The 57,671-nt window shown below is 73.6% G+C and carries 48 protein-coding genes and 1 pseudogene (2 of these 49 cut by a window edge); 24 read left to right on the top strand and 25 right to left on the bottom strand.

What is annotated here, in order from left to right; all coding sequences use genetic code 11:
- The 8 genes from ACH499_RS31205 to ACH499_RS31240 form a co-directional block, all read left to right on the top strand.
- Nucleotides 1-493: the 3' portion of a phosphoadenylyl-sulfate reductase gene (locus tag ACH499_RS31205; protein WP_356202335.1), read on the top strand. Its footprint begins 218 nt before the window's first position; only the last 493 of its 711 coding nucleotides appear in the window; its start codon lies beyond the left edge, outside the window; its stop codon occupies nt 491-493.
- 2 nt (nt 494-495) lie between these two features.
- Nucleotides 496-1,065 (top strand): adenylyl-sulfate kinase, encoded by a 570-nt coding sequence (cysC, locus tag ACH499_RS31210; protein WP_356202337.1) that lies wholly within the window; start codon nt 496-498, stop codon nt 1,063-1,065.
- Nucleotides 1,062-2,000 (top strand): sulfate adenylyltransferase subunit CysD, encoded by a 939-nt coding sequence (gene cysD, locus ACH499_RS31215; protein ID WP_356202338.1) that lies wholly within the window; start codon nt 1,062-1,064, stop codon nt 1,998-2,000. Before cysC ends, cysD begins: the two co-directional genes overlap by 4 nt.
- 2 nt (nt 2,001-2,002) lie before the next feature.
- A complete protein-coding gene (locus ACH499_RS31220) occupies nt 2,003-3,358 on the top strand; it encodes a sulfate adenylyltransferase subunit 1 (RefSeq protein ID WP_399020079.1) in 1,356 nt (451 codons plus the stop codon).
- A 238-nt stretch (nt 3,359-3,596) separates the two neighbouring features.
- Entirely contained in the window at nt 3,597-4,700 is a 1,104-nt protein-coding gene (locus ACH499_RS31225) for an aliphatic sulfonate ABC transporter substrate-binding protein (RefSeq protein WP_399020081.1), read from the top strand.
- 33 nt (nt 4,701-4,733) lie between these two features.
- A complete protein-coding gene (locus ACH499_RS31230; RefSeq protein ID WP_356202343.1) occupies nt 4,734-5,522 on the top strand; it encodes an ABC transporter ATP-binding protein in 789 nt (262 codons plus the stop codon).
- A complete protein-coding gene (locus ACH499_RS31235; protein ID WP_356202345.1) occupies nt 5,509-6,420 on the top strand; it encodes an ABC transporter permease in 912 nt (303 codons plus the stop codon). The genes ACH499_RS31230 and ACH499_RS31235 overlap by 14 nt, the downstream gene beginning before the upstream one ends.
- Nucleotides 6,421-6,428: 8 nt before the next feature.
- Nucleotides 6,429-7,181, top strand: coding sequence for a sirohydrochlorin chelatase (locus ACH499_RS31240; RefSeq protein ID WP_399020084.1), 753 nt, complete (start codon nt 6,429-6,431; stop codon nt 7,179-7,181).
- 28 nt (nt 7,182-7,209) lie between these two features.
- On the opposite strand, the gene ACH499_RS31245 is transcribed toward ACH499_RS31240, so the two are convergent.
- Nucleotides 7,210-7,764, bottom strand: coding sequence for a DUF1697 domain-containing protein (locus ACH499_RS31245; protein WP_399020086.1), 555 nt, complete (start codon nt 7,762-7,764; stop codon nt 7,210-7,212).
- Nucleotides 7,765-8,137: 373 nt separating this feature from the next.
- Between ACH499_RS31245 and ACH499_RS31250 the strand changes: the two genes are divergently transcribed.
- Complete coding sequence (locus ACH499_RS31250) at nt 8,138-10,387, top strand: MMPL family transporter (protein WP_399020089.1); 2,250 nt, start codon at nt 8,138-8,140, stop codon at nt 10,385-10,387.
- 167 nt (nt 10,388-10,554) lie between these two features.
- Here ACH499_RS31250 and ACH499_RS31255 read toward each other — a convergent pair whose 3' ends face one another.
- From ACH499_RS31255 to ACH499_RS31270, 4 genes are all read right to left on the bottom strand, one after another.
- A complete protein-coding gene (locus ACH499_RS31255; protein WP_399020091.1) occupies nt 10,555-11,757 on the bottom strand; it encodes a glycosyltransferase in 1,203 nt (400 codons plus the stop codon).
- Nucleotides 11,758-11,985: 228 nt separating this feature from the next.
- On the bottom strand, nt 11,986-13,269 hold the full coding sequence (locus ACH499_RS31260) for an ABC transporter substrate-binding protein (protein WP_399020093.1): 1,284 nt from the start codon (nt 13,267-13,269) through the stop codon (nt 11,986-11,988).
- Nucleotides 13,269-14,102, bottom strand: coding sequence for a carbohydrate ABC transporter permease (locus tag ACH499_RS31265; protein ID WP_399020095.1), 834 nt, complete (start codon nt 14,100-14,102; stop codon nt 13,269-13,271). Before ACH499_RS31265 ends, ACH499_RS31260 begins: the two co-directional genes overlap by 1 nt.
- Complete coding sequence (locus ACH499_RS31270) at nt 14,099-15,046, bottom strand: carbohydrate ABC transporter permease (RefSeq protein WP_399020098.1); 948 nt, start codon at nt 15,044-15,046, stop codon at nt 14,099-14,101. The genes ACH499_RS31265 and ACH499_RS31270 overlap by 4 nt, the downstream gene beginning before the upstream one ends.
- Before the next feature lie 201 nt (nt 15,047-15,247).
- Here ACH499_RS31270 and ACH499_RS31275 point away from each other — a divergent pair, with 201 nt between their 5' ends.
- Nucleotides 15,248-16,111, top strand: a complete 864-nt coding sequence (locus ACH499_RS31275; protein WP_356202357.1) for an aminoglycoside phosphotransferase family protein — start codon at nt 15,248-15,250, stop codon at nt 16,109-16,111.
- 227 nt (nt 16,112-16,338) lie between these two features.
- Here the strand turns inward: ACH499_RS31275 and ACH499_RS31280 are convergent, their stop codons facing one another.
- Nucleotides 16,339-17,061, bottom strand: a complete 723-nt coding sequence (locus ACH499_RS31280) for a 3'-5' exonuclease (RefSeq protein ID WP_356202359.1) — start codon at nt 17,059-17,061, stop codon at nt 16,339-16,341.
- Nucleotides 17,062-17,177: 116 nt separating this feature from the next.
- Nucleotides 17,178-18,425: an SAV2148 family HEPN domain-containing protein gene (locus tag ACH499_RS31285; protein ID WP_356202361.1), complete on the bottom strand. Its 1,248-nt coding sequence runs from the start codon at nt 18,423-18,425 to the stop codon at nt 17,178-17,180.
- A 344-nt stretch (nt 18,426-18,769) separates the two neighbouring features.
- Between ACH499_RS31285 and glgX the strand changes: the two genes are divergently transcribed.
- Entirely contained in the window at nt 18,770-20,887 is a 2,118-nt protein-coding gene (glgX, locus tag ACH499_RS31290) for a glycogen debranching protein GlgX (protein WP_356202363.1), read from the top strand.
- Here the strand turns inward: glgX and ACH499_RS31295 are convergent.
- Nucleotides 20,884-22,305, bottom strand: a complete 1,422-nt coding sequence (locus ACH499_RS31295) for an MFS transporter (protein ID WP_399020101.1) — start codon at nt 22,303-22,305, stop codon at nt 20,884-20,886. The genes glgX and ACH499_RS31295 overlap by 4 nt on opposite strands.
- 108 nt (nt 22,306-22,413) lie before the next feature.
- Between ACH499_RS31295 and treY the strand changes: the two genes are divergently transcribed.
- Nucleotides 22,414-24,795 (top strand): malto-oligosyltrehalose synthase, encoded by a 2,382-nt coding sequence (gene treY / locus ACH499_RS31300; RefSeq protein WP_399020103.1) that lies wholly within the window; start codon nt 22,414-22,416, stop codon nt 24,793-24,795.
- A gap of 99 nt (nt 24,796-24,894) precedes the next feature.
- Here the strand turns inward: treY and ACH499_RS31305 are convergent, their stop codons facing one another.
- Nucleotides 24,895-25,821, bottom strand: coding sequence for a LysR family transcriptional regulator (locus tag ACH499_RS31305; protein WP_399020106.1), 927 nt, complete (start codon nt 25,819-25,821; stop codon nt 24,895-24,897).
- Between the two features lie 119 nt (nt 25,822-25,940).
- Here ACH499_RS31305 and lpdA point away from each other — a divergent pair, with 119 nt between their 5' ends.
- A complete protein-coding gene (gene lpdA, locus ACH499_RS31310; protein WP_399020108.1) occupies nt 25,941-27,344 on the top strand; it encodes a dihydrolipoyl dehydrogenase in 1,404 nt (467 codons plus the stop codon).
- A 34-nt stretch (nt 27,345-27,378) separates the two neighbouring features.
- Here the strand turns inward: lpdA and ACH499_RS31315 are convergent, their stop codons facing one another.
- Both ACH499_RS31315 and ACH499_RS31320 read right to left on the bottom strand, forming a co-directional pair.
- Nucleotides 27,379-28,701 (bottom strand): M14 family zinc carboxypeptidase, encoded by a 1,323-nt coding sequence (locus tag ACH499_RS31315; protein WP_399020110.1) that lies wholly within the window; start codon nt 28,699-28,701, stop codon nt 27,379-27,381.
- Nucleotides 28,702-28,883: 182 nt separating this feature from the next.
- Nucleotides 28,884-29,435 (bottom strand): DUF1707 and FHA domain-containing protein, encoded by a 552-nt coding sequence (locus ACH499_RS31320; RefSeq protein WP_356202370.1) that lies wholly within the window; start codon nt 29,433-29,435, stop codon nt 28,884-28,886.
- Nucleotides 29,436-29,609: 174 nt separating this feature from the next.
- Between ACH499_RS31320 and treZ the strand changes: the two genes are divergently transcribed.
- Nucleotides 29,610-31,355 carry a malto-oligosyltrehalose trehalohydrolase gene (gene treZ / locus ACH499_RS31325; RefSeq protein WP_399020113.1) on the top strand — a complete coding sequence of 582 codons (1,746 nt, stop codon included), beginning with the start codon at nt 29,610-29,612 and terminating at the stop codon, nt 31,353-31,355.
- Between the two features lie 245 nt (nt 31,356-31,600).
- Here the strand turns inward: treZ and ACH499_RS31330 are convergent, their stop codons facing one another.
- The 3 genes from ACH499_RS31330 to ACH499_RS31340 form a co-directional block, all read right to left on the bottom strand.
- The gene (locus ACH499_RS31330; protein ID WP_356202373.1) at nt 31,601-32,542 is read right to left on the bottom strand and encodes an aminoglycoside phosphotransferase family protein; all 942 of its coding nucleotides are present in this window, start codon (nt 32,540-32,542) and stop codon (nt 31,601-31,603) included.
- Between the two features lie 61 nt (nt 32,543-32,603).
- Nucleotides 32,604-33,734: an aminopeptidase P family protein gene (locus ACH499_RS31335; RefSeq protein WP_399020115.1), complete on the bottom strand. Its 1,131-nt coding sequence runs from the start codon at nt 33,732-33,734 to the stop codon at nt 32,604-32,606.
- A 160-nt stretch (nt 33,735-33,894) separates the two neighbouring features.
- Entirely contained in the window at nt 33,895-34,491 is a 597-nt protein-coding gene (locus ACH499_RS31340; RefSeq protein ID WP_399020117.1) for a PDZ domain-containing protein, read from the bottom strand.
- 100 nt (nt 34,492-34,591) lie between these two features.
- Between ACH499_RS31340 and ACH499_RS31345 the strand changes: the two genes are divergently transcribed.
- Nucleotides 34,592-35,032, top strand: a complete 441-nt coding sequence (locus ACH499_RS31345; protein ID WP_399020119.1) for a hypothetical protein — start codon at nt 34,592-34,594, stop codon at nt 35,030-35,032.
- A gap of 252 nt (nt 35,033-35,284) precedes the next feature.
- Here ACH499_RS31345 and cyc2 read toward each other — a convergent pair whose 3' ends face one another.
- The 3 genes and pseudogenes from cyc2 to ACH499_RS31360 all read right to left on the bottom strand — a co-directional run bounded on the left by cyc2 (nt 35,285) and on the right by ACH499_RS31360 (nt 39,592).
- Nucleotides 35,285-37,501 (bottom strand): germacradienol/geosmin synthase Cyc2, encoded by a 2,217-nt coding sequence (gene cyc2 / locus ACH499_RS31350; RefSeq protein ID WP_399020121.1) that lies wholly within the window; start codon nt 37,499-37,501, stop codon nt 35,285-35,287.
- 138 nt (nt 37,502-37,639) lie between these two features.
- A pseudogene (locus tag ACH499_RS31355) lies at nt 37,640-38,840 on the bottom strand (damage-control phosphatase ARMT1 family protein).
- Between the two features lie 104 nt (nt 38,841-38,944).
- On the bottom strand, nt 38,945-39,592 hold the full coding sequence (locus tag ACH499_RS31360) for a ScbR family autoregulator-binding transcription factor (RefSeq protein WP_356202387.1): 648 nt from the start codon (nt 39,590-39,592) through the stop codon (nt 38,945-38,947).
- Between the two features lie 644 nt (nt 39,593-40,236).
- Between ACH499_RS31360 and ACH499_RS31365 the strand changes: the two genes are divergently transcribed.
- Genes ACH499_RS31365 through ACH499_RS31375 form a run of 3 tightly spaced genes read left to right on the top strand, consistent with a single transcriptional unit; the run spans nt 40,237 to nt 44,104 of the window.
- On the top strand, nt 40,237-41,244 hold the full coding sequence (locus ACH499_RS31365; RefSeq protein WP_399020123.1) for a substrate-binding domain-containing protein: 1,008 nt from the start codon (nt 40,237-40,239) through the stop codon (nt 41,242-41,244).
- Nucleotides 41,245-41,297: 53 nt separating this feature from the next.
- Nucleotides 41,298-43,685: a nitrate- and nitrite sensing domain-containing protein gene (locus tag ACH499_RS31370; protein WP_399020125.1), complete on the top strand. Its 2,388-nt coding sequence runs from the start codon at nt 41,298-41,300 to the stop codon at nt 43,683-43,685.
- Nucleotides 43,682-44,104: a roadblock/LC7 domain-containing protein gene (locus ACH499_RS31375; RefSeq protein WP_399020127.1), complete on the top strand. Its 423-nt coding sequence runs from the start codon at nt 43,682-43,684 to the stop codon at nt 44,102-44,104. The genes ACH499_RS31370 and ACH499_RS31375 overlap by 4 nt, the downstream gene beginning before the upstream one ends.
- A 58-nt stretch (nt 44,105-44,162) precedes the next feature.
- Here the strand turns inward: ACH499_RS31375 and ACH499_RS31380 are convergent, their stop codons facing one another.
- The 8 genes from ACH499_RS31380 to ACH499_RS31415 form a co-directional block, all read right to left on the bottom strand.
- Nucleotides 44,163-45,122: an ABC transporter substrate-binding protein gene (locus ACH499_RS31380; RefSeq protein ID WP_356202393.1), complete on the bottom strand. Its 960-nt coding sequence runs from the start codon at nt 45,120-45,122 to the stop codon at nt 44,163-44,165.
- Between the two features lie 107 nt (nt 45,123-45,229).
- Nucleotides 45,230-45,895 (bottom strand): ABC transporter permease, encoded by a 666-nt coding sequence (locus tag ACH499_RS31385; protein ID WP_356202395.1) that lies wholly within the window; start codon nt 45,893-45,895, stop codon nt 45,230-45,232.
- Nucleotides 45,892-46,602 carry an ABC transporter permease subunit gene (locus tag ACH499_RS31390; RefSeq protein WP_356202397.1) on the bottom strand — a complete coding sequence of 237 codons (711 nt, stop codon included), beginning with the start codon at nt 46,600-46,602 and terminating at the stop codon, nt 45,892-45,894. Before ACH499_RS31390 ends, ACH499_RS31385 begins: the two co-directional genes overlap by 4 nt.
- On the bottom strand, nt 46,599-47,738 hold the full coding sequence (locus ACH499_RS31395) for an ABC transporter ATP-binding protein (protein WP_399020130.1): 1,140 nt from the start codon (nt 47,736-47,738) through the stop codon (nt 46,599-46,601). Before ACH499_RS31395 ends, ACH499_RS31390 begins: the two co-directional genes overlap by 4 nt.
- Nucleotides 47,739-47,966: 228 nt before the next feature.
- Nucleotides 47,967-48,374, bottom strand: coding sequence for a peptide-methionine (R)-S-oxide reductase MsrB (msrB, locus tag ACH499_RS31400; protein ID WP_356202400.1), 408 nt, complete (start codon nt 48,372-48,374; stop codon nt 47,967-47,969).
- 14 nt (nt 48,375-48,388) lie between these two features.
- A complete protein-coding gene (murC, locus tag ACH499_RS31405; RefSeq protein ID WP_399020133.1) occupies nt 48,389-49,786 on the bottom strand; it encodes a UDP-N-acetylmuramate--L-alanine ligase in 1,398 nt (465 codons plus the stop codon).
- A gap of 101 nt (nt 49,787-49,887) precedes the next feature.
- Nucleotides 49,888-50,361 (bottom strand): indole-3-glycerol phosphate synthase, encoded by a 474-nt coding sequence (locus ACH499_RS31410; protein ID WP_356202403.1) that lies wholly within the window; start codon nt 50,359-50,361, stop codon nt 49,888-49,890.
- 203 nt (nt 50,362-50,564) lie between these two features.
- Nucleotides 50,565-51,350, bottom strand: coding sequence for a pyrimidine reductase family protein (locus ACH499_RS31415; RefSeq protein WP_356202405.1), 786 nt, complete (start codon nt 51,348-51,350; stop codon nt 50,565-50,567).
- A 113-nt stretch (nt 51,351-51,463) separates the two neighbouring features.
- Between ACH499_RS31415 and zapE the strand changes: the two genes are divergently transcribed.
- From zapE to ACH499_RS31445, 6 genes are all read left to right on the top strand, one after another.
- Nucleotides 51,464-52,576: a cell division protein ZapE gene (gene zapE, locus ACH499_RS31420; RefSeq protein WP_399020137.1), complete on the top strand. Its 1,113-nt coding sequence runs from the start codon at nt 51,464-51,466 to the stop codon at nt 52,574-52,576.
- A 147-nt stretch (nt 52,577-52,723) separates the two neighbouring features.
- The gene (locus ACH499_RS31425) at nt 52,724-53,500 is read left to right on the top strand and encodes a slipin family protein (protein ID WP_356202409.1); all 777 of its coding nucleotides are present in this window, start codon (nt 52,724-52,726) and stop codon (nt 53,498-53,500) included.
- Nucleotides 53,501-53,646: 146 nt separating this feature from the next.
- Entirely contained in the window at nt 53,647-55,017 is a 1,371-nt protein-coding gene (locus ACH499_RS31430) for a PhoX family protein (protein WP_399020139.1), read from the top strand.
- A gap of 32 nt (nt 55,018-55,049) precedes the next feature.
- A complete protein-coding gene (locus ACH499_RS31435) occupies nt 55,050-56,567 on the top strand; it encodes an FAD-dependent oxidoreductase (RefSeq protein WP_399020141.1) in 1,518 nt (505 codons plus the stop codon).
- A 76-nt stretch (nt 56,568-56,643) separates the two neighbouring features.
- Nucleotides 56,644-57,525 (top strand): polysaccharide deacetylase family protein, encoded by an 882-nt coding sequence (locus ACH499_RS31440; RefSeq protein ID WP_356202414.1) that lies wholly within the window; start codon nt 56,644-56,646, stop codon nt 57,523-57,525.
- A 92-nt stretch (nt 57,526-57,617) separates the two neighbouring features.
- A protein-coding gene (locus ACH499_RS31445) for a peptidyl-tRNA hydrolase (RefSeq protein WP_399020143.1) crosses the window boundary here: on the top strand, nt 57,618-57,671 show its start. 666 nt of this gene lie beyond the right edge of the window; only the first 54 of its 720 coding nucleotides appear in the window; the start codon lies at nt 57,618-57,620; its stop codon lies off the right edge, out of view.

Here is a 57,671-nt window from a genome sequence, read left to right on the forward strand (position 1 = left end):
CGGCTACCACTTCCCCGAGACCATCGGCACCCGGGACGCGGTGGAGGCCGTGATGGACGTGAACGTCATCACGCTCACCCCACGCCAGAGCGTCGCCGAGCAGGACGCCGAGTACGGTCCGAGGCTGCACGACCGCGACCCCGACCTGTGCTGCGCGCTGCGCAAGGTGAAGCCGTTGGAAGAAGGCCTGAAGGGTTACCAGGCGTGGGCCACCGGGCTGCGCCGCGACGAGTCCGAGACCCGGGCGAACACCCCCGTGGTCGGCTGGGACGAGAAGCGGGGGAAGGTGAAGATCTCCCCCATCGCCCGCTGGTCGCAGGAGGACGTGGAGGCGTACGTCGCCGAGCACGGGGTCCTCACCAACCCGCTGCTGACGGACGGCTACGCCTCCGTGGGCTGCGCGCCCTGCACCCGCCGGGTGCTGGAGGGCGAGGACGCGCGCGCCGGCCGCTGGGCGGGCCGCTCCAAGACCGAGTGCGGACTGCACGGCTGACCATGACGACGACCACCGATCTCCAGGAGAACCACGTGACGACCGGAGCCACCGTCTGGCTCACGGGTCTGCCGAGCGCCGGCAAGACCACCATCGCGCACGAGCTGGCCGGCCGGCTGCGCGAGGAGGGCCACCGCGTCGAGGTCCTCGACGGCGACGAGATCCGCGAGTTCCTCTCCGCGGGCCTCGGCTTCAGCCGCGAGGACCGGCACACCAACGTGCAGCGCATCGGCTTCGTCGCCGAGCTGCTCGCCCGCAACGGCGTCACCGCGCTCGTCCCGGTGATCGCGCCGTACGCGGACAGCCGGGACGCCGTGCGCAAGCGCCACGAGGCGAACGGCACCCCGTACGTGGAGGTGCACGTCGCCACGCCCGTCGAGGTGTGCTCGGTGCGCGACGTGAAGGGCCTGTACGCCAAGCAGGCCGCGGGTGAGCTGACGGGGCTCACCGGGGTCGACGACCCGTACGAGGAACCCGTCACGCCCGACCTGCGCATCGAGTCGCAGGACCAGACCGTTCAGGAGTCCGCCGCGGCGGTCCACGCCCTGCTCACCGGAAGGGGACTGGCATGACGACGACCGCGGCCACCGTGGCGGAGGGGACGGACAGCCCGTACGCCCTCTCCCACCTCGACGCCCTCGAGTCCGAGGCGGTGCACATCTTCCGCGAGGTGGCGGGCGAGTTCGAGCGGCCGGTGATCCTGTTCTCCGGCGGCAAGGACTCGATCCTCATGCTGCACCTGGCGCTGAAGGCGTTCGCTCCCGCGGCCGTGCCCTTCTCCCTGCTGCACGTCGACACCGGGCACAACTTCCCCGAGGTGCTGGACTACCGCGACCGTACGGTCGAGCGGCACGGGCTGCGGCTGCACGTCGCCTCCGTGCAGGACTACATCGACCGGGGAGTGCTCAAGGAGCGCGCGGACGGCACCCGCAACCCGCTCCAGACGCTGCCGCTGACGGAGAAGATCCAGAGCGAGAGGTTCGACGCCGTCTTCGGCGGCGGCCGGCGCGACGAGGAGAAGGCCCGCGCCAAGGAGCGCGTGTTCTCGCTGCGCGACGAGTTCTCCCAGTGGGACCCGCGCCGCCAGCGCCCCGAGCTGTGGAACCTGTACAACGGCCGGCACGCTCCCGGCGAGCACGTGCGGGTCTTCCCGCTGTCCAACTGGACCGAGCTGGACGTGTGGCAGTACATCGCCCGCGAGAACATCGAGCTGCCCGAGATCTACTACGCCCACGAGCGCGAGGTCTTCGCCCGCTCCGGCATGTGGCTGACCGCCGGCGAGTGGGGCGGCCCGAAGGACGGCGAGTCGGTGGAGAAGCGGCGGGTCCGCTACCGCACCGTCGGCGACATGTCCTGCACCGGCGCGGTCGACTCCGACGCCGACACCATCGAGAAGGTGATCGCCGAGATCGCCGCCTCCCGGCTCACCGAGCGCGGCGCGACGCGTGCCGACGACAAGCTCTCCGAGGCCGCGATGGAAGACCGCAAGCGCGAGGGGTACTTCTAGACATGACCAGCACCACCGAGCCCGCCGAGCCCCTGTCGGCCGCCCAGCTCTCGGAGACCACCCTGCTGCGGTTCGCCACCGCCGGGTCCGTCGACGACGGCAAGTCCACCCTCGTCGGCCGTCTGCTGCACGACTCCAAGTCGGTCCTCGTGGACCAGCTCGAGGCCGTGGAGCGCGCCTCCGCGAGCCGCGGCCAGGAGGCCCCGGACCTCGCGCTGCTCACCGACGGCCTGCGCGCCGAGCGCGAGCAGGGCATCACCATCGACGTGGCCTACCGCTACTTCGCCACGCCCCGGCGCCGGTTCATCCTGGCCGACACGCCGGGCCATGTGCAGTACACCCGCAACATGGTCACCGGCGCCTCCACCGCCGAGCTGACGGTGATCCTGGTCGACGCCCGCAACGGCGTGGTCGAGCAGACCCGCCGGCACGCCGCGATCGCCGCGCTGCTGCGGGTGCCGCACGTGGTGCTCGCCGTCAACAAGATGGACCTGGTCGGCTACGAGGAGTCCGTGTTCGCCGCCATCGCCGAGGAGTTCACGGCGTACGCGACGGAGCTGGGCGTCCCCGAGGTCACCGCCATCCCGATCTCGGCGCTCGCCGGCGACAACGTGGTGGAGCCGTCGGCGGTCATGGACTGGTACGGCGGCCCGACCGTCCTCCAGCACCTGGAGACCGTCCCGGTCAGCCACGACCTGGCGCACTGCCACGCCCGGCTGCCCGTGCAGTACGTGATCCGGCCGCAGACCGCCGAGCACCCCGACTACCGGGGTTACGCGGGCCAGATCGCCGCCGGCACCTTCCGCGTCGGCGACGAGGTCACGGTGCTGCCGTCGGGCCGCACCTCGAAGGTGTCCGGCATCGACCTGCTGGGCGTGCCGGTCGACGCCGCCTGGACACCGCAGTCGGTGACGCTGCTGCTGGAGGACGACATCGACGTCTCCCGCGGCGACCTGATCGTGCCCAGCAAGGATGCCCCGGCCACCACCCAGGACGTGGAGGCCACCGTCTGCCACGTCGCCGACGCCCCGCTCACCGTCGGCCACCGGGTGCTGCTCAAGCACGGCACCCGCACGGTCAAGGCGATCGTCAAGGACATCCCGGCCCGGCTCACGCTGGACGACCTGTCGCTGCACCCGCACCCCGGGCAGCTCGTCGCCAACGACATCGGCCGGGTGAAGATCCGTACCGCCGAGCCGCTGCCCGCCGACTCCTACGCCGACTCCCGGCGCACGGGTTCGTTCATCCTGATCGACCCCGCCGACGGCACCACGCTGACCGCCGGGATGGCCGGCGAGTCGTTCGCCGCCCCGGAGCCGGTGAAGGACGCGGCCGACGACGACGGGTGGGACTTCTGAGCATGACGTCCCCCGATTTCTTCTCCATGTTCGCCAAGGAGGGCGGCCGCGTCGGCAGCGGCGCCCTCGGCAGCGGGCAGGGCGGAGTGGCGCGATGTGCGCGCTGACGTACGCGCACCGCTCGCGCGCCCTCACCCCCCACCCGCACAGCCGAAGACCTGCCGACCTCCCGGCCACGCCCTGACATCTCGGACGAACCGACAGGCGTGAGACCGGGCCAACGAGAGGAACACCTCCCGTGCCTGCCACCACCGCCCTGCGACGCACGCTCGCGGTCATAGCCGCCCTGCCGCTCCTGACCCTCGCCGCCTGCGGGTACGGCTCCGAGGCGAAGGACGACGACACCGCCGAGGTCGCCGCGGGCGCCGAGAAGATCGACGGGCTCGACTCGATCCGGATCGGCTACTTCGGGAACATCACCCACGCCACCCCCCTGGTCGGCAACCAGAAGGGCTTCTTCCAGAAGGAACTGGGCGCCACCGAGGCCAAGTACGCGACCTTCAACGCGGGCCCCTCGGAGATCGAGGCGCTGAACTCCGGCTCCATCGACATCGGCTGGATCGGCCCCTCCCCCGCGATCAACGGCTACACCAAGTCGGGCGGCAAGAACCTGCGCATCGTCGGCGGTTCGGCCTCCGGCGGGGTGAAGCTGGTGGTGAACCCCGAGAAGATCAAGTCCCTGAAGGACGTCAAGGGCAAGCGCATCGCCACCCCGCAGCTCGGCAACACGCAGGACGTGGCGTTCCTCAACTGGATCGCCGAGCAGGGCTGGAAGGTCGACGCGCAGAGCGGCAAGGGCGACGTCACCGTCGTGCGCAGCGACAACAAGGTGACCCCGGACGCCTACAAGGCGGGGGACCTGGACGGCGCGTGGGTGCCGGAGCCGACCGCGTCGAAGCTGGTCGCCCAGGGCGGCAAGGTGCTGCTCGACGAGTCGACGCTGTGGCCGGACGACAAGTTCGTGATCACGAACATCATCGTGTCGCAGAAGTTCCTCGAGGAGCACCCGAAGGCCGTCGAGGCCGTCCTGAAGGCCTCCGTCGACACCAACGCGTGGATCAAGGCCAACCCGGACGAGGCCAAGGCCGCGGCCAACAGGCAGCTCGAGAAGGACACCGGCAAGGCCCTGCCGGCGGACGTCCTGGACCCGGCGTGGGCGTCCATCCAGCTCACCGACGACCCGCTGGCCGCCACCCTCGACGCCCAGGCCGCGCACGCGGTGAAGGCGGGCCTGCTGGAGAAGCCCGACCTCCGGGGCATCTACGACCTCACGCTGCTCAACAAGGTCCTCGCGGCCAAGGGCGCACCCGCGGTCGACGACGCCGGCCTCGGCGCCAAGTAAGCCCGATCCGACCACTCCCAGGAGGTGACGACCATGGCCACGACCCTCGCCAAGGCCGCCGACGGCACCGAGGCGGCCACGCACGCCGCCCGGATCGAGCACGTCTCGAAGTCGTTCGCGGGACCCGCCGGACAGCAGCTCGTGCTGGACGACATCACGCTCGATGTCGCGCCCGGCGAGTTCGTCACCCTCCTGGGGGCCTCCGGCTGCGGCAAGTCCACGCTGCTGAACCTGGTGGCGGGCCTGGACCGGCCCAGCGCCGGCGCCATCACCACGGACGGGCGGCCGGCCCTGATGTTCCAGGAACACGCCCTGTTCCCGTGGCTGACCGCGGGCAAGAACATCGAACTCGCCCTGAAACTGCGCGGTGTGCCGAAGTCGGAGCGCCGCGACAAGGCCGAGGAACTGCTCGAACTCGTGCGGCTGAAGGGCGCGCACGGCAAGCGGGTGCACGAGCTGTCGGGCGGCATGCGCCAGCGCGTCGCCATGGCCCGTGCCCTCGCGCAGGAGAGCAGACTGCTGCTGATGGACGAGCCGTTCGCGGCGCTGGACGCCATCACGCGGGACGTGCTGCACGACGAGCTGACCCGGATCTGGCGGGAGACGAAGCTGTCGGTGCTGTTCGTCACGCACAACGTGCGCGAGGCCGTGCGGCTGGCCGAGCGCGTGGTGCTGCTCTCCTCCCGTCCCGGGCGCGTCGCCCGCGAGTGGACGGTGGGCATCGAGCATCCGCGCCGCATCGAGGACTCCGCCGTGGCGGAACTGTCCGTCGAGATCACCGAAGAACTGCGTGGGGAGATCCGCCGCCATGGCCAGCACTGACACGACCCGCCCCGTCAAGGACGCGGGCACGGGCGACGGCGGCGACCTCGCCGGCCTGGAGGCGGGTCTCGACGCGCTGGAGTCGGTGCCGCAGGGACGCACGCCGCTGCGGCAGACGTTCGTGGAGAAGATCCTGCCGCCGACCGTGGCGGTGCTGCTGGTCCTGGCCGTCTGGCAGGGGCTGGTGTCGTTCGGGATCGTCGACGACCCCACCAAGCTGCCCGCCCCGGCCGACGTGTGGCACGTGGTCGAGCGGGCCTGGCTCCGGGGCGAGCTGCTCGGCTACATCTGGACCAGCGTCTCGCGCGGCCTGCTCGGCTTCTGCCTCGCGCTGCTGATCGGCACCCCGCTCGGGCTGCTGGTGGCACGGGTGAAGTTCGTGCGGGCAGCCATCGGCCCGATCCTGTCCGGCCTGCAGTCGCTGCCGTCGGTGGCCTGGGTGCCGCCCGCCGTGATCTGGCTGGGCCTGAACAACTCGATGATGTACGCCGTGATCCTGCTGGGTGCGGTGCCGTCCATCGCCAACGGCCTGGTCTCGGGCGTGGACCAGGTGTCCCCGCTGTTCCTGCGCGCGGGCCGCACGCTGGGCGCGACGGGACTGAAGGGCACCTGGCACATCGTGCTGCCGGCCGCGCTGCCCGGCTACGTGGCGGGGCTGAAGCAGGGCTGGGCGTTCTCCTGGCGGTCCCTGATGGCCGCGGAGATCATCGCGTCCTTCCCCGACCTCGGCGTGGGACTCGGCCAGTTGCTGGAGAACGGCCGCAACGCCAGCGACATGGCCATGGTCTTCGAGGCCATCCTGCTCATCCTGATCGTCGGCATCGCCATCGACCTGCTGATCTTCAGCCCGCTGGAGCGGTGGGTGCTGCGCAGCCGCGGTCTGCTGGTGAGGAACTGAGGAACGCCATGCACCGTCCCGTCCGTCCGGTCCTCCTGGTCGTCGCCCACGGCAGCCGCGATCCGCGGCACGCCGCGAACGTGCACGCCCTGGTCCGCCGGGTCAGGGCGCTGTGCCCGGACGTACGGGTGGAGACCGGCTTCCTGGACTTCAACGTCCCCTCGGTGCAGGGGGTCCTGGAGTCCCTGGCGACGGAGGGCGTGCGGGACGTGGTGGCGCTGCCGCTGCTGCTGACCCGCGCCTTCCACGCCAAGGCGGACATCCCGGCGGTGCTCGCGGACGCGCCGGCGCGCCTGAGGATCCGGCAGGCCAAGGTGCTCGGCCCCTCGCCGCTGCTGCTGTCGGCGCTGGAGCGGCGCCTGTACGAGGCGGGCCTGACGCCCGCCGACAAGTCCTCGACCGGGGTCGTCCTGGCCTCGGCGGGGTCCTCCGACCCGGAGGCGATCGCAGTGATCGCAGCAATCGCGCGGGAGTGGCGGCACACCGGTTGGTGCGCCGTGCGGCCTGCGTTCGCCTCCGCATCCCTTCCCCGCACCGAGGAGGCGGTCCGCGAGCTGCGCGCCCTCGGCTGCGCACGCGTCGCCGTCGCCCCGTACGTACTGGCCCCCGGCTTCCTGCCGGACCGCATCGCACGGGGCGCGGCGCGGGCGGACGTGCTCGCGGACGTCCTGGGCCCGGCCCCGGAGGTGGCCCGGCTGCTGCTGGAACGCTACGACGCGGCTCGTACGGCGTCGCGGGCGCCGGTGGCGGTGGGGGCCTGACCGGGCGCACCGGCCCGGCGCTCCCGTCTCATGAGGCGGGAGCGGTCAGCTCCACCAGCTTGACGACGGTGTTCCAGTTGCGGCTGGTGGCGATCACGCCCTTGTTCACCCGGGGCCGGGAGAGGGCCTCGGCGAGCTTGGAGCGGCCGAGGCCCTCCGGCGCGTACAGGTACAGCGCGCGGTCGCCGAGCCGGAACTCCTCGGGGAGGAAGGCGGACGGGTCGACCGACGCGAAGCGCTCCTCGCCGACCGGCGCGGAGAAGTAGGTGACGTGGAGCTGCTTCGCCTCGAGTTCGGCCGCGGGGAAGGGGCAGTTCTCGACGATCGCCCTGAGATAGGCGTGGTCGCGCACGATCACGTCCACGGTGAAGCCGAAGCGCTTCTCGACAGCCGCCTCGATCTCGGCTGCCAGGGACTCCTCGTCGCCGTGGGAGGCGGTGAACACGGCCTGCCCGCTCTGGAGGTGCGTGCGGACCGCTTCGTGGCCGAGGCCCTCCAGCAGCGCGCGCAGTTCGGCCATCGGTACCTTCTTGGCGCCGCCCACGTTGATCCCGCGCAGCAGCGCCGCGTACGTCGTCGTCATGGCCACACCATAGAGCGGCCGTCGTGCCCCGTGGGGGTGGGCACGACGGCCGTGTCCGCACCGGGCGGACGCGCGCCACTCTCTCCGATGCACGGGGTGCTGTTCAACCGCTACACGCGGCTGTGACTCAGGCAACAAGCCCCGAGAAGACCTGCGGCGCGCCGCCGGCACCCTGATCGGCGCCCCCGAGAGACCCCGTTAGGTGTAAGGGGCCGACGTCCTCCCCAGCGGTGATGCCGGGCATCCGACGGGATGAGCCGGGCCCGTCCCCATGTCACCGGTCAGCACGACGAGGCGCGTTTATCGGGCCCATACCTTCGTAAGGAAGGTGGCGGCAGGGGGCCGGCACCGCGGACTAGGGAGCGGGCCCGTCATGGGGAACGGAGACACACGGGTGCGGGGGTTGGCCGCCCGGGCCGGCGGCTGGAGCGCCCGGCACCGATGGGCCGCCGTCGGGATCTGGGTACTGTTCGTCGTCCTGGCGATGGGGCTCGGCTCGGCGGCGGGCCGGGTCGACGTCAAGGACAGCGACCAGATGGGCGGCGAGACGCACACCGCCGCCCGGATCATCGAGGACGCCGGGATCGACGAACCGGCCGGTGAGACCGTCCTGATCCAGGCCGGGGACGGCGGACCCACCGCGACGGACGCCGAGTTCCGCGCCGCCGTCGCCGCGGTCGTCGAGGCGGTGGAGGGCACCGGGAAGGTCACGGGCGTGACCTCGCCCTACGACACGGGGACGATCTCGAAGGACGGCCGCAGCGCGCTGGTGCAGTTCGACATGCGCGGCGAGGCGGACACCGCGGGCGAGCGGGTCGAGCCGGTCCTGAAGGCCGTGGAGGGCGTCCAGAAGGAGCACGGGTCGCTGCGGATCGAGGAGATCGGCGCCGCCAGCATGATGAAGACGTTCGACGACGCGTTCGGCGACGACTTCAAGAAGGCCGAGTACTCCGCGGTGCCGGTGGCCCTCGGCATCCTGCTCGTCGCGTTCGGCGCGCTGGTGGCCGCGCTGGTCCCGGTGGCGCTCGCGATCACCGCGATCATGGCGACGATGGGTCTGATGGGCCTCGTCAGCCACTTCCAGCCGATGAGCGACACCGCCAACTCCGTGATGCTGCTGGTCGGTCTGGCCGTCGGCGTCGACTACTGCCTGTTCTACCTGCGCCGCGAGCGCGAGGAGCGGGCCGCCGGCCGGGACGCGCAGACCGCGCTGCGGATCGCCGCCGCGACCAGCGGCCGGGCGATCGTGGTCTCCGGTGTCACGGTGTGCGTGGCGATGGCGGGCATGCTGTTCACCGGTATCGCCGAGTTCGAGGCGATGGGCCTGGCCTCGCTGATGGTGGTCGCGGTCGCCATGGTCGGCTCGGTGACGGTGCTGCCTGCGCTGCTGTCGCTGCTGGGCGAGCGGGTGGAGAAGGGCAGGGTGCCGTTCCTGGGCCGGCGGCGCAGGAGCGGCGGCGCGGAGGGCAGCCGGTTCTGGACGGCGGTGCTGCGGCGGGTGCTCGCGCGCCCGGTGGTCGCCGCCGCGGTGGCGGCCGGCGCCCTGCTGGCGGTCGCCGCTCCCGCGGTCGGGATGAAGACGCAGAACCTCACCCTGGACCAGGAGTTCGGCGACTCGCTGCCCATCGTGCAGACGTACAACCGGGTCAACGAGGCGTTCCCGGGCGGTTCCGACCCGGCCGAGGTGGTCGTGAGGGCGGACGACATCAACGCGCCGGAGGTGCGGGCGGCGCTCGCCGAGTTCCGCGAGCGGGCGATCGCTTCGGGTGCCTCGCGCGGCCCGGTGGAGATCACGACGCACGACGAGCAGAACGTCGCCCTCGTCCACGTACCCCTGGTCGGCGGCTCGGACCAGGACAAGGCGGGCGAGAGCCTGGACAAGCTGCGCGACGAGGTGCGGCCCGCGACGCTGGGCAAGGTCGACGGCGTCGAGGCCCCGATCACCGGTCAGGTGGCCGGCAACAAGGACTTCAACGACCGGCTCGTCGGATCGGTCCTGCCGGTCTTCGCCTTCGTGGTGGCCTTCGCCTTCCTGTTGATGCTGCTGTCGTTCCGCTCCCTGACCGTCGCGGCCACCTCCATCGTGCTGAACCTGCTGTCGGTGGGCGCGGCGTACGGCATCCTCGTGGCCGTCTTCCAGCACGGCTGGGGTGCGTCCGTGGTGGGCGCGGAGGGGGTCGGCGCGATCGTCACCTGGCTGCCGCTGTTCCTCTTCGTGATCCTGTTCGGCCTGTCGATGGACTACCACGTGTTCGTGGTCTCGCGGATCCGTGAGGCGCGGCTGCGCGGGCGGACGACGCGGGACGCCATCCAGCACGGTGTGGTCACCACGGCCGGTGTGGTCACCAGCGCCGCGGTCATCATGGTCGCCGTGTTCGCCATCTTCGGCACCCTGTCCATGCAGTCGATGAAGCAGATGGGCGTGGGCCTGGCGGCGGCGGTGCTGATCGACGCGACGATCATCCGGGGCGTGCTGCTGCCGGCGGTGATGGCGCTGCTCGGCGAGCGGAACTGGTACCTGCCCAAGTGGCTGCACCGGCTGCCCGACCTCACCCACGACGAGGCTCCCGAGGCTCCGGCTCCGACGGCCCGGGACGTCGAGGGCGAGCGGGTCGGGGTCTAGGCCCCGGCGCCGGGACCGGCGTCCCGGCAGTGGTGAGGCCCGTCGGTGCGGGGGCACCGGCGGGCCCTTCGGGGTCTAGGCCCCGGCGCCGGGACCGGCGTCCCGGCGGTGGTGAGGCCCGTCGGTGCGGGGGCACCGGCGGGCCCTTCGGTGTGCCGCTCGCCCGGTCAGGCCCTGGCGGCCGCCAGCTCGGCCTCGATCAGGTCGGCGGCCTGCCGGGTGCCGCCCTCGCCGGCCATCCCTTCCCGGATCTCCGACAGCCGCCGGGCCACCTCCGGGTCGTCGACGAGGGCGAGGGCCGCGGTGCGCAGCGCCTCGGCGGTGGCCTCCTCGGCGGGCAGGTGCCGGGCCACACCGAGCCCCTGGAGCATGTCCGCGTTGGCGAACTGGTCGACTGCCTGCGGTACGGCGATCATGGGCGTGGCCGTGGCCAGGCCCTCCTGGCTGCCGCCGGCGCCCGCGTGGGTGACGAACAGGTCGGCCTGCTGGAGCACCGCCAACTGCGGCACCCAGGAGCGCACTTCCACACTCTCCGGTACGTCGCCCAGTTCGGCGGGGTCGACGTGCCGGCCGATCTGGAGCACCACGTGCCAGCCGGGCAGGTCGCCGAAGGCCTTGACGCACTCCTGGTAGAACGCGGGCTGCTTGGTGAACGAGGACCCGAGGGAGACCAGCACCACCTTCCCGGCCCCCTCGGGGCGCTTCCACTCCCCCTCCTGGCTCCGGTCGCCCTGGCAGGCGCCGACGAAGGTGTACGTGGTCGTGTCGACGCGGTCGGCGTTGGGCTGCAGCGCCCGGGGGATCAGCACCAGGGAGCGGTCGGGGCGGCCCGCGAAGTGGTCGGGGTGCAGGGTGATCCCGTTCTCCTCCAGCCAGGCGTGGAAGCGGGCGTAGTAGGCCCGGCCGCGCTCGGTCCGCTTCGGCTCCTCCCACATCGGTTCGGCGACCTCCTGCTCGTACCCCTCCCAGGCGACCATGCACGGGGACAGGGAGATGACGGGGACGTTCCAGCGGTGGCCGAGGACGCGGGCCGGGTAGGAGGCGATGTCGTGCAGGACGAGGTCCGGTTCGTCCCCCTCATAGGCGTCGACGAGCTGCGGGAGCGCCTGGATCGCGTCGTTCAGGAACGGTTCAACGTTGTCCAGCAGCGTGGTCCCCCACTCCTCCGGGTCGGCGTCGGGGCCGGGCAGCGTGGAGTTCCACGGCTTCGGCTCGGCCCCCGTCGCGGCGACCTTCTCGGCGAAGGCGGGCGGGATCGCGTACGTCACCCGGTGCCCTCGCGCGACGAGTTCGCGGATCACCTCCAGGCTGGGATTGACGTGGCCGTGCGCGGCGACGGAGAACATGGCGATGTGAGCGGGACTGGTCATGGCCCGACCCTAGGCGAGACGATACGTCTCGTACAACTGGTTTCTCCTCGTGCCGTCGGCTCCTCGTGCGGCAGCAGCCACCGATGGGGCGGCACCCTCCCCGACGAGCACGCGGCGTCCAGTCGGCGCCCGGGCAGGGACGCGTGCAGCGGGCGTCGGGAGCTGCCGCGCGGGCGGCGCCAGGAGGCCGCGCGGGCGGCGGGCCACGGGATGTCGCGCCGACGGACGTCAGCGCTGGTAGCGGGCGAGGACGAGGTTCCCGTCCTCCTCCAGTCTCTCGCGCAGTTCGTCCATGCCGATCGCCCCGCTGTAGTACTCCTGGAGCGCGGGCGTCGCCACCTTGTCCTTCCACTCCGGGTAGCCCCGGACGGACTGCGCGGGGGCGGAGCGCAGATGGCCGGCGAGGGCGGTTCCGGTGGCCCAGCCGTGCTCGGGCGTGCGCAGTGCGGGGTCGGCCAGGGCCCGGGTGCCGGTGGGCAGCATCCAGTCGCCGAGGGCGAGGCGCACCATGTTGTCCGGCTGGAGGAGGAAGTCGATGAACTCGGCGGCCTCCTTCTTGTGCGGGCTGTCCTCGGCGATCGAGAGGGTCTGCGGACTGACGCCCTGGGCGGGGCCGCCCGCGCCCGCGGGGGCGGGCAGCACCTGCCATGCGAAGCCCTCGGGTGCCTGCTGCACGATCTGCTGGCGGTAGGAGAAGCCGAGCGGGACCATCGCGTACTTGCCGGCGAAGAAGCCGGGCAGGGTGTCGGAGCCGCCGCTGCCCAGGGTGGTGGGGGACGCGCTGCGGTCGCGGCCGACCTGCTCGTGGATGGTGCGCGGCACGACCTGGTCGCCCGCCTCGAAGCGGACGGTGACCCGGCCGTCGTCGCCGCGGTGGAAGAGCTGTCCGCCGGTGGACAGCGACAGGTTGAGCGTGGCGGACACGGGGTCCTTCAGCGGCCACGCCACCCCGTACTTCCCGTCGCCGCTCAGCCGCTCGGCCACCTGCCGGAACTCCGGCCAGGACCAGGGGTGCGCGGGGGTGGGGATGCGGACGCCCGACTTCTCCAGCAGGGCCGTGTTGGCGATCAGGACACGGGGTTCCTGGAGGAAGGGCACGCCGTAGACGCCGTCGCCGAAGGTGACGGTCTCCCAGCTCCGCCGCGGGATGTCGGACTTCAGCCGCTCGGGCAGCAGGGTGCCCAGGTCGGCGAGGTAGCCGCCGTAGGCGAAGTCCGCGAGGTCGTCGGAGGCGTCGTGGATGACGTCCGGTGCCTCGCCGCCCTCGAAGGAGGTGAGGAGCTGGTCGTGGACGCTGTCCCAGCTTCCCTGGACGTACTCGACCCGTACGTCGGGGTGGGCCGCGTTCCACTCCCGCACCAGTTCCTTGTTGACCCGGACCGACTCCTCCTGCCAGGCCAGGGACAGGAAGCGCAGGGTGATCCGGCCGTCGTCGGTGTCGCCGCCCCCGCCCGAGCAGGCGGTGAGCAGCAGGACGAGGGTCAGCAGCAGGGTCGTGGTCCTGGTCCGCATCAGCTCTTCACCGCCCCGGCGAGCATGCCGCCCGTGATCCGCCGCTGGATGAGGGCGAACACCACCAGCGAGGGCAGGGTCGCGAGGAAGGCCGCCGCCGCGAGCGGGCCCAGGTCGGCGACGCCCTCGGCGCCGATGAAGTGGGTGAGCACGACGGGCAGGGTCTGTATCTCGGGTGTCTTCAGCAGCACGAGCGCGAAGAAGAACTCGTTCCACGCGGTGATGAACGCGAACAGCGCCGTCGCCACGATCCCCGGCGCGAGCAGCGGCGCGGTCACCGAGACGAGGGTGCGCAGCCGTCCGGCGCCGTCGACGGCCGCGGCCTCCTCCAGCTCGGCGGGCACGGCCCGGACGTAGCCCGCGAGCATCCACAGCGCGAACGGCAGGGACCACACGACGTAGACCATCACCAGCCCGGGCACGGAGTTGATCATGCGGAGGTTCTTCAGGACCAGGAAGAGCGGGATGATCAGCAGGACGAACGGGAAGGCCTGGCTGACGACGACCCAGCCCGTGGCCGCCCTGCCGAGCCGGCCGCGGTGGCGGGCCATGACGTACGCCGTCGGCGTCGCGATCACCACGGCGATGACGGCGGCGCCGAGCGCGGCGAGCAGGGAGTTGAGGGCCGCGTGCAGCAGCGGCTGCTCGTCGAAGGCCTGCCGGAAGTTGTCGAGGGTGGGGTCCTCGGGGATCCAGGTGGGGTGGAGGCTCGCCAGCTCGCGCGGCGGTTTGAACGCGGTGGAGATCAGCCACAGGAACGGGAAGGCCAGGAAGACCAGATAGGCGAGCAGCGCCGCGTACTGGCCCACGCGGGCCGCGGTCGAGGTCCTCACGCCCCGTCACCTCCCCGAAGGCCGCCCTTGAGCCGGCCGGCGAGGAAGACGGCCAGCAGCACCGAGATCACGGCGACCATGACGCAGCCCATCGCCGCCGCGTACCCGAACTGGCCGTAACGGAAGGCCTCCTCGTAGGCGAAGAGCATGGGCAGCCGGGTCCGGCCGCCGGGGCCGCCGTTGGTCAGCACGTAGACCAGGGCGAAGGAGTTGAAGTTCCAGATGAGGTTGAGCGCGGTGATGGCGAGCGCGACCGGCTTCAGGGCGGGCCAGGTGACCGTGCGGAAGCGGCGCCAGGCGCCGGCGCCGTCGACCGCGGCGGCCTCGTGCAGCTCGCGCGGGGTGCTCTGGAGGCCGGCGAGCAGGGCGACCGTGGTCTGCGGCATCCCGGCCCAGACGCCGACGACGATCACGGCGGGCAGGGCGGTGGCGAGGCCGCTGAGCCAGTCGTGTCCGTCGCCGAGGCCGAGGTCGCGCAGCGTCTCGTTGAGGACGCCGGCGTCCGGGTTGTAGACCAGCCGCCACATGATGCCGACGACCACCTCGGGCATGGCCCAGGGGATGATCGCCAGGGCGCGGGCCAGCCAGCGCAGCCGCAGGTCGCGGTTGAGCAGCAGGGCGAGGCCGAGCGCGAGCAGGAACTGGGGCACGGTCACGCCGACGGCCCACAGCAGGCCGATGCGGAACGACTCCCAGAACAGCGTGTCGTGCAGCAGGTCCTGGAAGTTCAGGGTGCCGATCCACCGGGTGGGCTCGGTCCGGCCCGACTGGGCGTCGGTGAAGGCCAGCAGGATGCCGTAGAGGAGCGGTCCGACGCTGAGGACCAGGATGGGGATCAGCGCGGGCAGCACCAGGAACCAGGCGCCGGGACCTGGGCCGTGCCGGGGCGGGCGTGTGCCGGGCGCGCGGGACGCCGGTCTCCTCGCCTCGGTCACCGCTGTCACGTCATCAGCCCCTTCGCACGGCTCGGACGGGCCTGGTCATGGTCGTGAAGGCGCCGTGCCCCGTCAAGACACCGCGTACACGCTCCCACCTGTGCGAATGCGACACTGACCGACGGATGGCCGGATCCGGACGGTGGGAGACCGCCCCCGGCGACGGCCGGGAACGGCTTGTACGGACCAGACGGACACGGAGGGCGGACGATGGACGAGGCACGGGCGCGGGAGGTGCTGGCCGCGGCGGAGGTGCTGCCCGGTCCGGCGCGGGAGGCGCGGTTGCTGGCGCTCGGCGAGAACGCCGTGTTCGCCGCCGGTGACCTGGCGGTCAAGGTGGGCCGGGACGCGGGTCTCCTGGAGCGGGCGCGCCGGGAACTGGCCGTCGCCCTGTGGCTGGAGGAGGCCGGTGTGCCGGCGGTGCGGGCGGCCCGGCCCGACCCGGTGGTCGTCGACGGACATCCCGTGACCGTGTGGCACCGGCTGCCCGAGGCGGTGCGGCCCACCGAGCCGCGCGATGTGGCGGAGCTGCTCCGGCTCGTCCACGCGCTGCCCTCCCCCTCGTTCGCGCTGCCGCCCCGCGAGCTGCTGGGCGGCGTGGAGCGCTGGCTGCGGCTCGCGGGCGACGTGATCGACCCCGCCGACGCGGCGTTCCTGCGGGACCGTCGTGACGGCTTCGCGGCGGCCGCGGCCGCGCTCACCCCGCATCTGGCGCCGGGTCCGATCCACGGCGACGCGCTGCCCCGCAACGCGCATGTCGGTCCCGACGGGCCGGTCCTGATCGACCTGGAGACCTTCTCCTCGGACCTGCGCGAGCACGACCTGGTGGTGATGGCGCTCAGCCGGGACCGCTACGGGCTGCCCGCCGAGGCGTACGACGCCTTCACCGCGACGTACGGCTGGGACGTGCGCGAGTGGGACGGCTGCGCGGTGCTGCGCGGGGCGCGGGAGACGGCGAGCTGTGCCTGGGTGGCCCAGCACGCGCCGAGCAATCCGAAGGCACTGGCCGAGTTCGAACGCCGGGTGGCGTCGCTGCGCGACGGGGACCCGACGGTGCGCTGGTATCCGTTCTGACGCGGGGACTTGACGTCGGGGCCTCGACCGCGGGCCTCGGCCCGAGCCGCACGACGGCCGGGCGGACCCGGGCGGCGGTCCGGCGCGCAGCGCGGGCGTTGGCCGACGAGACCCGGGCGGTGGTCCGGCGGGGACGGACGGCGGCCCTGCGCGTGGAGCCGGCGCCGGGCCCGGCGTGGGGCGTGCGGTGGTCCGGCGGGCGCAGGCGGTGGCCTGCGGGGCCGGGGTCAGACCCGTTCGCCGGCCAGTTCGCGTACGGGCCAGGTCCCGTCGACGACCGCCGTGGTGTCGCCCTTGCGGCGCAGGAAGTCCTGGAAGTCCGCCGCCCATCGCGCGTACCACTCGATCTGGCGGTGGTGCAGCTCCGCCGGGCCGAGGGCGGCGACCTTGGGGTGGCGGCCGGCTATCGCCGAGGCGAGCCGGGCCGCGGCCAGGGCGTCGGCCGACGCGTCGTGGGCGGCGTCGAGCGGCACGCCGTACTCCCGGCAGACCGCCTCCAGATTGCGTTTGCCGCGCCGGTACCGGTCGACGGAGCGGTCGATGGTGTACGGGTCTATGACGGGCGCCGGGTCCAGGCCGCCGAGGCGCTCGCGCAGGGACGGCAGCCCGTACCGCCGCAGTTCGGCGGAGAGCAGGGTGAGGTCGAAGGCCGCGTTGTAGGCGACGACCGGCACGCCCGTCCGCCAGTAGGCCGCGAGGACCCCGGCCATGGCGTCGGCGACCTCGTCCGCGGGGCGGCCCTCGGCGGCCGCGCGTTCGTTGCTGATGCCGTGCACCGCCACCGCGTCCGCCGGGATCTCCACGCCGGGGTCGGCCAGCCACTCCCGGCGGCCGAGCGGCTCCCCGCCCCTGACCTCTATCACGGCGCCCGTGACGATGCGCGCCTCGCGCGGGTCGGTGCCCGTCGTCTCCAGGTCGAAGCCGATCAGCAGCTCCTGGTGCCAGCCCATGGGCGGTCCCCCTCCTCGGTGGTGCGTTCCCCCAGTGGTTCCCCACCTTCGCACGGGCCACTGACAATCAGAGGATCGCGTTCCGCTTCTGCCCGGGTCCTGCCCCGCGCCGGCGCTCACGACACCGGACGCGAATCCGCCCACATCAGCTCGAACTCCTCACGATAGGTGGGGAAAAGCCCACCTTCTTCACTGTGGTCCGATTTGACGACCTTTCCGCCGTTGCGCCCGTTGCGCAGGACGAGCACCGGCGCCTCCATCCCCCGCGTCCGGCGCAGATAGGACTGGACGACCGCGATGCCGTCGGCACCGTCCCCGTCCACGAGGTAGGCCGTGAAGCGCGGGGTGTCGTCGAAGACCTGGATCTCGAAGGCGCCCGGGTCCCGCAGCCGGGAGCGCACCCGGCGCATGTGCAGGATGTTCGTCTCGACGGCGCGGCTCAGCTCGCCGCGCTTGATGCCCAGTTCGCGCTCGCGGCGCTTGATGGCGCCGGAGGCGGGGTTCAGGAACAGCAGCCGCACCCGGCCTCCGGCCTCGGCCATCCGCAGCAGGCGGCGGCCGGAGAAGTTCTGCACGAGGAGGTTGAGGCCGATGCCGACGGCGTCCAGGCGGCGGGCGCCGCCGAAGATGTCCTCCGCCGGGAACTGGCGCAGCAGCCGGACCCGGTCCGGGTGCACGGCGACCACGTCGGCGTACCGGTCGCCGACCAGGTCCTCCACCGCGTCCACCGGCAGTCGCCGCGCGGACGGCAGGTCGCTGCCCGTGCCGAGGACCTCGAGCAGCCGTGCCGAGGCCCGCTCGGCCTGGTTCAGGACCGCCTCGGACAGCGCCCGGTTGCGGGAGACGACGTTGCGGGTGACCTCCAGCTCGTCCAGGGCCAGTTCCACGTCGCGGCGCTCGTCGACGTACGGCTCGAAGCAGGGCCAGTGCTGCACCATCAGCTCGCGGAGCTGCGGCAGCGTGAGGAAGCTGAGGACGTTGTCGTCGGCCGGGTCGAGGAGGTAGCCCTTGCGGCGGCTGACCTCGCGGACGGCGACGGCGCGCTGCACCCACTCCTGCCCGGCGGGCCCGGCGGCGGCGACCACCCAGTCGTCGCCGTGGACGGGTTCGTACACCGGCCGCAGGACCGCGGCGACGACCGCGCGCAGCCGCTGCTCGACGAGGTTCAGCCAGATGTAGGCCCGGCCGGCCCGCTGCGCGCGTGTGCGCACCTCGTGCCAGGCGCCGGAGTCCCAGTCCAGTTCCGGACCGATCGCGCCCGCGTTCACGGGCCGCGCCAGGGACACCGCACCGGGCGGGACGTCCGTGGAGGTCCCCTCGTGACCCTCGCCACCAGGGGGCAGCTCCAGCCCTCCCGAGCCCACCCGCGCACCGCCTTCCGCTCCCCGGAGCACTACCGGTCAGACCCCGTCCCAACGATCAAGGAAGGGTACTCCGCGAGCGGTGCGCGGTGCAGCCCGATGCGCAGGCCGGTTTCGCCAACGCCCGTGATCCGCGCGGCCGTTTGGGGCCCCGGGCCACCGTCGAGTGAGCGGTTTCATACGAGTGACGTGCTGCGGCGCGAGGAGGACGGCCGGGAGAACGCCCGGAGCGGATCGGCGCGCGCGGCGGGTAGGAGCACGTGAGTGCTAGGTGGTCGCCTCACTTTCGGGGAGACTCGGAGCCCAGGCGTCCGCACCGGCGCCGTACACCTGAAAGAGTCGTGTCCATGCAGGTCTGGCCTGGAGAGGCGTATCCCCTCGGCGCCACGTACGACGGCGCCGGCACCAACTTCGCGGTCTTCACGGAGGCCGCGGACCGAGTAGAGCTGTGTCTGCTGCACGACGACGGCTCGGAGACGGCGGTGGAACTGCGCGAGAGCGACGCGTTCGTACGGCACGCGTACCTGCCGGGCGTGATGCCGGGCCAGCGGTACGGCTACCGCGTGCACGGCCCGTACGCCCCGGAGCGCGGGCTGCGCTGCAACTCGGCGAAGCTGCTCCTCGATCCGTACGCGCGTGCGATCAGCGGCTCGATCCGGTGGGGCGAGGAGGTGTACGGCTACCACTTCGACGACCCCGGACGGCGCAACGACCTGGACTCGGCGCCGCACACCATGTCGTCGGTGGTGGTCAACCCGTACTTCGACTGGGGCGACGACCGGCGCCCCCGGACGGAGTACCACCACACGGTGATCTACGAGGCCCATGTGAAGGGCCTCACCATGCGCCACCCCGGGCTCCCCGAGGAGCTGCGCGGCACCTACGCGGGACTCGCTCACCCGGCGATCGTCGAGCACCTCACCAAGCTGGGGGTGACGACGCTGGAGCTGATGCCGGTCCACCAGTTCGTCGACGACCACCGCCTGGCCGACATGGGGCTGAGCAACTACTGGGGCTACAACACGATCGGCTTCTTCGCCCCGCACAACGCGTACGCCTCCTGGGGCGACCGCGGGCAGCAGGTGCTGGAGTTCAAGTCGGCGGTGAAGGCGCTGCACGAGGCGGGGATCGAGGTCATCCTCGACGTGGTCTACAACCACACCGCCGAGGGCAACCACCTGGGCCCGACGCTGTCCTTCAAGGGCATCGACAACCCGTCGTACTACCGGCTGACCGACGACCCGCAGTACTACATGGACACCACGGGCACGGGCAACTCGCTGCTCATGCGGTCCCCGCACGTCCTCCAGATGATCATGGACTCGCTGCGGTACTGGGTCACCGAGATGCATGTCGACGGGTTCCGCTTCGACCTCGCGGCGACCCTGGCGCGGCAGTTCCACGAGGTGGACCGGCTGTCGTCCTTCTTCGACCTGGTGCAGCAGGACCCGGTGGTCTCGCAGGTGAAGCTGATCGCCGAGCCGTGGGACGTGGGCGAGGGCGGCTACCAGGTGGGCAACTTCCCGCCGCTGTGGACGGAGTGGAACGGCAAGTACCGGGACACGGTGCGGGACCTGTGGCGCGGGGAGCAGCGCACTCTGGCGGAGTTCGCCTCCCGGCTGACCGGCTCGTCCGACCTGTACCAGGACGACGGGCGCCGCCCGCTGGCCTCCATCAACTTCGTCACCTGCCACGACGGCTTCACCCTGCACGACCTGGTCTCGTACAACGACAAGCGCAACGCGGCCAACGGCGAGGACAACCGGGACGGCGAGAGCCACAACCGGTCCTGGAACTGCGGTGCCGAGGGCGACACCGACGACCCGAAGGTGCTGGAGCTGCGGGCCCGGCAGATGCGGAACTTCATCGCCACGCTGCTGTTGTCCCAGGGCGTGCCGATGATCAGCCACGGCGACGAGTTCGCCCGCACGCAGCGGGGCAACAACAACGCCTACTGCCAGGACAACGAACTGGCCTGGGTGGCCTGGCCGGACGGCGAGAAGACCGGCACCGGGCTGCTGGAGTTCACCCGGGCGATGGTGTGGCTGCGCAAGGACCACCCGGTCTTCCGCAGGCGGCGCTTCTTCCACGGGCGGCCCGTGGAGGGCACCCACGACGAGCTGTCGGACATCGCGTGGTTCACCCCGGAGGGCGCGGAGATGACGCAGCGGGACTGGGACTCGGCGCGGGCGTCGGCGCTGACGGTGTTCCTCAACGGCAACGCGATCTCCGAGCCGGGTCCGCGCGGCGAGCGCATCTGCGACGACTCGTTCCTGCTGATGTTCAACGCCTCGCCGAAGACGCTGGACTTCGTGGTGCCGGTCGACCACGGCCGGCAGTGGGAAGTGGTGGTCGACACCGCCCGCACCGAGGGCCCGCCCCTGCAGACGGGGAGGAAGGTGCAGGCCGGGGACCGGCTGACGCTGGTCGACCGGAGCCTGGCGGTGCTGCAGCGGCCCGTCTAGGAGAGCGTGTCGCCCGAGCGGTCCTCCACGCGCGCGTGGGGGGCCGCCCCGCCGTGCGCGGCGCGGGGCGCGGGGCGTGCCGTCACGGCGACGGCGCAGGCCAGGGCGGCGGCCGCGGACCCCACCGCGAAGGCCGCCACCGGTCCGTGGGACTCGGCCAGGCGGCCGGTGACGGCGACGGCGAGCGCCTGCCCTCCGACGATCGCGCTGGTCGCGAAGGCCATCGCCTCGCCGAGCCGGGCGCGCGGCACCGTCCGTTCGGTGAGCGCGAACACGGTGATCAGGTGGGGCGCGTAGGCGATGCCGAGGACGGTGACGACCGCGTACAGGGCGGCGAGGCTCTGCGTCCACAGCAGCGGCAGGGACAGCACGCACGCCGTCGCGGTGGCCGCCCGCCAGCGGGCCCGCAGCCCGATCCGGGCGGGCACGGCGGCCATGGCGAGCCCCGCGCCCGCGCTCATCACCCCCATGGCGGCGTACACGAGCCCGGCCTGGTCCGCCTGCCCGAGCCGCTCGGTGAGCGCGGCGATCCCCGCCTGGCAGGCCCCGAACATCGCGCCCTGGAGGGCGAGGGAGGCGTAGAGGGCCAGGACCGAACGGGGCATCCGGTCGGGGGCCGGCGGGGGTGGTGTGCCGGGGTCGGACGGGGCACCCGAGGCGGGCCCGGCGTCGGGCGCGTGCCGCTTCCCGGACGGGGGCGTGGCGCCCGGTTCCGGCCGGGTCCCGGACGCGGGCCGGGCGACCGGTTCGGGCGGTGCCGTACGGGTCGCGCGGGCCGTCGGGTGGAGGGCGAAGGCCGAACCGCACACGGCGACCAGCAGGGCCGCCCCGCCCAGGGCGTGGGCCGGATGGGCGAGCACCGCGGCGACGCCGACCAGCGCGGGACCGAGCACGAAGGACACCTCGTCGAGCGTGCTCTCGAACGACAGGGCGGCGCCCACGGTGGGCTCGGGCACCCCGGCCCGCCGGGCGAGGGCCACCAGCCGGGCCCGGGCCAGCGGACCGATCAGCGGCACCCCGGCACCCGCCGCCGCGCCCAGGGCGACCAGGGCGGCCGTCGGCAGCCGTGCCAGCGCGCCGGCCACCAGCGCCGCGATCGCCAGGGCGTTGACGAGGCTGAGGACGAGGACGACCGTGCGCTGACCGTGCCGGTCGGCGAGCCGTCCCACCAGCGGCCCGCACGCCACCTGCCCGATCGCCAGCGCTCCGCCGGTCAGCCCCGCGGCCGCCAGCGAACCGCTGGTGCGGGCGACGAGCAGCACACTGCCGAACTGGATGGTGGCCGTCGGCAGCCGCCCGAGGAAGGACACGACCGGCAGCAGCGGGCCGGTCAGGCCGATGACCTCCCGGTACGTCTCCAGCGTCCCGCGCTCGCGCCGCGTGTCCGCCGTGGCCGCCGTGCTCCCCGTGCTCTCCACGCTCCCCCTGCCCCCGGTGCCGTCCGTCGCCCGACGCTAGCCACGCGCGCCTCCCCCCGTGGAGGGGCCGATGACACGAAAGGCGGCGGGACGGGTACGTAGCTTTCCATGACACCTGAGCGACCCGACCCGGTGCCCGCGGCCCCTGCCGCCCCCCTGGCGACGTACCGGCTGCAACTGCAGCCCGAGTTCCCCTTCGGAGCCGCGGCGGCTGCCGTGCCGTACCTGGCCTCGCTCGGCGTCAGCCATCTGCACCTGTCCCCCGTCCTGGAGGCGGTCCCGGGCTCGGCGCACGGCTACGACGTCGTCGACCCCACGCGGGTGCGCGAGGAACTGGGCGGCGAGGAGGGGCTGCGCGCGCTCTCGCGCACCGCCCGGGAGCACGGCCTCGGACTGGTCGTGGACATCGTGCCGAACCACATGGCGATGTCGCCCCGCCACAACCGCGCCCTGTGGGAGGTGCTGCGCGAGGGGCCGAGGTCGCCGTACGCGCGGTGGTTCGACATCGACTGGGAGGCGCAGGGCGGGCAGGTGCTGCTGCCGGTGCTCGGCGCGCCCGTCGGCGAGGTGCTGGACGAGCTGCGGGCCGACGGCGACGTGCTGCGCTACCACGACCACGCCTTCCCCCTGCGGGAGGGCACCCGGGACCTGCCGCTGCCACAGCTCCTGGACGCGCAGTGGTACCGGCCGGTGTGGTGGCGGCTCGCCCGCACCGAGCTGAACTACCGGCGTTTCTTCAGCATCTCCGAGCTGATCGGGGTGCGCGTGGAGGACCCGGAGGTCTTCGAGGCCACGCACGCCACCGTCCTCGGGCTGCTGCACGAGGGCGTGGTCGACGGGCTGCGCGTCGACCACCCGGACGGCCTGGCCGACCCCGGTGCCTATCTGCGGCGGCTGCACGAGGCGAGCGGCGGCCGGTGGACGGTCGTCGAGAAGATCCTCGCCGACGGGGAGCGGCTGCCGGCCGCCTGGCCCGTCGCGGGCACCACCGGCTACGACGCCCTGCACCACGTCGACGGGCTGTTCACCGACCCGGCGGGGCACGCGGAGCTCCTCGACGGGTACCGCGCGTTCGCCGCCCCGCGGGCGGACCGGGGCGGGGACTGGGCGGCGACGGCGCGGCGGGCGGCGTACGAGGTGCTGACGCACGAACTGGCCGCCGAGACCGACCGGCTGACCCGGGTGGCGCACCGGCTGTGCGTCGCCTCGCCGCACGCGGAGCTGCGCGACCGGGCGCCGTGGGCGCTGCGCACGGCGTTGCGGGAACTGCTGGTCCGGCTGGAGGTGTACCGCCCCTACACGCCGGCGGACGCGGCCTCGGTCGTCACCGAGGAGGCCGCGGCCCAGGCGCGGCTCGCGTTCGCGGTGCCGGAGGAGGCCGGTGCGGTGGACGTCGTACGGGATCTGGTGCTGGGGCGTTACGGGGACGGGCCGGACCAGGTGGAGTTCCGGACGCGGTTCGCCCAGACGGCGTCGGCGCTGCGGGCCAAGTCGGTGGAGGACACGGCGTTCTACCGCTATGTGCCGCTGCTGTCGGCGACCGAGGTGGGCGGCGACCCCGGCAGGCCCGCGGTGTCGCCGGAGGAGTTCCACGCCTACTGCGCACGCGTGCAGCGCGACTGGCCCGTGACCGGCACGGTGGTGTCCACCCACGACACCAAGCGCAGCGCCGACGTGCGCGCCGCGCTGGCGGTGCTCACCGAGTGCCCCGACCGCTGGGCGGACGTCGTCACGAAGGTGTCCGGCGCGGGCGAGGGCGTACCGGACGCCCAGCTCGCGTGGGCGGCCTGGCAGACGGTGTTCGGACTGGGTCCCGCGGAGGCCGGACGGGTGCGGGAGGCGCTGCTGAAGCATGTGCGCGAGGCGGGGACGCACACGAGCTGGACGGAGCAGGAGCCGTCGTACGAGGAGGCGGTGGCGCGGTTCGTGGCGGCGGGGCCGTGCGGGGAGCCGGGCGAGCGGGTGGCCGCGTTCCGGGCCGGGCTGGAGCCGCACATCCGGGCGAACGTGCTCGGCACGGCCCTGACCCACCTGACCATGCCGGGCGTGCCGGACCTCTACCAGGGCACGGAGGATGAGTACCGGGCGCTGGTGGACCCCGACAACCGGCGCCCCGTGGGCTTCCCGCCCGCGGCTTCCGGTCCGAAGGACGCGGTGACCCGGGCGGCGCTGGCGGTGCGCGCGCGGCGCCCCGGCGCGTTCGGCGCCGCCGCGACGTACGAGGCGCTGCCCGCCGAGGGGCCCGCGGCGGCGCACTGCGTGGCGTTCGTCCGCTCCGACGAGGTCGTGACGGCCGTGACCCGGCTGTCCCTGCGGCTGGCCGAGTCGGGCGGCTGGCGGGAGACGACGCTCGTCCTGCCCCCCGGCCGCTGGGCCGACGCGCTGACCCCCGGCCGGGAGTTCGAGGGGCACGCGCGCGTGGAGGACCTGTTCGCGACGCTGCCGGTGGCGCTCCTGGAGCGGAGGGAGACGCCGTCGGAGGCCGGCTGACACCCCCCTGGCGCGAGCGCCGGGAACGCACGTCCGCGGCCGGGCCGACGCGCGGCGCGGCCCCGCAACGGGCGCGGCTCCCCGAGTCTCGGGGAGACCTCAAGGAGACGTGGCGCGGAGGTCGGCCGGGGCGGTGGGGATGAGCGGGGTCGGCCAGGCGTCGCGCAGCAGGGCGACGAACGCCTCGGCGGCGCCGGTCGGCGGCACGCGGGCGAAGACCGTCAGCGGCCGCCGCCACGGCGGGTCGGGGGTGAGGACGACGCAGTCCTCGCCGACCGCGCCGCCGACGATGTGCGACGGCGCCGTGCACACGCCGACCCCGGCGGCGGCCATCCGCACCGCGGTCGACGTGTGCTCGGTGAAGACGGCGGTACGCGGCCGGAAGCCCGCACGCCCGCATGCCCGGTCGAGGAACCTCTCGCCCTCCACGAGGGGTTCCATGGCGCACCGCACCCAGGGCCGGTCCGCGAGTTCCGGCAGGGTCACCGTCGTACGGCCCGCGAAGCGGTCGTCGAAGGGCACCACGAGGACGATCTCCTCCTCGCCGACCGGGACGACGGTGCCGGGCCAGTCGCGGGGCGCCGGGCCGACGGCGAGGTCCGCGGTGCCGCGCTCCACCCGCTCCTGCAGCGCCTCGGTGGTGGCGTACTCGTGCAGGTGCAGCAGGACGCCGGGGTGCGCGGCGCGCCAGCGGGCGAAGACGTCGGGCAGGATCCCGACGGCCACCGAGTGCAGGGCCGCGACGTGCAGTTCCCCGCCCTCGGCCCCGGCGGCGGCGCGGGCCGCGCGGCGGGCCTGCGCGGCGCTGCGGACGGCGAGTTCGGCGTGCGGCCGGAAGGCGCGGCCCATCGGCGTCAGCCGCACCCCGCGCGGCATCCGCTCGAGCAGGGCACCGCCGACCGACCGTTCCAGGGCCTTGATCTGGTGCGAGAGCGCCGACTGCGTGACGTGCAGGGTCTCGGCCGCCCGGGTGAACGACGCCTCCTCGACGACGGCCATGAAGTACTCCATCTGGCGCAGGCTCAACTCCGCTCCCCCTCCCGGCCCGCCGCGCTCCCGCGCGTGCGCCGCCATGAACGTCCTGCATCGAATCCACAAGAACATTGCCTTGGACTCATGGCAAGGGCCGGACGGAGGCTGGGGCCATGGACACACACGACGTGATCGTCATCGGCGGCGGCACCGGCGGTTACAGCACCGCGCTGCGCGCCGCGGCCCTGGGACTCGACGTCGCCCTCGTCGAGCGCGACAAGGTCGGCGGCACCTGCCTGCACCGCGGCTGCATCCCGAGCAAGGCGATGCTGCACGCCGCCGAACTGGTGGACGGCATCGCCGAGGCACGCGAACGCTGGGGGGTGAAGGCGGCCCTGGACGGCGTCGACTGGCCCGCGCTGGTCGCCACCCGCGACGACATCGTGACGCGGAACCACCGGGGCGTCCAGGCGCATCTCGCGCACGCGGGCGTACGGGTGGTGCGAGGCAGCGCGCGGCTCACGGGACCGCGCTCCGTACGCGTGGACGGCGGCGCCGGGCTCGGCGCGCGCCGCGGGATCGTGCTGGCCACCGGCTCACGCCCGCGCACTCTTCCGGGGCTCGCCCCGGACGGGCGGCGCGTGGTGACGAGCGACGACGCGCTCTTCGCACCCGGGCTCCCGGCGTCCGTCCTGGTCCTGGGCGGCGGCGCGATCGGCGTCGAGTACGCCTCGTTCCACCGGTCGATGGGCGCGGAGGTCACGCTCGTGGAGGCCGCGGAGCGCATCGTGCCGCTGGAGGACGCGGACGTCGGCCGTCATCTGACGCGCGGTCTGAAGAAGCGCGGCGTCGACGTGCGGACGGGCGCGCGGCTGCTGGACGCCGAGGTGCTGGAGAACGGCGTACGGGCGCGGGTGCGCACGGCGCGGGGCGAGACGCTCGCGGTGGAGGCCGAGCGGCTGCTCGTGGCCGTCGGCCGGACCCCGGTGACCGACGGGCTGGACCTCGCGGCGGCCGGCCTCGGCACCGACGAGCGGGGCTTCGTCGTACCGGCGGACTGGACCCGGCTGGAGACCGCCGTGCCCGGCGTCCACGTCGTGGGCGACCTGCTGCCGCCGCCGTCCCCCGGGCTGGCCCACGCCTCGTTCGCGGAGGGCCTGCTGGTGGCCGAGACGCTGGCCGGCGTGGCGTCGGCGCCGGTCGACTACGCGGCCGTGCCCCGGGTGACGTACTCGGCGCCGCAGACCGCCGCCGTGGGACTGAGCGAGGCCGAGGCGCGCGCACGCGGCCACGACCCGGTCGTCAACGTGATGCCGCTGACGGCCGTGGCCAAGGGCATGGTGCACGGGCAGGGCGGGATGGTGAAGGTCGTCGCCGAGGCCGGGGGCGGCCGGGTGCTCGGGGTGCACCTGGTGGGCCCGCACGTGTCGGAGATGATCGCGCAGAGCCAGCTCGTCGTCGGCTGGGACGCCGAACCAGCGGACGTCGCCCGGCACGTCCACGCCCACCCCACGTTGTCGGAGGCCGTCGGCGAGGCGTTCCTGACCCTGGCCGGGCGCGGGCTGCACCAGCAGTAGCGGCGGGCACGTGCCGCGCGGGCCGCGGCGGGCGTCACTCCTGACGCATCGGGACGGCCGGCTCGGACCCCAGGCCCGGGTCGGCCGGCGGGGAGAGCGCGCCCCGGTGCCGGCCGGCGAGTTCGAAGGCGGCGAGCACGACGCGGGTCTGGTACTCGACCTGGCGCTCGACCGGGATCCAGCGGGCCCCGCATCCGTCGCGGTAGTCGGCGCACCACTCGTCGACCAGGTGGTCCAGTTCGGGCAGCACCCCTGCCGGATCGTTTCCGCTGTGCGTGACCAACTGGTGCAGCAGCCCCGCCGTGCGCAGGGCGAGGCGCCGGCCCGCGATCTTCAGGGCGACCAGGTGGGCGGTGCTCATCGGCGGCAGGGAACGGCCCGTTCCGTCGTCGGTGTCGGGGTCCCAGGCGTCGGCCAGCCTGGGACAGACGAGCAGGTAGTCGTCGACCGGTGCGAGCATGCGGGCCGCGTCGGCGCCGGTGGCGTGCGGCCGGATCCTCGCCAGGAGGCGGTGCAGCCGGCGGGTGTCGTCGCGCAGGGTGCGGCTGACGGAGCGCAGCACGGCGTCCCGGTCGGCGGGGGGCGAGTCGTCCGCCACCGCGGCCACGCCCCACATGGGCGCCTCGACGACCGCGGTGACGGTGCCGTACCGCCGTGGATGGGACCACGTCGAGTCGACGGCGGCCTCGGTGATGGCCTGGGTCAGGTCGCCGTGGCGGGGCTGCGGGATCCGGTAGAGGGCGGGGCCGAGGCCGGGCCAGTACAGGGTGTCGTAGGCCCCGAGTTCGCGGGGGATGCCGAGGCGGGCCGCGGCGTGGGCCATGCGCCGGGCGAGGCCCGGCAGGTCGTGGGTCAGCTCGGCGAAGCCGCCGCCGACGTCGACGCCGTGCAGGGAGCAGTGCAGGAAGGGCCGCAGTTCGTCCTGGAGCGCGAGCAGGGCGCGGGTCTCGGGCAGCGCCGCGCGGTCGGGGCCGTCGGGCAGCCACTCGGGCTGTTCCAGGAAGCCGGGCCGGAAGAAGTTCCGGGCGTAGCGGCCGAGGGTGTACGGGCCGGACAGCCAGCCCTCGTTGCGGCGCAGGCCGTCGGGGTCGGCGCACAGCAGCAGGTTCCAGGTGGCGTCGGCGCCCTCGGTGAGCCGGGGGTCGGCCAGGGCCCGCTCGGCCAGCCGCAGCACGGTGGCGCCGCCCGCGGGCTCGTTGGCGTGCGGCCCGGCGACGACGAGGGCGTGCCGGGTGCCGTGGCCCACGGAGAGCAGCAGCAGGGGTGTGCCCGCGCGGGAGGTGCCGACGCGGCGCAGCCGGGCGCCGCGGGGATGGCGGGCGACGAGTGCGGCGGCCCGTACGCCCAGCTCGTCCACGGTCGGATAGCGAAGGAGGGGCGGCAGGGCACACCTCCACGATGGGAGCCGTCGGTTCACCTGACGTGCACGGTGTAACGCACAGTCAGTCACGAGTTGCCCGGTACGTCAACACCGTGCAAAGCAAAGCGCGTTGCCCGGGCGACGTGGCCTGATGTCCGGGACGGGGGCCTGCGGCCGCCTCAGTCGGCGGAGAGCCGGAACGCCATCTGGCCGAAGCCGATCTGGTCGCCCTCGCGGACGACGGCGGCCCCGATGACCCGCCGCCCGTTGACCGTGGTCCCGTTGGTGGAGCCGAGGTCGCGCAGCACCCACATGCCGCCCTGGCGGCTGAGTTCCGCGTGCACCCGGGACACCGTCTCGTGCGACAGCCGCAGCCCGCTCGACGGGTCCCGCCCTATGCGCAGCGGATGGCCGGTGCCGGGGTGCGGCAGCAGCAGCTTGGGCAGCCGTTCGGCCTGCCAGGCCCTGCGCAGCCGTACGCCGAAGCCGGACACCGCCTCGACGGTGCCGAACACCAGCCGCGAGACCCTGCCCTCGGTGGACAGGTCGGCGGTGAGCGCCGCCAGTTCGTGGGAGTGGTGGGCGGCCAGCGCGAGTTCCATGCGACGCACGAAGGTGTCGTGCGACAGACGGCCCAGGGCGACGCCGTCCCGGAGCACCTTGAGCGCCTTGTCCCGCTCCGCGTCGGACAGCCGCGCGGGGTACGTGTTGAACTCGAAGGACGACGTCACGCTGGTGATTGTCGGTCAGCGGGCACCGGGGTGTCCAGAAGACCATGGAACCGCCCGCCTCGGGCGCGTGTCCGCGACACCCGCCGCGAACGGGGACGTTCACCGGCGGATCGGCCGTTTTTGAAGGACCATGGTCGGGCTACGTCACGGTGGGCAGACGAAGGGGTACCGTCCGTGCAGTTCGAGGTGTGGGCACCGCAGGCCGGCCGCGTGACACTGACGTGCGACGGCGTCACGCACGCGATGGAGCGCGATCCCGAGCGGCCGGGGTGGTGGTGCGGTGCGGCCGCGGCGCGGGAGGGCTCGCGGTACGGCTTCGCGGTGGACGACGGGCCGGTCCTGCCGGACCCGCGCTCGCGGCGGCAGCCGGACGGCCCCGACGGGCTGAGCGCTGTCGTCGACCACGGGAGCTACGCGTGGCGCACCGAGTGGGCCGGACGCCCGCTGCCCGGCGCGGTGCTGTACGAGCTGCACGTGGGCACGTACACGCGCGAGGGCACGCTGGACGCCGCCGCCGAGCGGCTGGACCACTTGGCCGGACTCGGCGTCACACACGTCGAGTTGATGCCGCTGTGCCCGTTCCCCGGCCGGCACGGCTGGGGGTACGAGGGCGTCTCGCTGTGGGCGGTGCACGAGCCGTACGGCGGGCCGCAGGCGCTGAAGCGGTTCGTCGACCGGGCCCACGAGCTGGGCCTCGGCGTGGTCCTGGACGTGGTGCACAACCACCTCGGGCCGTCCGGCAACTACCTGCCCGCCTTCGGCCCGTACTTCACGGACACCCACCACACGCCCTGGGGCGCGGCGATCAACCTGGACGCGCCCGGCTCGGACGAGGTGCGGGCGTTCCTCGTGGACAGCTCGCTGGCCTGGCTGCGGGACTACCGGATCGACGGGCTGCGGCTGGACGCGGTGCACGCCCTGGCCGACACGCGCGCGTGCCACTTCCTGGAGCAGCTCTCCACGGCCGTGGACGGGCTGGCCGCCGACCTGGGCCGACCGCTGTTCCTGATCGCCGAGTCCGATCTGAACGACCCGCGGATCATCACCCCGCGCGCGGAGCACGGCATGGGCGTGCACGCCCAGTGGAACGACGACTTCCACCACGCCCTGCACACCGCGCTGACCGGGGAGTCGCAGGGCTACTACGCCGACTTCGCGCGCGCCCCGCTGGCGGCGCTGGCCAAGACGCTGACGCGGGGCTGGTTCCACGACGGCACGTACTCCAGTTTCCGCGGCCGCGGCCACGGCCGGCCGCTGGACCGGCAGCGCACCGCCGCGCACCGGCTGACCGGCTACAGCCAGACCCACGACCAGGTCGGCAACCGCGCCCGGGGCGACCGGCTGGCGTCCCTGGTCTCCCCGGGCCTGGCGGCGTGCGCGGCCACGCTGACGCTCACGGGGCCGTTCACGCCGATGCTGTTCATGGGCGAGGAGTGGGCGGCGGGCACGCCGTGGCAGTTCTTCACCGACCACACCGACCCGGATCTCGCGGAGGCGGTACGGCGCGGCAGGCGGCGGGAGTTCGCGGCGCACGGCTGGAAGGAGGAGGACGTGCCGGACCCGCAGGACCCGGCGACCCGGGAGCGCTCCTGCCTCGACTGGTCCGAGCCCGGACGCGATCCGCACGCGCGCGTCCTGGCCTGGTACCGCCGGCTGATCGCGCTGCGCCGCGAGCAGCCGGACCTGACCGATCCGGACCTCGGCGACATGAAGGTGGCGTACGACGAGGAGGCGCGCTGGCTGGCCTTCCGGCGCGGGGACATCCGGGTGACCGTCAACCTGGGCCGCGAACCGGCGTCCATCCCCCTGGGCTCCCGCCCCGCGCAGGTCCTCGCGGCCTGGGAGCCGGTGCGGGGGCCGGGCGAGGACGGGGTGCTGCGGGTGCCCGGGGAGTCGAGCGTGGTGCTCGTGCAGGAGTGAGGGCGCGCGCCGCCCGGTGCCCCGTGCGGCGGGGCCGTCACGGGGGGCGGGCCGCGCCGGGAGCACGGAGAGCCGGGCGGAGCGGTGGGTGCGGCGGCGTGTCCCGGTGCGGGCTCGGGATTCGGTGCCCGGTGGGCGAGGCGTCGTGCGCGTGCGGTCTCAAGGCGCGGTGCCCGGTGGACGGGCTGCCGCGTGGCGCGCGCGTCCGGTCCCTCACGGTGCGGCGCGAGTGGCCGGAGGCGCGTTCAGGCGGGGCCCTCCGTGCCGTCCTCGCGCAGGGCCGTGACCCGTTCCAGCAGGATCGGCTCCCAGGCGCGGCGCAGGCGGGTGCGCAGCAGGGGCAGAGGGGCCGCCGACCGGCCGGCGAGGACGTCCGCGAGGTGGACGAGCGTGTCGCAGCGGGCCAGCCACAGGCCGCGCAGACAGGGCCGGGCGCCGTAACCGGCGAGGGTGGCGGCGCGCACGGCGGCGGGCGAGCCGACGGAGAGCGCGAGTCCGGCGATGTCCTCTGCCGGGTCGCCGAGGACCGCGTCGGCCCAGCCGAGGACCCCGCGCACCCGTCCGTCGGCGGCCACCACCAGGTGCTCGCCGGCCAGGTCGTGGTGGACGAGGACCGCGGTGCCGGGCTGGGCGCCGAGCTGGGCCGTCGCCGCCGCCGTCAGCCGCTCGGGCCGGGCCGGGTCGAACTCGTCGGCCTCGGCGAGCCGCCGGGCGGCGCGTTCGGCGGCCCGGCGCAGGGTCTCCAGGGAGCGCGGGGCGGCGCGGGGCACGCCGAGGGCCTCGGCCTGGCGGACGGGCACCTCGCGCAGTCCGGAGAGCAGCGCCGCGAGGTCGGCCTCGCCGACGGCGGACACGTGGTGCTCCTCGCCCGAACCGCCGGGCACCTTGGCGTCCAGCGTGTACGTCAGTCCCGGCGCCCACTCGCCGTGGGCCACGCTCGTCGGCACCGCGACGGACAGGTACGGCCGGACCAGGTCGCGCAGACGCAGTTCGCGGAGCTGGCGCACCGCGGCCTCACGGTCGGGCGCCAGGCGCAGCACATGGCGGCTGCCGACCCACCAGGTGGCGGGCCCTGCGTCCGAGGCGCCCTCCTCGACGGGCCGGACGTCGGGCGCCGCGCTCTCGCTCAGCAGGGAACGGACCAGTCGGCGGACGGTGTCCGCGGTCGGTGTCGGGGCCTGGGTCATGGTCGCGCCGTCGTCTTCCGGGTCTTCCGGGTGCCAAGGGGGGTGCGGGTCGGGTGGTCGCTCACTCCACGACGACCATCTCCCGGGTGGTGTCGTTGAATCGCCGGCCGCCCTCCTCGGTGACCGTGACGATGTCCTCGATGCGCACGCCGAACCGGCCGGGCAGATAGACGCCGGGCTCGACGGAGAAGCACATGCCGGGCACGAGCGGCTGCTCCTCGCCCTCGATCATGTAGGGCGGCTCGTGCGTGGTGACGCCGATGCCGTGTCCGGTGCGGTGGATGAAGTACTCCCCGTAGCCGGCGTCGGCGATGACCGCGCGCGCGGCCCGGTCGACGTCCTGGCAGGCGGCACCGGGCCGCACCGCCCGGAACCCGGCCTCCTGCGCCTCGCGGACCAGGTCGTGCACCCGGCGCTCCTCGTCGGTGGGTTCGCCGACGTGGACCGTGCGGGAGGTGTCGGAGCCGTAGCCGTCCTTGAGGCCGCCGAAGTCGAGGACGATCATGTCTCCGTCCTCGATGACGCGGTCGCCGACCTCGTGGTGCGGGTTGGCGCCGTTGGGCCCGGAGGCGACGATCGTGAAGTCGACCTGGGAGTGGCCGAAGCGCCGCAGCAGGCCGGCCAGGTCGGCCGCGACGTCGGACTCGCGGCGCCCGCCGAAGGGGACGGTGCGGATCTCCTCGAAGGCCGCGTCCGCGGCCGCGCCGGCCGCCGCCAGCAGTTCCAGCTCCGCCGCGTCCTTCACGGCGCGCAGCATCGGCAGCGCCTCGGTGAGCGAGGCGTACGAGGTGCCGGGCAGCGCCCGCTGGAGACCGAGCAGGTGCATCGCCCAGGCGTTGTCGCTGATGCCGAACCGTCCGGAGCCGTCGAGGAGGGCGGCGGTGGCGGCGTAGGGGTCCTTGCCGTCGGTCCAGTCGCGCAGGGTCACGGCGGGCGCGCCGACGGCCTTCTCGGCGTCGGGGGCCTCGAGCGTCGGCACGACGAGGACGGGGTCGCGGTCCGGGGTGAGGACCAGCAGCGTGAGCCGTTCGGTGGCGGCGGTGGGCGCGTAGCCGGTGAGCCACACGAGGTCGGGGCCCGGTGCGACCAGCAGCCCGGCCAGTCCGGCCTCGGCGGCCGTCCGCGCCGCGCGCTCCATGCGGGCCCTGTAGTCGTCGACGGTGAAGGGAGCGGCGGGTGTGCTGCCGGTCATCCGGGCCTCCTGGGCGGCGAAGGGCTACGGGCAGCATCCTGCCCGGGGCGGCAGGGCGGCGCGAGCCGGTCGGCGGGCCGCTCGGGCGGGACCGTCCCACCGGCACCGATCCTAGTCGCCGCGCGGGCACCGCCCGGGGCTCCGGTCGCTTCCTGCTGCTTCATGCAACGACCCCGGGAACGGCCGCGAGCCGCTGGTGGCCGCCGCTCTCGTGGCGCACGGTCAGGAGCACCTTCTCGCCGGGCCGGGCGCGGGCGACGGCGCGGGCGAGACCGGAGGCCGAGTCGATACGGGCGGTGCCGAACGCCACGACCACGTCGCCCCTGACCAGTCCCGCCGTGTGGCCGGGGCCGGGGACGTGGACGCCGGTGACCAGGGCGCCGGCCCTCTCGTCGTCCACGACCTCCACTCCGAGGGTCGCGCCGGCCGGTGCCGGGGGCGGGGTGGCGGCGGGGGCCGGGGCCGGCCGGGCGGGGGCGGGGGCGGACCCGGCGCCGGCCGGTGCTCCCGGTGCGGACGCGCCCGCCCGCTGCTGGAGTTCGGCGAGCCTGCTCATACCGATCACCGTGGCGCCCACGGTGCCGAGGCCCACTCCGGCGAGGAGCAGGAGCGTCGCGGCGAGCAGGCCGCACAGCACGGTGGTGAGCCGCCTGCGGCGGCCCCGTGGGACGGGCGGGGGCCCGGCCGGGCCGGGTGGCCGGGGAGCGCCGGAATCCTGTCCGGGCATCGGCTTGGGTCGCAGTGCGGTCTGTTCCATGGTTCGCCTCCGGCCAAGGCTCTACCCGGCGCACCGGCGCGCGACGAGCCACGAACGAGTGAGACCGACCGACGGCCGACCGGCCCCGGGATTTCCTGTCGTGTCCCTGCCCAGCACGAATGATCACGACGGAGCAGGACCACACGGGGAGAACATCATGCGTAACCGGCGAGCGCTCACCATCGGCGTTGCCCTCATCGCCTTGGGCGCACTCGGCGCGTGCGGGAACGACGACGACGGCCGCGACACCGGCACCGCCTCCGCAGCCGGCAGCAACAACGATGCCGGGAACGGTGCGGTCGCAGGCTCCGAGAAAGGGCCGGCGGCCGCCGACGACCTGCCCCGGGCCGCCGACATGGCCTCCGTCGAGTACTACCTCAACAAGTACACCGAGTGCCTCGACCTGACGCCCGGTGAGGACTACTCCCCCTCCGGCTCGGACGGCACCGCCGGGGCGAGGAGGAGGCCGCGGACCCCTCCTGGGGCATCACGCAGCGCGCGGTCTGCAAGGACGGCCACGACCGGCCCATCGCCCTGCTGACCGTCCCGGACACGAAGACGTTCCAGACGGCCGCGCTGAAGGACGGCCACGCCGCGTTCCTGGTCGGCCGGGACTTCGCGGTCGTCCCGGTCGGCGACGACACGATCCGGGAACTCGAACCGTCCGACCTCGCGTTCCTGACCTGCGACCCGGACTTCGCCGTGCCGAGTGGCTACGGGACGAGGCCCGGGGCCGTCGAGGGCTGCGTACTGACCGACTACGTACCGTCCGACTGACATCCCCCCGGCCGGATCAGCCGAGCACGGGAAGCGCGTGAGTCCTCGGCACGGGCACGGCCGGGGGCCGGTCCGGGAGGAAGCCGTGGAGGCGTCCGCTCAGGTACTCGGCCCGGTAACGGGGTACGTTCCGGTGCCAGTTGAGGATGCCGGCCATCCAGTTCTGCAGGTCGGTGACATAGCCCCGCATGACGGCCCGCGCCTCGTCGGAGAGCTGGAAGTCGTCGTAGACGACGGGCAGTTCGTGTGCGACGACGTGCTCGAACTGGCGCATGCGCTGGTTCATCAGGTCCTGGACGACCGGCAGCGCGGTCGGGTAGTCGATGCCGAAGAAGTTCTGCACGACGAGGACCGCGTTGTGGATCTCGCCCTCGTACTCGATCTCCTTCTGGTACGAGAAGACGTCGTTGAGGAGGCAGGCGTAGTCGATCGCCGCGTTCTCCAGGGAGCGGACCGGGCCGCTGCGGTAGACGTCGGGCGGGACCGCGGGGCCGTGTCCGGCGCGGCACAGGCCGAGCGTGAGGTCGGAGCCGAAGGTGGCGCGCCGCATCTCCAGGTAGTCCACCGGGTCCGGGACGCGGTTCTGGATCTGGTTGGACAGCTCCCAGACCCAGGCCTCGGTCATCGTGTCGACGGCCGTCCTGAGCGGGCGCCGTTCCTCCGGAGTCATGCCGGCCGTCGTGCGTGCCCACAGGTCGATCAGGGCGCGTTCCATGGCGTTGGCGGGCGGCGGGACCGGCTCTCCGTCCAGCGGCATGCAGGCGGACAGGCGGGCGGTGGTCAGCCGTGCGGCGGCCAGGTCGCGGCGGTGTCCGTAGACGAGGGGGTAGTAGTCGTCGCCGTAGGTGCCGAAGGCCAGCCAGTCGGAGGCGAGGTCGAGCTGTTCCCCGGTGGCGTCCGGGTCGAGGCCGGCCGCGCACAGCGGCAGGTCGCAGCTGGCGAGCTTGTCCTCGTCCCAGACCCCCTCGCCGAGGAAGCCGACGGCCTTCGACCACTCGGACAGGTGCCGGCGGGCGCCGTCGAGGTGGGGGCTGAGCTGCAACGGGAACGGCATGCGGATGTCGGGGATGATCGACGGGCCGACCTTCTGGAACGGCACGTGCGTGTAGGAGCGCAGCCTCCCCCGCTGGTCGAAGGACGCGGCAGGCGTCCCCGTGGCGCCGGCCGCGGCGAGCAGGGTGCCGATGTCGGCGGCGGAGGTGCCGGGGCCGGACGGGGCCCGCCAGGGAGCGGCCGTGCGGGCGCCCTTGTTCATGTACCGGCTGGAGCGCATGTGCCATTCGTGACCGCCGGACTGCCAGTCCTGCAGCCCCTTGGCGTACGCAGCGACGGCCGCGGCCTCGGGCGGTGTCAGTCCGTTCTCCAGGGCCACCGCGGGCACTTCGGTGAACGCGGTGTGCTCGAACTGGTGGAGCCGCGAGGTGAGGACGTCGTTGACCATGTCGGCGGCCTCCTGGGTGGTGCAGCCGAAGAAGGTCTCCAGCACCAGGACGCCGTTGCTGAGCTCGCCCTCGTCCTCGACCTCCCGCTGGTAGGAGAACAGGTCGTTGCGCAGGTGCACGGCGTCGGAGAACGTCTCCATCAGCACCCTGAGCGGCCGGGTCCCGGCGACGGCGGAGGGCACCTCGGCGGTCGCGTACTCCACGAGGCCGGCCGACCAGGGCGCGCCGCCGACCTTGCGGCGCATCTCGATGTACTCGACGGGGTTGGCGATCCGCCCCTCGTTGATGTTGGACAGCTCCCACAGCGACTCGTTGAGCAGGTGCTCCGTGGCGACGGCGAACCGGCGGCGCCAGTCGGCCGACATGGCGGGCACCGTGCGCTTCCACAGGTCGGCGAGGCCCGCCTCGACCGGGTTCCCGGGCTCCGGCATCCCGGTGGCGAGGTCGAGCGGCATGAACAGGGGCAGGCGGTCCAGGTGGGCCTTGCCTCCGGCCCGGTCCTGGGTGCGCTTGTACTTCTCCAGGAAGTGGTCGTCGAAGAAGAAGACCCACACGTACCAGTCGGTGATGAGGGAGAGCGCGGGTCCGTCGCAGTCGGGGTGGGTGTACGCGCAGAGCAGGCCGTAGTCGTGTGCGTCGAGGTCTTCCTGCTCCCAGACGCCGGAGCCCTCCAGCATGCCCATCTCCCGGGCCCAGACCGTGGAGTGGGCCCGGGCCTCGTCGAGATGCGGGTTCAGCCGCGCGGGGTGCGGCATGTAGAAGTGCGGCAGTTCGAAGGGCTGTTGCGTCATGGCCGGGCCCTACCCATGGGCTTTCGCGGGCATCCGCGGGCCGGGACATGATCACACCATCGCGTGAACCGGGCCGGAACGCGGGAACTTTCGCCGTTCCGTCGTGCCGTGCCGCGTGTCCCGGTCGCCGCCGGCGGTTCAGTCCGCGAGCTGGATCAGCGCGTGCGTCCCGCTGGTGCGCCAGCGCTGCTCCTCCACCGCCACGAGCGGCCTCCGTGTCCGCGTCCAGGCCGGTGACCACGTCGGACTTCAGGGTGCGCAGCGCGGCGACGGGGCCGGGGAAGTAGGCGGTGACGTCCGTGAAGGGCGTGGTCGGCGGCCACCACCGGTCGCCCACCAGCCGGCGGTAGTTCAGGTCGCCCTTGAGGACCGTGACGGTGGCGGCGGCGAAGTCCGCGCGCAGGTCGCCGGGCATGTCGGCGTAGGGCAGGGGGGCACTGGAGAAGGGGTGGGCGCGGACCGTGACCCGGCCGTCGGTCAGCGCGGACCACAGGGTGCGGCCGTGCGCGCCGGCCGCCCCGCCCGCCGCGAGCAGCCGCCGCAGCGCGTCGAGCACGTCGGCGGTCGTGGCGTCGGAGACGTAGTACGGGTACGGCTTGACGTGGAGGACCGCCCGGCCGATGTGTCCGTGGCCGAGCAGGTGGGACAGGAGGAGCAGGTCGGGGACGAGCTCCCGGCCGGCGTTGTCGGCGACCAGGCACAGGGTGCGCGTGGCGGCCGTACCGTCCCCGGCCCCGGGCGCCAGCAGTGCCAGCAGCGCGTCGCTGTCGTCGGCGACCAGCGCGGGCGTGGACCCCTCGGTGCCGGCGCCGGTGGCGGAGAGGCGGAAGCCGAGGTCCGCGCGGTTGCCCCACAGGGAGCCGTGCAGCAGTGCCCGCAGCCGCTCGTCGGCGGGGCGGGATTCGAGGGCGCCGAGCGCGGCGAGTTCCTCGGCCGTCTCGGAGGCGTCGAGTTCGGCGAGCTTGGCGGGGCGGAAGGGATCGATGCCCTGCCAGGCGCCGGGGGCGAAGTAGCCGACGGCGTCGAGGAGGCGACGGTAGAAGTGGCTCTCGGCCCACAGCCAGGGCACGTCGAACCAGGACTGGCCGACGTACCCGGGCATGCCCCAGGCCGCCCAGCGGTCCCGGTCGTGCGCGCCGTCCGGAAGCGGCTCGATCGCGCCCTCGGCGCAGTTCGCCAGCAGCGCGTCGAGGGCGTGGCGCCGGGCGGGGTCGTAGGGGAACGCCTCCCGCACCTGCCGGATGATCGCCGGGTGCCGGTCGGCCAGTACACCGTGCGGGAAGGACCCGGGCTCGTCGCCCCGGACGACGGGCGCGGACGGGGAGGGGGTGTGGGGCATGGGCGTCACGGTAGCGCGCGCCGTCCGGCACGGCGGGAGGCACGACCGCCCGCAGCCGGGCCGGGGCCCGGCGGGCCCCGGCCCGCCGGGTGGGGCGGCGTCCCTCAGGACGCGCTCGCCTCGCGTTCCAGGCGGGCGGCGAGGCTGAGGTAGCGGGCGCGGCGGGTCACCGGGACCATGCCGCGGATCAGTACGTGCCACATCTCGGCCATCCGGCGGGGCTGCCGGGTCGCCGGTTCGAGGGTGCGGCCCACGACGCGGGCGCCGACGAAGGAGCAGACCATGGTGTGGGCGACCGAGTCGACGTCGGTCTCCGGATGGAGGTCGGCCTGTCTGACGGCGTCGCGGAGCCGGGAGGTGGCGATGTCCACCCACTCGGTGAAGGGATGGGGCAGCGGCGGCCGTACCGCCACTCCCGTGGTGGCGAGCCGCAGCCCGGCCCGCAGCACCGGACCCTCGGCGGACAGCCGGGACATGACGAACGTCAGCCGCATCAGGGCCTCCAGCGAGGTGTAGCCCTTGCCGTCCAGCTCCGTCGCCAGTCGGCGCCAGGTTCTGGACTGGAGTTCCATGATGGCGTTGGCCAGGTCTTCCTTCGCCGCGAAGTGGAAGTACAGGGCACCCTTGGTGACGCCCGCGTGCGCGACGATGTCACTGAGGCTCGTCGCCTCGTAACCGTGTCGGTCGAACAGGTCGGCTGCGGCCCCGAGGATGGTCGCACGGGTCTGCTCGGCGCGTAGCTGCCTCGCCATCGGCTGAACACTCCTGGGCTGGACTCAACAGGTCATCCCACCTGCTTTAACCCCCTGTACACGATAACTCACCACCCCACTCCCGCCCTTCGCGCCGCCCGGCACGGCGGCGGGGCGAAGCGGCGGGCCGCCCGGCGCACGGACGCGCACCGGCCGGCCCGCCGTCCGACGGCGTACGCCCGCTCAGTTCACGAAGACCTCGGCACCCGCGTCGGTGACGGGGGCGTGGTTCGCCGGCTGCGCCGGGAGCCGCATGGTCTTCGGATGGGTGCCCGACCAGGAGTCGCGCCGCGACCGGCGGCGCGGCAGGAAACAGGCCCGGGCCGCGCGCTCCGCCCCGCGGCCCCTCGGGCAGCGGGCCGGCGAACCCGCCCGAACGCACCCGCCGGGCTGGGCCCGGTGTCCGTCCCCGGGGCAGGTCACCGGGGCCCGGACGCCGGGCGGCTTCCGCCGCGGGCGCCCCTTTCATCACGATGCGGCACCGACAACAGCCGCCGGAGCCACATCACTTGACTACCGGCGGTCGCTCACGATTGGCTCCGAGCCAGGCGAGCCCCCCTTCCGGTCGGCGCCCCCCTCACGCCGTCCCGGCCACCTCGCCCCGTTCCGCCTGATCGGCCGCACAGCGAGGTGCCGCAAGCCCCATGAGTACGTCTCCCCCACCGCCCCGTTCCCGGGGACGTCTGCGCACAGCGGCCCTCACCGCGGCCGGCTGTCTGCTGGCGGCCGGCTGCTCCGCACCCACCGGGGAAGCGGACGGCCCGGGGAGGGGCGCGGGACCCGGCGCGGACCGGATGAAGGTCGTGCTGATCACCCACGGCGGCGAGGGCGACACCTTCTGGGACCCGGTGCGCGAGGGCGCCGAGGCGGCGGCCGCCAAGGACGGCGTCGACCTGGCGTACGCCGGTGACCTGGACCCGGCGGGCCAGGCGCGGCTGGTGCGGGAGGCCGTCCGCGACAGGCCCGACGGCATCGCGGTGACGCTGGCCAAGCCCCGGGCGATGGAGGGGCCGGTCGCCGAGGCGAGAGCGGCCGGAATACCCGTGGTCGGTCTCAACTCCGGCATCGACGCCTGGCAGAGCGCCGGGCTGCTCGCCTACTTCGGGCAGGACGAGGGCGTCGCGGGCCGCGCTGTCGGCCACCGGCTCAACGCCGTCCGGGCGTCCCGCGCGCTGTGCGTCATCCACGAACGGGGCAACGTCGCGCTGGAGGCCCGCTGCGCCGGCGTGAAGAAGGCGTTCAAGGGCGAGACCGAGATGCTGTACGTGGAGGGCACCGACATGACGGCGGTCGGGGCGGCCGTCACCGCGCGGCTGCGCCAGGACACCGGCATCGACGAGGTCGTCACGAACGGGGCGCGGTACGCCCTCACCGCGGTCGAGTCCGTCGAGGCGGCCGGCAGCACCGCACGCGTCGCCACCTTCGACCTCGACGCGGACCTGGTCGACGCCGTCCGGGACGGGGACGTGCGGTTCGCGGTGGACCAGCAGCCCTATCTCCAGGGCTATCTGGCGATCGACGCGCTGTGGCTGCACCGTGTCAACGGCGGCGTCAGCGGCGGCGGTGCGGCGCCCGTGCTCACCGGTCCCGCGTTCGTGACCCGGGCGAACGTCGACGCGGTCGCCCGGTTCGCCGCGGAGGGCACCCGGTGAACGCCGCCGCACAGCCCCCTTCCCGCCCCGACCACTGATCGCGCAGGACGACGATGTCTGTACGGACAGGTGCCCGGCACCGTCTCGGCTCCATACGCCTCTCCCTGATCCTCCTGGCGCTGGTTCCGGCCGTCACCCTCACCGCCCTCTGGAGCGTGACCACGGTCCGCATGTTCTCGGAGGGGCTGCGGCTGCGGGCCCAGACGGAGCTGAGCAGGTCCACCGGGGCCATGGGCACCGAGGCGGCGCTCGCCCTGCAACGGGAACGCCGGCTGTCGGCCGCCTGGCTGGCCTCGCCCGACGGCACCCGGGCGGCCCTGGACGCGCAGCGCAAGAGGACCGACGAGGCGGTCGGCCGTCTGGCGAGCCGGTCCGAGGCGATCGCACGGGCACCCGCCCGGGTCTCCGACCGGCTGTACTCGGTGCTCGGCTCGCTGGGCAGCCTCGAGTACTACCGCGGTCAGGTGGACCACCCCACCGACATCACCCCCGGCCAGGCCCTCGACCACTACACCGCGATCATCGACGAGCAGATCCACGCCTTCCAGGAGCTGTCCCAGGTCGACGACGGCGCCCTCACCTCCCGGGCCGGCCCGCTGGTCGCCCTGGAGCACGCGGCGGAACTGGTCTCCCAGGAGGACGTCCGGCTCACCCTGGCCTGGCCGTCCGGGCGGATGGACCACCAGGAGTGGGCGGCGTTCGCCCGGTCGGTCCACACCCGGCGCTGGATCGTGGAGGACCAGATCGCCCCCTCCCTGACCGGCGGCGCGAAGACCCGGACCGAGCGGATCCTGGCCGGCCCCGAGTGGCAGACCCTGCAGTCCGTGGAGGACCAGGTGCTCGCGGCCCGGTCGGCGGCCGGGGACTCCGGCATCGAACTGCCGGACACGCGCCGGCAGTGGACGACCGCGATGGAGAAGGTGTCCGGCGCGTACGCGGAGCTGATCCGGCAGCAGTCGGCGGACCTGCTCACCCGCAGCGCCGACGAGGCACGCGGCACGCTGATCACGGCCGCCTCCCTCAGCGCCGGCGGACTGATCGCCCTGCTGCTGTGCGTCGTCATGTCCTGGCGGATCACCCGCTCGCTGTCCCGGCGGCTGCGGGGGCTGCGGCTGGCCACGCTGAGCCTGGCCGAGGAGCGGCTCCCGGACGTGGTGGCCCGGTTGGAGCGGGGCGAGAAGGTCGACGTGGAGTCGGCGACACCGCCGCTGGACTACGGCGACGACGAACTCGGCCAGGTGGCACAGGCGTTCAACACCGCCCAGCGCACGGCCGTGCACACCGCCGTCGAACTCGCCGACACCCGCCGCGGCTTCCGGAAGGTGATCCTGGGCATCGCCCGGCAGAGCCAGAACCTCGTCAACATGCAGCTCGGCACGTTGGACGCGCTGGAACGCGCGCACACCGACCCGGACGTCCTCAAGGGCCTGTACGAACTGGACTCCACGGCGGCCCAGTTGCGCCGCTACGAGGAGAACCTCGTCATCATCAGCGGCGAACGGCCCCGGCGCCGCTGGCAGGAACCCGTCGCGCTGGCCGACGTCCTGCGCAACGCGGTCGGGGAGGTCGCCGAGTACCGGCGGGTGGAACTGCACACCGACGCGGAGGCGGCCGTGGCCCCGCCCGCCGTCGCCGACGTCATCCATCTGCTGGCCGAGCTGATCGACAACGCGACGGCCTACTCCCCCGCCCCGCGACCGGTCCAGGTGCGGGCGGCGATGGCGGGCGAGGACCTGGTCGTCGAGATCGAGGACCGCGGGCTCGGCCTGCCGGAGGAGGACTACGCCTCGTTCAACGCCCAGTTGGCCGTGGAGCCGCAGTTCGACGTGGTGGCGCTCGCCGACGATCTGCGGCTCGGCATGTTCGTCGTCGCCCGGCTCGCGCACCGGCACGGCATCGCGGTCACGCTGCGCCCGTCGCCGTCCGGCGGGACCACGGCGACCGTCCTGATCCCGCACGGCATCGTGGTCCGCGGGCCCCTCGCCACCGGCAGCCCGGCGCCCGGCGGTGCGACACCCGCCCCCGGCGCGGACACCCCGCCCGCGCCGCACACCGTACGCCCGGCCGGGCCCGTGGCGGTGAGCCGCACCGAGGCGACCGCCCCGGCCGCCGGGCCCCCGGACGGGGGACCCGCCCCCCTGCCCCGGCGGGTACCGAAGACCGGCCCGGCCACCGGGCCGCGCGAGGAGCCCCCGGACTCCCCGCGACCTCAAGAGGCCGACGAACTGGCCGAGTTCACCGCCGAACGGGCCGCCGCCTCCCTCGGCGGCTTCCAGCGCGGCACACGCCGGGCCCACGCCGAAGACGCCGCTGCCGCCGGCCTCCCCGGCACGACGGACGCCTCCGGCGCCACGGACGGGCCCGGCCGCACCGACGGACAGAGCCTCCCCACCACCCCCTCGACACCGCACGCCCACCCCCGCACGAAGGAAACGCCATGACGCCCCGCCCCGCACCCGCCAGGCACACCTCGCTGGACCCGTTGCTCACCGGACTCGTGGAGCGGGTCGCCGATGTGACCCAGGCCGTCGTGCTCTCCGACGACGGGCTGGTCGTCAGCAAGTCCACCGGCTTCCCCCGGGCCGACGCCGAGCGGCTGGCGGCGACCGCGTCCGGCCTGATGAGCCTCAGCAAGGGCGTCAGCATGGACTTCCGCGGCGGTCCGGTGCGCCAGGCCCTCATCGAGATGGCCAACGGCTACCTGATCCTCGCCTCCGCCGGCCCCGGCACCCACCTCGTCCTGCTCACCGGGCCCAACGCCGACGTCGGCGTGGTCGCCTACCAGATGAACATGCTGGTGAAGAAGATCGGCGAGCACCTGAGCACGACGCCACGGGCCACCGCGGGACCCGGCGCGTGAGGTGACCTGCGCGGAGGGTACGGGACGGCGGCCGCGCGCGGGCGCCGTCCCGTGACCGTCAGTCGAGGCCCGCGGACTTCAGCCAGGCCTTCGCCACGTCCAGCGGGTCCTTCTTCTCCAACTGCACCTGGGCGTCCAGGTCGAGAAGGGTCTTGGTGTCCAGCGACGCCGAGACCGCGTTGAGCGCGGCCACGGCCTCCGGGGACAACGCCTCCTTGTTGACCAGCGGCGTGACGTTGGCGAATCCGAAGAGGTTCTCCGGGTCCTTCAGGACGACGAACTTCTCCTTCACGATGGTCGGGTCGGTGGTGAAGACGTCGGCCGCCTGCACGGTGTTCTTCGCCAGCGCCGACTGGGTCAGCGGGCCGCCCGCGTCGAGCGCCTTGAAGCTCTTGAACTTCAGTCCGTACACGGACTGAAGGCCCTTCAGCCCCTGCTGCCGGGTCTGGAACTCGGGCGAGCCGCCGATGGCCAGCTCGGGCGCCGCCTCCTTGAGGTCGGCGAGGGTGGACTCGGCGGTGAGCCCGTACTTCTCGGCGGTCTCCGCGTTGAGGGCGACCGAGTCCTTGTCCTCCGCCGGTGACGACTCCAGCAGCGTCAGGCTCTTGTCGAGCTTGGCCTTCACCGCGGCGTTCACGGCTTCGGCGGACGTCTGCTCGGCCTTCGGGTCGAGGTAGGCGAGCAGCGAGCCGTTGTACTCGGGCAGCACCGTGACCGAGCCGTTCTTCATCAGCCCGTACGTCGTCTCGCGGCTGCCGATGTTGTGCTTGTAGGTGACCTTGAGGCCCTTGGCCTTGAGCGCCTCGCCGTAGATGTCGGCGAGCAGGGTGCTCTCGGCGAAGTTGTTCGAGCCGACGACGATGGTGCCGGCCTCCGCCTTCTCCCCGGCCAGGGGGTTGTCGGAGGTGCCGTCGGAGGAGGAACAGCCCGCGAGGAGCGCCGTCGCGGCGGCGAGCGCGACGGCCGCCGCGCCGGTGTGCCTCGTCCTGGACCTGCTGCGCTTCGCGGTAGAAGTCATCCACTGATCCAAACGATCCGCTCGTCGGTCCGTCAACAACGGCCGGGTCACGGTTTCCTGGCGACGGTGCCCGTTCACGTCTCCTTCGTACCGCGGCCCACGCGGTCTCAGCGTCTGCGGACGCCCGGCGACACGGCGAACCGGCCCGCCGCCCAGAACAGGGCGAGCGTGACCAGTGCGAGGAGCGCCACCAGGGTGGCGCCGCCGACCACCTTCTCGTAGTCGCGCTGGTAGAGCCCGTCGATGATGTACCGGCCGAGCCCGCCCAGGCTGACGTAGGCGGCGATGGTGGCCGTCGACACGACCTGGATGGCGGCCGAGCGCAGTCCGCTGAGCACGAGCGGCAGGGCGACCGGCAGTTCGACCTGGAACAGGATGCGCGTCTCGGGCATGCCGAGGCCCCGCGCGGCGTCGACCGGGGCGGGATCGACGGAGCGGACCGCCTCGTAGGTGGTCACCAGGATCGGCGGGACGGCGAGCACGACCAGCGGGATCATCACGGGCAGCAGGCCGATGCCCACCACCACCGCGATCAGCACGAGCAGGCCGAAGCTGGGCAGGGCCCGGGCGGCGGTGGCGATGAACGCCACGGCGTTGCCGCCCCGTCCGGTGTGCCCGGTGAGCAGCCCGACGGGCAGGCCGACCGCGGCGGCGAGCAGGAGGGCGAGCAGGGTGTACTGGACGTGTTCCAGGAGGCGTTGGGGGATGCCGTCGTAGCCGTGCCAGTGGGCGCTGTCGCTGAAGAAGGCCTCGGCGAAGTGCAGGACGTTCACCGGGCCGCCTCCTTCGCGGCGGGCCGCTGCGCCCGTACGGCGCCACCGTCCTTCGCACGGCCGCGCGTGCCGCGCGGCATCCACGGGGTCAGCAGTGTGCGGGCGAGGACCAGCGCGGCGTCGCACAGGATGGCCAGGACGGCCGTCGTGAGGACCGAGTTGACCGCGAGTTCGGGCCGGTCGTACTTCTGCGCGTCGGCGAGCAGATTGCCGAGGGCGCCCTGGTTGCCGATGAGGGCGCCGACGCTGACCAGGGAGATGCTGGAGGCGGTGGCCACCCTGAGCCCGGCGAGGATCGCGGGCACGGCGATCGGCAACTGCACCTGGAGGTAGCGGCGTACGGGACCCAGGCCCATGGCGGTGGCGGCGGCCAGCGTCTCCTGCGGCACCGACCGCACCCCGTCGACGATGGCGGGGACGAGCACCACCAGGCTGTAGACGGCCAGCGGGATCATCACCGTCAGCTCGGTCTGGCCGGTGTAGTCGATGAGGACGACGAAGACGGCCAGCGACGGGACGGCGTAGAAGACGGTGGTCACGCCGAGCACGGGCGGATAGAGCCAGCGGAAGCGCACGCAGAGCTGGGCGACGGGCAGGGCGAGCAGCAGCCCGGCGAGGACCGGCAGCAGCGCCTCGCGCAGATGGAGGCCGATCAGCCCCGCGTAGGTGTTCTGCAGGTCGCTCGGGATGTCGAAGAAGCCGTTCACGAGGCGACCTTGGCGTCGTCGGGGTCGGTGTCGCCGGCGCGTCCGGCGGCATGGGCGCTGCGGATGGCCTCGCCGATGGCCTGCTGGGAGACGACGCCCGTCACCCGGCCGTCGGCGTCCACGGCGACGGCCCAGCCGGTGGGCGAGAGCACGGCGCAGTCGAGGGCGGCCCGCAGCGAGTCGGTGCCGGGGACGAACGGCCGCCCGTACGGCAGCAGCGCGTCCGGCGCGATCTCGCCGGCGCTCAGGTCGTGGGGCTCGCCCCAGCCGAGGGGCCGGCCGTCGGCGTCGGTCACGAGGAGGTAGGGGGTGTCCGGCGCGGCGAGCCGGGCGGCGCCGGCGTCGAGCGGGACGACGGGGGCGGTCGTCAACTCCAGTTCCGCGGACGGGAAGAAGGAGAGCCGGCGGATGCCCCGGTCGGCTCCGAGGAAGTCCTCGACGAACGCGTCGGCGGGGTCGGAGAGCAGGTCGGCGGGGGTGGCGAACTGGGCGAGCCGGCCGCCGGCGCGCATCACCGCGACCTTGGTGCCGAGCTTGACGGCCTCGTCGATGTCGTGCGTGACGAACACGATGGTCTTGCCCAACTCCGCCTGGATGCGGAGCAGTTCGTCCTGGAGTCCCTTGCGTACCACGGGGTCGACGGCCGAGAACGGCTCGTCCATGAGCAGGACCGGCGGGTCGGCGGCGAGGGCCCGTGCCACGCCGACGCGCTGCTGCTGGCCACCGGAGAGCTGGTACGGGTAGCGCTTGCCGAGCACGGGGTCGAGCCCGACCCGTTCCATCAACTCCGCGGCACGGGCACGGGACTTCTGCTTGCCCCAGCCGAGCAGGCGGGGCACGGTGGCGATGTTGTCGAGGATCGTCCGGTGCTGGAAGAGCCCGGCGTTCTGGATGACGTATCCCATGGACCGGCGCAGGTGGGTGACGGACTGCCGCCGGACGTCCGCGCCGTCGAGGAGGATGGTGCCCTCGGTCGGTTCGACCATCCTGTTGATCATGCGGAGGGTCGTCGTCTTCCCGCAGCCCGAGGGGCCGACGAGGACGGTGATCGCGCGGTCGGGGATGTCCAGCGTCAGCCGGTCGACCGCCACCGTGCCGTCCGGGTACCGCTTCGTGACTGATTCCATCCGTATCAAAGCGCCGAATGCCCTTCGGGTCTGGCAGAAGCTGCCCGCTCCGGCCGCGGTCGGTGGGGCCGTCGCCGGTCGAGTGTAAACGGCGGGTCTGCGGGGGCCCTGGGTCCGGGGCGACTCCTTCCCCCTGTCCGGGAGTTCACACCGCCGTGTTCCGCCGGGCCGGTCCGCGGAACACGAAGCGGGGCGCACGGTGTCACCGTGCGCCCCGCCGTGGTCCGTCGTGCGGCGTCAGCCCTCGGCGGGCGTGAGCCGCAGCGAGATGCTGTTGATGCAGTACCGCTGGTCCGTCGGGGTCGGGTACCCCTCGCCCTCGAAGACGTGCCCGAGGTGCGAGCCGCAGCGGGCGCAGCGCACCTCCGTGCGCACCATGCCGTGGGAACGGTCCTCGATCAGCTCGACCGCGTCGGAGTCCTTCGGGTCGAAGAAGGACGGCCAGCCGCAGTGCGAGGCGAACTTCGTCTGCGAGGTGAACAGCTCCGCGCCGCAGGCCCGGCAGGAGTAGACACCCTCGGTCTTGGTGTCGGTGTACTCACCGGTGAAGGCCGGTTCGGTGGCGGCCTCGCGCAGCACGGCGTACTCGGCCGGCGACAGCTCCGCCCGCCACTGCTCGTCCGGCTTCTCGACGTCGTACGCCATGAGTCCTCAGCCCCTTACTCGCCCGTGTCCGACAGCTCGTCCAGGATGCGCGGTCCGAGGTCGGTGACGTCGCCCGCGCCCATGGTGAGAACGAGATCACCCGCCTTCGCCATTCCCGCGACCACCGCGGGCGCCCCGTCCTTGTCGTGCAGCGGCGTGACGTCCGCGCCCGCAGCGCGGGCCGCCTCGACGATCAGCGCGCTGGTGACGCCGGGGATCGGGTCCTCGCGGGCGGGGTAGATGTCGAGGACCACCGACGCGTCGGCCAGGGAGAGCGCCTGGCCCATCTCCTTGCCGAGTTCCTGGGTGCGGGAGAACAGGTGCGGCTGGAAGAGGACGAGGATGCGGGCGTCGCCGACCGCGGCGCGCATGGCCTCCAGGTCCGCCGTCATCTCGGTGGGGTGGTGCGCGTAGGAGTCGACGACCTGCACGCCGGCCGCCTCGCCCTTGAGCTGGAGGCGCCGCTTGACGCCCGTGTAGGCGGCCAGGGCGGGTGCCAGCTCGGAGGCGGGGATGCCGAGGGCGACGCCCGCGGCGAGGGCGGCGACCGCGTTGTGTGCGTAGTGGCGGCCGGGGACGGAGACGCCGAAGGTCAGCTCGGTGCCGTCCATCAGCACGATGACCTCGCTCCTGAGGCCCTGCGGGACGACCGACAGGATGCGCACGTCGGCGTCCTCGGACTCCCCGTACGTGACCGTGCGGACCGTGCCGTCCAGCCGGCGCGTCAGCTCCCGGGCGCCCTCGTGGTCGGCGGCGATCACCAGCGTGCCGCCGGGGACGATCTTGCCGGCGAAGGTCTCGAAGGACTCGTAGATCTCGTCCATCGACGCGTAGTTGGCGTGGTGGTCGAGCTCGACGTTGAGGACGATGGCGACCTCGGGCGCGTACTTGTGGAAGCTGCGGTCGCTCTCGTCCGCCTCGGCGACGAAGATCTCGCCGTCGCCGTGCAGCGCGTTGGAGCCGGGCGCGTCCAGGTCCCCGCCGATCGCGTACGAGGGACCGCGGCCCAGCTCGGACAGGGAGACGGCCAGCATGGACGTGGTCGTGGTCTTGCCGTGGGTGCCGGCGACCGCGATCGGGCGCAGCCCGTCCATCAGGGCGGCGAGGGCGTCGGAGCGGTGCACGACCGGGATGCCCAGTTCGGCCGCGCGGACCAGCTCGGGGTTGTCCTCGCGGATCGCCGAGGAGACGACGACGCAGCTCGCGTCGTCGGCGAGGTGCGCGGCGGCGTGGCCGATGTGCACGGTCGCCCCCAGGGCGCGCAGGGCCTCGGCGGTCGGGGAGTCCTTCGCGTCGCTGCCCGCCACCGCGGCCCCGCGCTGGGCGAGGATCTTGGCGATGCCCGACATCCCGGCGCCGCCGATGCCGATGAAGTGCGGTCGGTCCATGGCGGTAGGAAGGCCGGGTGCCATGCGCTGTTCTCCCCAGTGATGCGACGGGTGGTGTCGGCCGGCCGCGGTGCGCGGCCGGTACGGCGGTGGACACGCCCCCCGTGCGGGGGCGCGGGCCCAGCCTATGCCTTGCTGTGGGAGAACAGTTTCAGGACGGGCACGCCGACCTTGTGCCGGGCCCGGGAGGCCCAGTCCCGGTGGAAGAACTCCTCCACGTAGTGCGGGTCGGTCAGGACGATCACCTCGTCGGCGCGGGTCTCGTCGACGACGGTCTTGAGCGCGTCCAGCGGGTGGTCCTCGACCAGGCGGCCCTCGGCCTCGGCGCCGGAGGCGTGCAGGGCGGTGAGGGAGACCTCCAGGGCCCGCTGCCCGACGGTGAGGGCCTCCTTGCCCTCCGGGGTCTCGCCCTCGCGCACGGCGTCGTCCAGCTCGCCGAGCGCGACGTCGTCGATGGCCCGCAGCAGGCGGTCGGCCTGGTCGCCGCGCGGCTGGAGCAGCACGTGGAAGGCGACCGGCTCGTCGCCGTGCAAGGTGGTGACGAACTCCACGTCGGCGGACGTCAGGGCCTTCTCGATCATCAAAACGCTTGTGAACACCAGGCACCCCTTCTCCTCATGGGGCCCGCGGGCCCACCCTCCGCGGGTGGCACCGGACCCCGCGGAAACCATCCTGCCCCCTGATCGCACGGGTACTGCCGGATTCAGTGTGCCCGGCCCGGACTGAACGGAACGATTGATTCCAGATGTGATTCCCGGCCGCGCGTCACGCCTGGACCCGTCCGGTCCCCGTCGCCGCGGCTTCAGTCCCGCCGGTACCGGCTGAAGAGGAAACCCTCCTCCTCCAGCAGGGACGCCAGCGCGAACCGCCGGGGCACCTCCACCGAGGGGCCGCCCGCGATGCGCTGCGCGTCACCCGCGGTGAGCATCGGGGAGACGGTCAGGCACAGCTCGTCGAGGACACCGGCGGCGACGAACTGGCCCAGCAGGCGCGGGCCGCCCTCGGTCAGCAGCCGGGTGTGGCCGAGCCCGGCGAGCGCGCGGACGGCGCGGGCGGGGTCCACGCCGACGCCGTCGCCCGCGATCACCACCCGGGCGCCCGCCTTCTCGGCGGCCGCGACGCGGTCCGGGGCCGCGGCGGCGCCGGTCAGGATGAGGGTGGGCACCAGCGGCGAGGTGAACAGCGGCAGGGAGAAGTCCAGCTCCAGGCTCGCGCTGACCACCGCGATCACCGGCGCCGGACCCTGACCGGCCGCCTGCCGCAGCTCGGCGAACTCCGCACGCGCGCGTGCCGGACGGTACCCCTCCTGGCGTACGGTCTCGGCGCCGGCGATCACCACGTCCGCGAGGGCGCGCAGGGTGCCGAAGATCCGCATGTCGGCCGCGCTGGAGATGGGCTGGGAGCGGCCGTCGTGCTGGGCGGCCCCGTCGAGGGTGGAGACCATGTTGGCCCGCAGCCAGGCCCCCGTCCGGCCGTCCGGCTCGGGGTACGCGTAGGCGTCGGCCAGCTCGGCGAGACTCCACTCCCGGTCTTCCCCGGCAAGGTCCCGCTCCGCTGTCCGATCGGTCACAGGGAACAGACGTCGCATGCCGAGCAGTGTTCCACGCCCCAACCCCACCAATCCGCCGCAGCCACGGGCAACCGCGCCGCAGCCCCCGCCCCCGACCACCCCCTCCCGCACAGGCCCTACCATTGACCCCCGTGTCGTCCTCCTCCCCCGCCCCCCGTTCCGCCCCCTCCTCGATAACCGGCGCGACCCCGCTGTCCCTGTGCGCCCGCGAGCCCCACGTCCCCGCCGACCGCCTGGTCGCCGAGATGGTGCCGCCCCCGCGCTTCGACTCGGTCCGCTTCGGCACCTACATCCCGGACCCGAACCAGCCCAGCCAGAGCGAGGCCGTCGGCGTCCTGGAGGGCTTCGCGGCCGGACTCGGCGAGGCACCCGGCAACGGCGGCGCCCGGCGCGGCTTCCTCGGCTTCGGCCGGAACAAGGCCCCGAAGCCGCCGGCCGGCCCCCGCGGCGTCTACCTCGACGGCGGTTACGGCGTCGGCAAGACCCACCTGCTGGCCTCCCTGTGGCACGCCACCCCCGCGGACCCCTCCCGCAAGGCGTTCGGCACCTTCGTCGAGCTGACCAACCTCGTCGGCGCCCTGGGCTTCCAGCAGACCGTGCAGACCCTGTCCGGGCACCGCCTGCTGTGCATCGACGAGTTCGAACTGGACGACCCGGGCGACACCGTCCTCGTCTCCACCCTGCTCGGCCGCCTCGTGGAGGCCGGGGTCGCGCTCGCCGCCACCTCCAACACGCTGCCGGGCAAGCTCGGCGAGGGCCGCTTCGCGGCGGCCGACTTCCTGCGCGAGATCCAGGGGCTGTCCGCCCACTTCCGCGCCCTGCGCATCGACGGCGAGGACTACCGCCACCGCGGCCTGCCCGAGGCCCCGGCACCGTACTCCGACGAGCAGGTGACCCGGGCGGCCGAGGAGACGGACGGCGCCTCCCTCGACGCGTTCCCGGCACTGCTGGACCACCTGGCCCGCGTCCACCCCAGCCGCTACGGCGCGCTGACCGACGGCGTCTCGGCCGTGTGCCTGACCGGGGTCCGCCCGGTGCCGGACCAGTCGACGGCCCTGCGGCTCGTGGTGCTCGCCGACCGGCTCTACGACCGCGAGGTGCCGGTCCTGGCCTCCGGGCTGCCGTTCGACAAGCTGTTCAGCGAGGAGATGCTGAGGGGCGGCTACCGCAAGAAGTACTTCCGCGCGATCTCCCGCCTCACCGCGCTGGCCCGCGACGCGGCCCGTCTCGTCGAGGCGCGCTGACGCCGTCCGGCCCGCGCCGGCCTCCCTCGTCCTCCACGCACCGGGCGCGGTCCCGGAGGCCCCGCACCGCGGGCATTTCCTCCGGGCCCACGCCGGGCATATCGTGGCAGGAACGGGCGAATCGACCCTCTGGGCGAGGAGGTCGTCATGCTCCAGGATCTGCTGACCGCGGTGGCGGCCGCCGCGAGCGCCGGGGTGCTCTACCTCGTCTCGGCGGCGCGGATCGTCAAGCAGTACGAACGCGGGGTCGTCTTCCGGCTCGGGCGGCTCGCGGGGGACGTGCGCCAGCCCGGGTTCACGATGATCGTCCCGGTCGTGGACCGGCTGCACAAGGTGAACATGCAGATCGTCACGCTGCCGATTCCCGCGCAGGAGGGCATCACCCGCGACAACGTCACCGTCCGGGTCGACGCGGTCGTGTACTTCCGGGTGATCGACGCGGCCAACGCGCTGATCCGCGTCGAGGACTACCGGTTCGCCGTCTCGCAGATGGCGCAGACCTCGCTGCGCTCCATCATCGGCAAGAGCGACCTGGACGACCTGCTCTCCAACCGGGAGAAGCTCAACCAGGGGCTGGAGCTGATGATCGACAGTCCGGCGGTCGGCTGGGGCGTGCAGATCGACCGGGTCGAGATCAAGGACGTCTCCCTGCCGGACACGATGAAGCGCTCGATGGCCCGGCAGGCGGAGGCCGACCGGGAGCGGCGTGCCCGGATCATCAACGCCGACGCGGAGCTCCAGGCGTCGAAGAAGCTCGCCGAGGCCGCGGGCCAGATGTCCGACCAGCCCGCCGCCCTGCAACTGCGCCTGCTCCAGACCGTGGTGGCCGTGGCCGCCGAGAAGAACTCGACGCTGGTCCTGCCCTTCCCGGTGGAGCTGCTGCGGTTCCTGGAGAAGGCCCAGGAGCGCCCCGTCGAGCGGTGAGGAACCGACGCGCTCCGGCCGGCCGTGCCGGGCCCGGAGTGCGGTCGACGGTCAGTGACACGTGCGGCACGCGTGGTTCCCGGGACTCCTGGCAGGTGATAGACACAGCGGGTCACAGTCCTGTCCGCCAGCAGGAAGGTTTCCCCATGTCCGCAACACGACGTCAGATGCTGGCCCGTTCCGGTGCGCTCGGAGCGGGCATCGCCTTCACCGGAGCCCTCTCCGAACTCTTCGCGGGCACCGCCGCCGCGCACTCCCCGGGCGGCCGCTCCGGCTACGGCCCCCTCGTTCCCGACCCCGACGGACTGCTCGACCTGCCCGAGGGGTTCAGCTACCGGGTCCTGTCCCGCGAGGGCGACCGGCTCCGCTCGGGGGAGGGCCCCGTCCCCTCCAACCACGACGGCATGTCGGCGTTCCCCGGCAGAGGGGGCCGCACCCACCTCGTCCGCAACCACGAGAACCGGGCGACCGGCAGGGTTCCCGTGCCCACGGTCGAGGGCCTCACCTACGACCCGGCGGGCAAGGGCGGCTGTACGGCGCTGACCCTGGACTCCCGCAACAACGTCCTGTCCGAGCGGGTGGCGATCGCCGGCACGGCCGTCAACTGCGCGGGCGGACCGACCCCTTGGCACACCTGGCTGACCTGCGAGGAGACCGAGGACAAGGCGGGCACCAACGGCTACACCAAGGACCACGGCTTCATCTTCGAGGTCGACCCCGCCGATCCGCACCGCACGGGCGCGGTGCCGCTGACCGCGATGGGCCGCTTCCAGCACGAGGCGATCGCCGTGGATCCGCGGCGCGGCGTCGTGTACGAGACGGAGGACGCCTTCGACCGGCCCTTCGGGCTCTTCTACCGGTTCCTGCCCGAGAAGCCGCTGGGCGGCACGGGGTCGCTGCGGGCGGGCGGCCGGCTCCAGGCGATGCGGGTGCCGGGGGTCCCCGACCTGTCCTCGATCCAGGAGACGGGCGCCTCGTTCGACGGCGTCGAGTGGGTCGACGTGCCCGACCCGCTGGCCGCCGGGACGCCGATCCGCTTCCAGGACTTCGGCCGGGGCGGCATCACCCACGCGCAGAAGCTGGAGGGCTGCTACTGGGGCGGGCGCAGCGTCTACTTCGTGTCGTCCTTCGCCCGCAGCGCGGAGGGCTCGGCGGGCGACCACTACGGGCAGATCTGGCGGTACGACCCGGACCGGCGCCGGCTGACCCTGGTGATCGTCTTCGGCCCGGACACCGACGTCCGGCTCCCCGGCGAGTCCCCGGACAACATCTGCCTGGCGCCCAGCGGCGGCCTCATGGTCTGCGAGGACGGCAACGGCGCCCAGCACGTCTACGGCGTGACCCGGCGCGGCGAGGTGTACGCGATGGCCCGCGGGCGACAGAACATCGGCACGGAGGAGGAGCCCGAGTGGGGCGAGTTCGCCGGGGTCACCTTCTCCCCCGACGGCGAGACCATGTACGTCAACTGCTACACGCCCGGTACGACCTTCGCGGTGACGGGCCCCTGGCGCAGGTGAGGACGGTGTGAACGCGGGGTACCCGGTGCCGCATGACGGAGAAAGCGCAGGTCAGCGGCTCGTACTGGCTGGAAACGGCACCGGGTGCCCCCCGCCCGGCCCTCACGGAGGACCTGGAGGTCGACGTCGCCGTGATCGGCGGCGGGATCGCCGGACTGAGCACGGCGTTCGAGCTGGCGCGGGCCGGGCGGAGCGTGGCGGTGCTGGAGGCGGGGCGGATCGCGGCGAGCGTCACCGGCTACACCACCGCCAAGCTGTCCGTCCTGCACACGCTGGTCTACGACAAGCTGCGCCGCACCCGGGGGGCCGAGGGCGCCCGGCTGTACGCGCGCTCGCAGACGGAGGCGGTCGAGCACGCCGCCGCCCTGGCGGACGAGCTGGGCATCGACTGCGAGTGGGAGGCCCGCGACTCGTACACCTACGTGTGCGACGAGGGCCGGGTGGACGAGCTGCGGGCCGAGGCGGCCGCGGCGGGCGAGGCGGGGCTGCCGGCGTCGTTCGTGACGGAGACCGGGCTGCCGTTCCCGGTGGCGGGCGCGGTCCGGGTCAGCGGGCAGGCGCAGTTCCACCCGCGCAAGTACCTGCTGGCCCTCGCAGAGGCGCTGGAGGCGCTCGGCGGGCGGATCTTCGAGCGGACCACCGTGCACGGCCTGGACGAGGGAGAGCCGTGCCGGGTGTCGACCGAGGCCGGGGCGACGGTGACCGCCCGGGACGTGGTGGTCGCCACCCACTATCCGATCTTCGACCGGGCGCTGCTGTTCGCCCGGCTCTCACCGCGCCGGGAGCTGGTCGTGGCCGGGCCGGTCGCGGCGGACCGGGACGTCGACGGCATGTACATCACCCCGGACGAGGGCACCCGGTCGGTCCGCACCGCGCCCCTCGGCGACGGCCGGCGGCTGCTGATCGTCACCGGCGAGCACTTCACGCCCGGCACCGGCGACACCCGCGAGCGGTTCGACCGTCTCTCCGCCTGGGCCCGCGAGCACTTCCCCGGTGTGGACCTCACCCACGCCTGGGCCACGCAGGACATCGACCCCACCGACACCGTGCCCATGGTGGGCCCGCTGCACCAGGGGGCGCGGCACGCGTACGTGGCCACCGGCTTCGGCGGCTGGGGCATGAGCGGCGGCATCATGGCGGGCCTGCTGCTGACCGCGCAGATCACCGGCCGGGAGTGCGCCTGGAGCGGGCTGTACGACCCGCGCCGGCTGAGGACGCAGGTGCGTGAGGCCCCGCAGTTCCTCAAGACGCAGGCCCAGGTGGCCGGCCACTTCGTCGGGGACCGGCTGAAGCCCGCGCCCCCGGTGGACGCCCTGCCTCCCGGCGAGGGCGCGGTGGTCCGGGTCGACGGCCACCGCCTGGCGGTCTACCGGGACGACGACGGTGCGCTGCACGCGGTCTCCCCGCGCTGCACCCACCTGGGCTGCCTGGTCGACTTCAACGCGGCGGAACGTGCCTGGGAGTGCCCCTGCCACGGCTCCCGCTTCGGCACGGACGGCACGGTGATCCAGGGCCCGGCGACCAACCCGCTGGAGCGGCGGGACATCTGACCCGGCAGGGTGACCCCCCGGGCACGTCACGACACATAGTCGTACAAACAGAACAACACACTCATACGTTCGTGCGGTGACTTCTCTCGTACGCCGCTGCACCGCACTGGGCGCCGTCGCCGCCGCCTGCGCCGTCCTGGCCGCCTGCGGGGCCACGGGGTCGGCGCAGGCCCCCCGCAAGGCACCGTCCTCCCCCTCCGCCGGTCCCTCCCGGGTCGCGCCCTCCGGGGCCGCACGCTCCCGGCCGCCCACGCTCGCACCGGGCCCGGCGGGTCTCACGCCCGTCTTCGCGCACGGCCCCCGCGCCGACGGCAAGACCGTCGCCCTCACCTTCGACGCCGACATGACCGCCGACCAGGGGCCGCGGGCGGCGGCGGGCGAACGCTTCGACAACCCCCGCCTGATCGAGACGCTGCGGAGGCTGAAGGTGCCGGCCACGGTGTTCATGACCGGCCGGTGGGCCGAGGAGTACCCGGACCAGGCCCGCTCCCTGGGCCGGGACCCCGGCTTCGAGATCGCCAACCACTCCTACAGCCACTACGCCTTCACGCCCGACTGCTACGGCCTGCCGACCGTCTCCCCCGAGCGGATGCGGGCGGACGTGGAGCGGGCCTACACGGCGTTCAGGAAGGCCGGGGTGACGGACCCGATGCCGTACTTCCGCTTCCCCGGCGGCTGCTACGACCAGGCGGCCCTGAAGGCGCTGACCTCCGCGGGCGTCACCGCCGTGCAGTGGGACGTGGTGAGCGGCGACGCCTTCGCCACGGACGCCGGCGCGGTGGCCCGGCAGGTGCTGGACGGGGTGCGGCCGGGGTCGGTGGTCGTCATGCACTGCACCAGCAGCGCCGCCCCCGTGACCGAGCGGGCGGTGCGCACGATCGTGCCCGCGCTGCGCGAGCGGGGCTACCGCTTCGTGAAGGTGTCCGAGCTGATCGGCGCCGCGAACGACCCGCGCTGAGCGTCCCGCGCCGTGCCGGGAGCCGGCGGAGCGCCCCGAGCCGTACCCCGCTGCCCGGGGTGAGCGGCGGGCGCCTTGGCAGACTGGTGGGCGTGAGCAACGAAGCGACGACACCCGTCACCGACAGTCCCTTCCGTCCCGAGCCC

It is taken from the genome of Streptomyces sp. NPDC018947, assembly GCF_044390505.1.
Taxonomy (GTDB): Bacteria; Actinomycetota; Actinomycetes; order Streptomycetales; family Streptomycetaceae; genus Streptomyces.

Excerpts from the sequence above, each read along its gene's own strand:
- cysC (WP_356202337.1), top strand. The coding sequence starts at position 496 with ATGACGACGACCACCGATCTCCAGGAGAACCACGTGACGACCGGAGCC.
- cysD (WP_356202338.1), top strand. The coding sequence starts at position 1,062 with ATGACGACGACCGCGGCCACCGTGGCGGAGGGGACGGACAGCCCGTAC.
- ACH499_RS31220 (WP_399020079.1), top strand. The coding sequence starts at position 2,003 with ATGACCAGCACCACCGAGCCCGCCGAGCCCCTGTCGGCCGCCCAGCTC.
- ACH499_RS31230 (WP_356202343.1), top strand. The coding sequence starts at position 4,734 with ATGGCCACGACCCTCGCCAAGGCCGCCGACGGCACCGAGGCGGCCACG.
- ACH499_RS31235 (WP_356202345.1), top strand. The coding sequence starts at position 5,509 with ATGGCCAGCACTGACACGACCCGCCCCGTCAAGGACGCGGGCACGGGC.
- ACH499_RS31240 (WP_399020084.1), top strand. The coding sequence starts at position 6,429 with ATGCACCGTCCCGTCCGTCCGGTCCTCCTGGTCGTCGCCCACGGCAGC.
- ACH499_RS31245 (WP_399020086.1), bottom strand. The coding sequence starts at position 7,764 with ATGACGACGACGTACGCGGCGCTGCTGCGCGGGATCAACGTGGGCGGC.
- ACH499_RS31250 (WP_399020089.1), top strand. The coding sequence starts at position 8,138 with ATGGGGAACGGAGACACACGGGTGCGGGGGTTGGCCGCCCGGGCCGGC.
- ACH499_RS31255 (WP_399020091.1), bottom strand. The coding sequence starts at position 11,757 with ATGACCAGTCCCGCTCACATCGCCATGTTCTCCGTCGCCGCGCACGGC.
- ACH499_RS31260 (WP_399020093.1), bottom strand. The coding sequence starts at position 13,269 with ATGCGGACCAGGACCACGACCCTGCTGCTGACCCTCGTCCTGCTGCTC.
- ACH499_RS31275 (WP_356202357.1), top strand. The coding sequence starts at position 15,248 with ATGGACGAGGCACGGGCGCGGGAGGTGCTGGCCGCGGCGGAGGTGCTG.
- ACH499_RS31280 (WP_356202359.1), bottom strand. The coding sequence starts at position 17,061 with ATGGGCTGGCACCAGGAGCTGCTGATCGGCTTCGACCTGGAGACGACG.
- glgX (WP_356202363.1), top strand. The coding sequence starts at position 18,770 with ATGCAGGTCTGGCCTGGAGAGGCGTATCCCCTCGGCGCCACGTACGAC.
- treY (WP_399020103.1), top strand. The coding sequence starts at position 22,414 with ATGACACCTGAGCGACCCGACCCGGTGCCCGCGGCCCCTGCCGCCCCC.
- lpdA (WP_399020108.1), top strand. The coding sequence starts at position 25,941 with ATGGACACACACGACGTGATCGTCATCGGCGGCGGCACCGGCGGTTAC.
- ACH499_RS31330 (WP_356202373.1), bottom strand. The coding sequence starts at position 32,542 with ATGACCCAGGCCCCGACACCGACCGCGGACACCGTCCGCCGACTGGTC.
- ACH499_RS31335 (WP_399020115.1), bottom strand. The coding sequence starts at position 33,734 with ATGACCGGCAGCACACCCGCCGCTCCCTTCACCGTCGACGACTACAGG.
- ACH499_RS31340 (WP_399020117.1), bottom strand. The coding sequence starts at position 34,491 with ATGGAACAGACCGCACTGCGACCCAAGCCGATGCCCGGACAGGATTCC.
- cyc2 (WP_399020121.1), bottom strand. The coding sequence starts at position 37,501 with ATGACGCAACAGCCCTTCGAACTGCCGCACTTCTACATGCCGCACCCC.
- ACH499_RS31360 (WP_356202387.1), bottom strand. The coding sequence starts at position 39,592 with ATGGCGAGGCAGCTACGCGCCGAGCAGACCCGTGCGACCATCCTCGGG.
- ACH499_RS31365 (WP_399020123.1), top strand. The coding sequence starts at position 40,237 with ATGAGTACGTCTCCCCCACCGCCCCGTTCCCGGGGACGTCTGCGCACA.
- ACH499_RS31370 (WP_399020125.1), top strand. The coding sequence starts at position 41,298 with ATGTCTGTACGGACAGGTGCCCGGCACCGTCTCGGCTCCATACGCCTC.
- ACH499_RS31375 (WP_399020127.1), top strand. The coding sequence starts at position 43,682 with ATGACGCCCCGCCCCGCACCCGCCAGGCACACCTCGCTGGACCCGTTG.
- ACH499_RS31380 (WP_356202393.1), bottom strand. The coding sequence starts at position 45,122 with ATGACTTCTACCGCGAAGCGCAGCAGGTCCAGGACGAGGCACACCGGC.
- msrB (WP_356202400.1), bottom strand. The coding sequence starts at position 48,374 with ATGGCGTACGACGTCGAGAAGCCGGACGAGCAGTGGCGGGCGGAGCTG.
- murC (WP_399020133.1), bottom strand. The coding sequence starts at position 49,786 with ATGGCACCCGGCCTTCCTACCGCCATGGACCGACCGCACTTCATCGGC.
- ACH499_RS31415 (WP_356202405.1), bottom strand. The coding sequence starts at position 51,350 with ATGCGACGTCTGTTCCCTGTGACCGATCGGACAGCGGAGCGGGACCTT.
- ACH499_RS31425 (WP_356202409.1), top strand. The coding sequence starts at position 52,724 with ATGCTCCAGGATCTGCTGACCGCGGTGGCGGCCGCCGCGAGCGCCGGG.
- ACH499_RS31430 (WP_399020139.1), top strand. The coding sequence starts at position 53,647 with ATGTCCGCAACACGACGTCAGATGCTGGCCCGTTCCGGTGCGCTCGGA.
- ACH499_RS31435 (WP_399020141.1), top strand. The coding sequence starts at position 55,050 with ATGACGGAGAAAGCGCAGGTCAGCGGCTCGTACTGGCTGGAAACGGCA.